The sequence below is a fragment of the Bradyrhizobium sp. LTSP849 genome (assembly GCF_000938255.1).
Classification (GTDB): Bacteria; Pseudomonadota; Alphaproteobacteria; order Rhizobiales; family Xanthobacteraceae; genus Bradyrhizobium.
Map to the genome: position 1 here is coordinate 216,115 of NZ_JYMR01000055.1, position 47,486 is coordinate 263,600.

Here is a 47,486-nt window from a genome sequence, read left to right on the forward strand (position 1 = left end):
CCAGATGCAGCGCTGTGGACAGACCGGTGTAACCACCGCCGATGATGGCAACGGAAACATTCTTGTTCGTATCGAGTGGCGGCGTTGCGACCGGCGCAACCGCAGTGTCGGCGTAGAGCGAGGGCGGCAAAGGCAGACGCGTGTTCATGACAGACCGATCAGAGCGGATGCAGCACGCGCCGCAAAAAGTCCTGCGTGCGCGGGTGCTGGGGTTGATTGAGCAGCGCCTTGGCCGGCCCCTGCTCGACAATGACGCCGCCGTCGATGAACAGCACGCGGTCGGCGACATCGCGGGCAAAGCCCATCTCGTGGGTGACGACGACCATGGTCATGCCGTCGTCGGCGAGCTTGCGCATCACGCCGAGGACGTCGCCGACGAGTTCAGGATCGAGCGCCGAGGTCGGTTCGTCGAACAGGATTGCCTTGGGCTGCATCGCGAGCGCACGCGCAATCGCAACGCGCTGCTGCTGGCCGCCGGAAAGCTGCGGCGGATGCGCGTCGGCCTTCTCGGCGAGGCCGACCTGGGCAAGCAGTGCACGGCCGCGTTCGAGCGCCCGCACACGCGCTTCCTTCTTCACATACAGCGGCCCTTCGACGACGTTTTCCAGCACTGTGCGATGCGGGAACAGATTGAAGCGCTGAAACACCATCGAGACCTGGGTGCGGACGTTCACGATAGAGGACGCATCGCGGTCGACCTTTAGGCCTTCAACGCTGATCTCGCCGCGGTCGTAGCTTTCGAGGCCATTGATACAGCGCAGGATCGTGGACTTGCCCGAACCGGACGGGCCGATGACGCAGACCACCTCGCCCTTCTCGACGTTCGCGGTGATGCCCTTGAGGACCTCGTTCTGGCCAAAGCTCTTGTGGACGTCCTTGAGCTCGATCATTTCTTGCCCGCCCGCTTCTCGACGTGGCGGACCAGCAGGATCAGCGGAATGCTCATGGTCAGATACATCAGCGCCACCATCGTGAACACGTTGGTGTTCTTGAAGGTTGAGGACGCGATCAACTTGCCCTGCAACGCGAGCTCGGCGACCGTGATGGTCGAGGCTTGCGAGGAATCCTTCAGCATCATGATCATGACGTTGCCGTACGGCGGCAGCACGATGCGCACCGCCTGCGGCAGCACCACACGGCGCATGGTGAGCCACCAGCCCATGCCGATCGACTGCGCCGCCTCGATCTGGCCCTTGTCGATCGCCTCGATGCCGGCGCGGAAGTTTTCGGCCTGGTAGGCCGAGTAGGCGATGCCGAGCCCGAGGATCGCGGCCTGCAAGGCCGACAGCGTGACGCCGAGATCGGGCATCACGAAGTAGAGGTAGAACAGCAGCACGATGATCGGGATGCCGCGAATCACGTTGATCAGGCTGGCGCTGAGCATCGACAGCGCCTTGATGCCGGAGACCCGCATCATCGCCCAGACCAGGCCGAGCACCGTCGAGAGCAGCAGCGAGCCGATGGTGACGACGATCGTCAGCACGACGCCGCTCATCAGGATCGGGAAGAACTCGACGGCGTCGTGCCAGAAGCCTTTCATCGGCCAGCCTTCATCGATCGCCCCTATCGATTAGCCCTGCGCCTTCTGGCCCCATTTTTCGAGGATCTTGTCGATGGTACCGTTGGCCTTCAGCTTGGCCAGCGAAGCATTGATCTTGCCGAGCAGCGCGGTCTCTCCCTTCCGCACGCCGATGCCGACCGAGCCGACGGTGACCGGCTTATAGCTGTCGACGAGGCGCACCTCGGGGAAACCGCCCTGCTTCAGATTGTAGGCGAGGATCGGATAGTCGGCGAAGCCGGCCTTGAGGCGGCCGGTGTTCACATCGCGCAGGATGTCGGGGATGGTGTCGTAGGCCTTGACGTCGGCAAACAGGCCGGACTTCTTCAGCGCGTCGACGAAGGCGGTGCCGACCTGGGCACCGACCGTCTCGCCATTCAGATCTTCCTGCGTGGCGTAGGCCTTGGTGTCGGTCTTCGGCACCACGAGGCCTTCGCCATAGGTGTAGATGGGGTCGGAGAAGTCGATCACCTCTTTGCGCGGCGCCGTGATGAACATTGCAGCCGCGATGATGTCGATCTTGCTCGAGGTCAGCGACGGGATCAGCGCCGAGAACGCCATCGGCTCGATCTGCACGTTGAGGCCGGCGTCCTTGCCGATCTCGGTGACGAGATCGACCATGATGCCCTGGATCGTGTTGGTCTTGGTGTCGAGGAAGGTGAAGGGAATGCCTGTCGGCGTCGAGCCGACCTTCAGCACCTGCTGCGCCGAAGCCGGCACCACTGCGATAATCGCAAGCGCCGCGACTGCGGCCTGAACAAAACGCTTCAACGCCATCGCATTCCCCTTTGGGTCCGGCCGATGGCGGCGCTCGCAGATGTCGTGATCGCAGACATTGCGGGCCGAGCCGTTTCGGCTTATTTTCACCAATATGAAATTTTGGTCACACTTTCACGGACGATGCAAGCGGTTTTCATGCACATGAAGGAAGCGGTTTGACGTGAGCGGTGGCAAAAGAATGCGCAAACCGGCCGCCGCAAAGGCGGTGAAGAAGGCCAAGGCTATCGCCAGGAAGGCTGCAAAGCCGGCGGAGCCTGCAATGGACCTCGCGGTCGGTCGTCGCATCCGCGATCTCCGGCGTGTCAGGCAATTCTCGCTGGAGACGGTCGCCGCGCGCACGGACCTGTCGATCGGCTTCCTCAGCCAGATCGAGCGCGGCCTGTCGTCGCCGTCGCTGCGCGTGCTGGCGACGCTCTCCGACGTGCTCGGCGTCGGCATCGCCGCGCTGTTCGGTGCGAGCCCGAGCGCCGACGGCACGTCCGATCAGGTCGTGACGCGCGGGTTGCAACGTCCCGAACTGAAACTCTGGCGCACCGGCGTCTCAAAACAATTACTCAGCCCGGCAAGCGCCGACAACAAGCTCAATCTGTTCCTGGTGCATCTGGAGCCCGGCGGCTCCCCCGGCGACGAGCTCTACACCCATGACGGCGAGGAAGCCGGCCTCGTGCTCGAAGGCGAGATGATGCTGACGGTGGACAATGAGACGTGGTCGCTGAAGACGGGCGACAGCTTTCGGTTTGCAAGCCGCCGGCCGCACCGGTTTTCAAATCCGGCCGAGGATGCAAAGGCGGTGGTGCTGTGGGTGAATTGCGTGACGGGGGCGGGGTAGCACTCTCAGTCCCGTCATCCTGAGGTGCGAGCCTTGCGGCGCAATTGCGCCGCTGGGCGAGCCTCGAAGGATGCACGGCCGCGATACAGCCGGGCCGTCGCCCTTCGAGGGCCGCTGAAGAAGCGGCCACCTCAGGGTGACGGTGATGGAGTGGCCGGCGCGGAGAGATCTTCACCCGAACCGGTGTTCGTACCGATCCACCGTCAGCGCACTCACATCTACATCCGGCTTCTTGCCTGACAGCATGTCCGCAAGCACCCGTCCGGAGCCGCAGGACATGGTCCAGCCGAGCGTGCCGTGACCGGTGTTGAGGTGTAGATTGGCGTATTTGGTCGGGCCGATCACGGGCGGGCCGTCCGGCGTCATCGGGCGCAGGCCGCTCCAGAACGTCGCCTTGGCGAGATCGCCGCCGCGCGGGAACAGATCGGTCAGGGAGTGATCGAGCGTGGCGCGACGGGCGTCATAGAGCTTGGTCGAGAAGCCGGAGATTTCGGCGGTGCCGCCGACGCGGATGCGATTGCCGAGACGGGTGATCGCGACCTTGTAGCTCTCGTCCATCACCGTCGATTCCGGCGCGCCGGAGGCGTCCTTGATCGGCACCGTGATCGAATAGCCCTTCACCGGATAGACCGGCAGCGAAATGCCGAGCGGCGCGACGAGCCGCGACGACCAGCTTCCGAGCGCGAGGACGTAAGCGTCTGCCTGCAACATGCCGGCGCTGGTTGCGACACCGCTGACGCGCGCGCCGTCGGCGACGATACGATCGATGCCGGTGTTGAACACGAAGCGCACGCCGAGCGCCTCGGCATGCTTGGCCAGCGCCTGCGTGAACATGTGGCAGTCGCCGGTTTCGTCCTGCGGCAAACGCAGTCCGCCGGCGAATTTCTCCTTCACGCCCGCAAGCGCCGGCTCGACTGCGATGCAGCCCTCACGGCTCAGCACCTCGTAAGGCACGCCATATTGCTTGAGCACGGCGATGTCTTCGCCGGTGCCGTCGAGCTGGGCCTGGTAGCGGAACAGCTGGAGCGTGCCTTGCGAGCGCTCGTCATATTGAATGCCGATGTCGCGGCGCAGATCGCGCAGGCAATCACGGCTATACTCCGCGATCGGGATCATCCGGCTCTTATTGATCGCGTAGCGCGCGCTGGTGCAGTTGCGCAGCATCTTGGTGAGCCAGACCCACATCACGGGATCGAGCTTCGGCCGGATCACCAGCGGGCCGTGCTTCATCAGAAGCCATTTGATCGCCTTCACCGGCACGCCGGGGCCGGCCCAGGGCGAGGAATAGCCGGGCGACACCTCGCCGGCATTGGCGAAAGAGGTCTCCAGCGCCGGCTCCGGCTGACGGTCGACGACTGTCACCTCATGGCCGGCACGCGCGAGGTAGTAGGCAGAGGTGACACCGATGACACCGCTGCCGAGGATCAGAACTTTCACGCTTCGTCAAACTCCCGCGGCATCACGCTCGCCGCTGCAAGAACAAACTCCGCAACGGCGAGAGCAATTATCAGGCCACCCGCTTGATGGCGTCCCCGAGAATCGACACGATGTCGTCGATGTGGCTCTTCTCGACGATGAGGGGCGGCGACAGCGCGAAGGAATCGCCGCTCATGCGGAAGTACAGCCCGCGGTTGAAGCAGTCGACCATGACGTCGTAGCCACGCGCACCGACCGTGCCGTCACGCGACGACAGTTCGACCGCGCCCATCAGGCCGCAATTGCGGATATCGACGACGTTGGGCAAGCCCTTGAGCGAATGCAACGCATCGCCCCAGTACTCGGCGATCGACGCACCGCGTGTGAGCAGACCCTCGTCCTTGTAGATGTCGAGCGTCGCGATGCCCGCGGCACAGGCGATCGGATGCGCCGAATAGGTGTAGCCGTGGAACAGCTCCATCTGGTTCTCCGGGCCGACCATCAGGCCGTCGTGCACCTTACGGCTCGCAAACACTGCGCCGCAGGGCACTGTGCCGTTGGTGATGCCCTTGGCCGTCGTCATCAGGTCCGGCGTGACGCCGAAGAAGTTGGCGGCGAACGGCGTGCCGAGGCGGCCGAAGCCGGTGATGACCTCGTCGAAGATCAGGAGGATGCCGTGTTTGTCGCAGATCTCGCGCAGACGCTTGAGATAACCCTTCGGCGGCGGCAGCACCGCGGTCGAACCCGGCACTGGTTCGACGATGACGGCAGCGATCGTCTCGGCACCATGCAAGGCCACCAGACGCTCGAGATCGTCGGCGAGCTCAGCGCCATGCTCGGGCTGATCCTTGGCGAAGGCGTTGCGGGTGAGATCATGGGTGTGGCGGATATGGTCGACGCCCGGAAGGAGGGTCGCGAAGGCGCGGCGGTTGGCGACCATGCCGCCGACCGAGGTGCCGCCGAAGCCGACGCCGTGATAGCCGCGCTCGCGGCCGATCAGGCGGGTACGGGACGCCTGGCCGTTGGCGCGATGATAGGCGAGCGCGATCTTCAGCGCGGTGTCGACCGACTCGGAGCCGGAGTTGGTGAAGAAGATGCGATCGAGTCCCTTCGGCGCGATCTCGGCGAGGCGCTCGGCGAAATCGAACGCCAGCGGATGGCCCATCTGGAACGACGGCGCGAAATCCAGCGTCATCAGCTGCCGCTCAACTGCGGCGGCGATCTGCTTGCGACCGTGGCCGGCATTGACGCACCAGAGGCCGGCGGAGCCGTCGATCACCTTGCGGCCGTCGACGGTGGTGTAATGCATGCCCTCGGCCGAGGAGAACAGGCGCGGCGCCTTCTTGAACTGCCGGTTGGCCGTGAACGGCATCCAGAACGAATCGGTCTTGATGGTGTTCGGAATCTGATGAAGGGTCACGGGCCACGCTCCTTTGCTGACGGAATACCAGAGCCACGGCTTCGATAGCGCAACAAGTCCTTTTCTGGTGAGCTGCAAGCCATTGATTTAACTAGGGCTGCCGGTCCATATTTGCGCGATCCGCAACACCTGCAACAGGGACCAGGGGTATGAGCGTCGATATCGGTGGACGGCTGCGATTCATCCGGGCGCGCCAGAAGCTGTCGCAGCGGGCGCTCGCCAAGCGCGCGGGCGTCACCAATTCGACGATTTCGCTGATCGAATCCAACCAGATGAACCCGTCGGTCGGCGCGCTCAAGCGCATCCTCGACGGCATCCCGATGGGGCTCGCCGAGTTCTTTGCGCTGGAGCCTGAGACACGGCGCAAGATCTTCTACCGGTCGGAGGAGCTGACCGAGGTCGGCAAGAAGCCGATCTCCTATCGCCAGATCGGCGACAATTTGTTCGGCCGCAACTTGCAGATTTTGAAGGAGCGTTACGAACCCGGCAGCGACACCGGGCGCGTGCACCTCGTCCATGACGGCGAGGAAGGCGGCATCGTGATCTCCGGTAAGCTCGAGGTCACCGTCGAGGACGAGCGCCGCATCCTCAATCCGGGCGATGCCTATTATTTCGAAAGCCGCCGACCGCATCGCTTCCGCTGCGTTGGCGGCAAGCCCTGCGAAGTGATCTCGGCCTGCACGCCGCCGACGTTCTGAAACGCGTCAAAATTATCCGGAATCCTACGGAGTGCCCCGGTGTCTTACGGAGCTAGAGGCATCTCAATTTTCGCAGCCCGATCCTCTATATCTTGCGAGCCGTAGCCGAGCAGCCTGGCGCTAAGGTTCCGCGGCCGCTTCGAAACAGAGCTCGCGATGAAGACCACTCTTGCCAATGCAGAGGCCGCGCTCGACGAAGTTCAGCGCGATGCCCACAAGCTCCGCTCGCAAGAGCTGCGCGAGGCTATCGAAAAATGTATCGAAGAACAGAGGCAGCAGATCAAGGCGCTCCGCCGGATGATGAATTAACGCGGCTGCCGGACTGACACCGGACGCGTTCCCGGCCACCTGAACCGAAGCGACGCCGTAGGCGACCAAGATCCAGAACGTCCCGCCCCGCGGAGTGCATCACCATGGCGAGCCGTACCGGCATCATTGCGCGCCTGATCGGCGCGCTGCTCCTGCTATGCGTCGCCACCACAGCGCAGGCCGAGAAGCGCGTCGCGCTGGTGATCGGCAATTCCGCCTACCAGACGGTGGCCAAGCTGCCCAATGCAGCGGCCGACGCCCGTCTGATGTCGGATACACTGCTCTCGCTCGGCTTCTTCGTGGTCGGCGGCGGTGCCCAGGTTGATATCGACAAGGCGGGCTTCGACCGTGCGCTGCAAACCTTCCGCCAGGAACTGATCGGTGCGGACGTGGCGCTGTTCTACTTTGCCGGCCACGGGGTCGAAACGCACGGCCTCAATTACATCGTGCCCGTCGATGCCCATCCGGCGGACGAAGGCGATGTCTTCGTGCAGGGGGTCGGCCTTGCCGGCGTGCTCGATCAGATGGAGAAATCCGGCGCCAAGATCAATTTGATGCTGCTCGATGCCTGCCGCAACAATCCATTCGTCGGACATGGCCTTCGCAACGCTGCCGGCGGACTGGCCCAGATGCAGGCCCCGCCGGGCACGCTCATTTCATTCGCCACACAGCCCCGCAGCGTGGCGCTCGACGGCGACAACGGTCACAGTCCCTATACACGTGCCCTGGCTGACGCCATGCAGCACCAGGGCTACGGGCTGTTCAGGACTTTCAACGAGATGGGATTGGCGGTGGAGAAGGCTACCCACGGTCAACAATTGCCGTGGGTCGCTTCGTCGCCGATCGCAACCAGCTTCTACTTCGCCGGCAAACCTGTGCCGCCTGCGCCGATACAGGCTGCGCTAACGACGCCGACCGCCGTGTCGCCGGCGCCACTGCCAGACACGATGTCGCGTCGTGATCTGGTTACCGACTGCGATCGTCTCGCAGGCATGCCTGATGACGCACTTGGTGCTGCGGGCGTTCCGGGCGTCGCGTTCGAGAAGATCAAGGCGACTGAAGCCACCGCCGCCTGCAATGACGCCATGCAGCGCTATCCGGAGGTGGCGCGATTCGCCTACGAGGCCGGCCGAGCCGCCACCGCCCGCAAGGACTATTCGGAAGCGCTTCGTTTGTACGGGAAGGCTGCGGACGCAGGCTATCCGACAGCGATGCACAATATCGGCGTGCTTTACGCGACCGGCGAAGGCGTCAAGAAGGACGACGCCGAGGCCGCGCGCTGGTACAAGAAAGCATCGGACGCCGGCGATCCCTTCGGCATGCTGGAACTCGGCTGGCTCTACGCTTTCGGAGAAGGCAGCGCCAGGAATTGCCCCGAAGCCATCCGGCTCAACGAGGCCGCGGTCAAGGCCGGCGTCGCGGCGGCGATGAACAATCTCGGCTTGCTCTATGTCCGGGGTCGCTGTGTCGAGCGGGACTACGCGGCGGCGCGCCGGCTTTTCGAGCAGGGGGTTGCATTGAACGACGACGCCTCCTTGAACAGCCTTGGCTCGATGTACAACGAGGCCCAAGGCGTGCCGCGCAACGCACGGCTCGCCCGGGAATTGTTCGAGAGGTCAGCCGCGCAGGGCTATGCACTCGCCCGGCAGAACCTACGCAACATGCGCCGCTAGCGGCGCAGCCTCGTCAGAGCTGGGTCAGCAGCTCCTCGATCCGAATCGGGAAACGACGCATCCGCACGCCTGTCGCGTGCCAGACGGCATTGGCGACCGCGCCTGCGCTGCCGGTGATGCCGATCTCGCCGACGCCCTTGATGCCGAGCGCATTCACATGCGGATCGTGCTCCTCGACCGTGATGACGTCGAGCGGCGGCACGTCGGCATTCACGGGGATGTGGTACTCGCCGAGATTGGCATTCATGATCCGCCCGCTGCGGCGATCGGTGATGGCCTCCTCATGCAGCGCGAACGAGATGCCCCAGATCATGCCGCCGAACAGCTGGCTCTTCACCAGATGCGGGTTGACGATGCGCCCCGCGGCGAAGGCACCGACCATGCGCGTGACGCGGATCTGGCCGAGATCAGGATCGACCTTCACTTCCGCGAACACCGCGCCATGCGCGTGCATCGCGTATTCTTCCATCGCCGCAGGGTTCGGCGCACCAGTGCCGCGCGCCTCGACTTCGGCGACCCCGGCGCGCGCGAGAATTTCGGAATAGCTCTCACCGCGGCTTTCATCGTCACGCCGGAACAGCTTTCCGTCGCGCGCAATGACGCCGGCATTGCCGGCGCCGAACAGCGGCGAGCGCTCGTCGGTGGTGGCGAGGTCGGCGAGTTTTGCAATCACGGCCGCCCCAGCGCTGTGGATCGCAGCACCCGCTGTCGCCGTGTGCGCCGAGCCGCCGGCGATGCCGGCATCAGGCAAATCCGATGTTCCCGCCTTGAACGCGACGCGATCGATGTCGAGCCCGAGGCCATCGGCAGCGATCTGGGCCAGCGCCGTCCACGCGCCCTGCCCCATGTCATGCGCGCCGATCTCCATGGCGCCGGAGCCGTCACGCCGGATCACCGCGCGCGCCGCGGCCTGGAACATCAGCGCCGGGAAGGTCGCGGTGCCCATGCCCCAGCCGACCAGCAAGCCGGCATCATCGCGCATCTGTCGCGGCTGGAGCGGACGCTTCGCCCAGCCGAAGCGCGCCGCGCCCTGCTCATAGCATGCACGTAGCGCCTTCGAGGAGAACGGCTTTCCGGTGATCGGCTCGACCTCGGCGTAGTTCTTGAGGCGGAAGGCGAGCGGATCGATGCCGCAGGCCCAGGCCATTTCATCGATGGCGCTTTCCAGTGCGATCGAACCGGTCGCCTCGCCAGGTGCCCGCATGAACAGCGGCGTGCCGGTATTGACGCGCACGGCATCATGCGACGTGCGGATCGCAGGTGCCGCATAGAGCGTGTGCGAGGCATCGGCCGCAGGCTCATAGAAATCATCGAACGTGCTCGACACGGTTCTCGCATGGTGATCGAGCGCAGTCAGGCGTCCCTCGCCATCGGCACCGATGCGCAGCCGCTGACGCGTCGGCGCGCGATGGCCGACTGGGCCATACATCTGCTCACGGCGCAGCACGAGCTTCACGGGTCGACCGACGAGCTTGGCGGCCATGATGCCGAGGGTCGGCGGGCCGGACATCAGCCCCTTGGAGCCGAAACCGCCGCCAAGGAAGGGACTACGGATGTGGATCTTGTCCGGCGCAATGCCGAACAATTCGGCGATGCGCCCAAGCGACAGCATCAGGCCCTGGGTCGGCATGTCGACCGACAGATTGTCGCCGTCCCACGACGCGACGATCGCATGCGGCTCCATGGCGTTGTGATATTGCGGCGGCGTTTCGTAAACCGCGTCGATCTGTTTCTCGGCCGAGGCAAGGCCCGCCTCGACATCGCCGCGGTGATTTTCCGTCGGGTTGCCGACACCGACGACCGGCGGCACGAAACTTTTGCCGGCATCGAGGCCGACAAGCGGGGGCAGCGTCTCATAGCGCGGCGCCAGCAGCACAGCACCTTCGGTCGCCGCCTCCAGCGTTTCAGCGATGACGACGGCGATCGGCTGGTTGGCGTAGCGGACTTCGTCGCTCTGCAACACCTCCATCCGGAACACGAATGGATTGGTCTTGATCTCGGGGTCGATTGCGAGCGGCGGCTTGTGGCTCGATGTCATGACATCGACCACGCCGGGATGGCGCTTGGCGGCTGCGACATCGAGCGAGGTCACACGGCCGCGCGCGATGCTGGAGACGGCCATCACCGCAAACAGCATGCCGGGCGGGTGATTGTCGGCAGCGTAGGTCGCCTGCCCCTTGACCTTGAGCACGCCGTCGCGGCGGGTCAGGGGCTGGCCGATGCTCGAGCCGTGCCGCAGATGAGCGGGAGCGCTGGTGAGATTGAGCTCAGACATGGATAGCTCCGGAGATGGAGGCAAAGGGTGAAGCCGGCAGCGCCGGCAGGCGCACGGGCGTGCCAGCGGCGGCCAGTGTCAGCGCGCGCACGACGATGCGGCGCGCGAGCTCGATCTTGAAGGCGTTGTCGCCGGACGGCTTTGCGTCCGAGAGCGCGCGCCAGGCGGCTTCCTGGAAGGCGTCCGCCGTCGGTGCGACGCCCTTGAGCACGTCTTCCGCGGCGCGGGCACGCCAGGGCTTTGCGGCGACGCCGCCAAGCGCAAGCCGCGCCTCCGTGATCTTGCCGTTCTCGATCTGCAAAGCGGCCGCAGCCGAGACGACGGCAAAGGCATAGGAGGTCCGCTCGCGAACCTTGAGGTAGCGCGCATGTGCCGCGAAGCCACGTGCCGCGGCCGGCAGACGCACAGCGACGATGAGGTCGCCGGGTTCGAGCGCCGAGTCACGCTCGGGCGTATCGCCGGGCAAACGATGAAGCGCATCGAGCGCGATCTCGCGCCGGCCGTTCCTGCCCTCGATCTCGACGATGGCGTCAAGCGCAACCAGCGGCACACAGAAGTCGGAGGGATTCGTGGCGATGCAGCTTTCGCTCCAGCCGAGCACCGCGTGGGTCCGGTTCTCGCCGTCGCGGGCGTCGCAGCCACTGCCGGCCTCGCGTTTGTTGCAGCTGCTGGCGGTGTCATAGAAATAAGCGCAGCGCGTCCGCTGCAGGAGATTGCCACCGACTGTCGCGGCATTGCGCAGTTGCGCTGATGCGCCGGAGAGAAGCGCTTCAGCGACAGCGGGATAAGACTTTGCGAATTTGGCATCATGCGCAAGATCAGCGTTGCTCACCAGCGCACCAATACGCAACGACCCATCGGCGAGATGCTCGATCTGGTCGAGCCCTTCGAGATGCGTGACATCGACCAGGCGATCCGGACGGCTGACGCCGCCCTTCATCAGATCGAGCAGATTGGTGCCGGCGGCGAGATAGACCGCGCCCGGCTGGGCGGCAGCAGCAACGGCCTCTGCGACCGTGGCCGGCCTGACATAATCGAACTGTTTCATGCGGAGCGCCTCTGATTGGTTTCGTCGGCACCGGCCTGAGCCTCGAGCACGGCATCGACGATGCCGGCATAGGCGCCGCAACGGCAGAGATTGCCGCTCATGCATTCCCGGATGCGCTCGGGATCGTTGCCGGCCTGGGCTTCCTGCATCATGCCGATCGCACTCATGATCTGGCCGGGCGTGCAGAAGCCGCACTGAAATCCGTCATGGGCGATGAAGGCCGCCTGGACCGGGTGAAGCTGGTCGCCGCGCGCGACGCCTTCGATGGTGAGGATGTCGGCGCCATCATGACTGATGGCGAGCGCGAGGCAGGAATTGATACGCTTGCCGTCGACGAGAACGGTGCAAGCGCCGCATTGGCCGCGGTCGCATCCCTTCTTGGTTCCGGTCAGATGAAAGCGCTCACGCAGGAGATCGAGCAGCGTCACGCGCGGATCGTCGAGGACGAAGTCGCGCCGCGCACCGTTCACGGTGAGGCTGATGGAGTGGTTCATATAAGGCTCCGATCAGATATGGACATGAGTGATCGCGCGGTGCGCCACCGCCGTGGCCGCCGTCGATCTTGCGCCGCCCGGACATAATCCGAACCAGCACCACTGAGAAGATACGGAGGCACCCTCCGCTTAACAAGGGCCGCCGAAAAATATTTGGAATTCGTCAAAAGCCCGTGCGCAGACAACGCGGTGCAGCCCTGCAAGGGTTCAATCTAACCTATTCGTGATCTACATTGTCGGCATGGACGACCACGCCGACCAGATCCGCAAACCTCGCGCCGACGCCGTGCGCAATCGCGAACGCGTGCTCGAAGCGGCCAAGGCCGTCTTCAACGCGGGCGGCCCGGAGGCAAGCCTGGAGGCCGTGGCGAAACGCGCCGGCGTCGGCATCGGCACGCTCTATCGGCATTTTCCGACCCGCGAGGATTTGTTCGAGGCGGTGTACCGGCGCGAGGTCGAGCAGCTCAGCGAGCTTGCCGAGCAATTGAAGAACGCCAAGGATCCGGTCGACGCCTTGCGGCGCTGGCTGCGTTCCAATGTCGAATTCGTTGCCACGAAAAAGGGCATGTCGGCAGCGCTGGCGCTGACATTCCAGAGTTCGTCGGAACTCGCGGCGTTCTCGATGGACCGGCTGACCAAGGCGATCGGGTCGCTGCTCGATCGTGCGGTCGCGGCAGGCCAGATGCGCGGCGATGTCAGCCCGGAGGACCTGCTGCGGGCGCTCGTTGGCATGTGCTACATGCACGACCAGCCCGGCTGGCAATCGTCAGTGCTGCGGATGCTCGATGTATTCGTCGACGGCTTGCGCGTGCAGGCGGGTGTCAAGGTTAAGGCGCGCGCCGCCAAGCCGGCGAAGACGGCGACCAAGCGGAAGCGATAGCGCGTCCCACATATTCCCGAAGTCGTGCTAGGATCATCTCCGCCGGGACACCAACGCGGAGCCTGTCATGCGCATCGCAGTCTTGCTCGTCGCTCTCAATGTTGTCTTCAGTTCGCTTTCCGCACGCGCCGACGATGTCGCGACGGCACAGAGCGTGATCCGCGCCCAGGAGCAGGCGCTCATCCGCGATGATGCGGCGACTGCCTATTCCTACGCCGCGCCGGCGGTCAAGCAGATCTTCCCCGCGCCGGACATCTTCATGTCGATGGTGCAGAATGGCTACGCGCCGGTCTACCGGCACAAGAGCTTTGAGTTCGGCGACAGCAAGACCGAGGGCAGCGCGATCGCCCAGCGCGTTCATATCATCGACGCCAATGGCGAAGCCTGGGAAGCGCTCTACACACTCGAACAGCAGTCGGACGGAAGCTACAAGATCACCGGCTGCTCGCTGTTGAAGGCGGGACAGGCGGTCTGAGTGGACATTGCCCGTTCGTCAGGCAACCATCGCTGTCACGGCGCGCAGCACTGTCCCGCCGGCTTCCGCGATCCTGTCGAGCACCGTGAAGTGATTGCTTCCGGGGATCTCGCAATAGCCGGCTTCGCCGCCCTGCTTGTGCCACTCGGAGACTAAATCAGAGGTCCAGTGCTTGAATCCGCCAGTCTCGTCGCCACCGACGGCGCCGAGCAGCGGTACGAGGTTCGCGCCCTTCGGCAGGCGGTGAACCCGCAACAACGGACTCAGATCCGCGGCCTCATCGGGCGACAGTGTCAGGTCGCGGTTGATCGAGGTCTTGAGCAGCGGACGCAAATCGAAGGCACCGCTGACGCCGACCAGGCCGACAATGCGTCCCTGCCCGCTGACCGCCTGATCCAGCGCGAGCATCGCCGCCAACTGACCGCCGGCGGAGTGACCGGAGACGACCACGCGGGTGGGCTTCAGATGGGTCAGCGTCCAGGCAAGGGCCGCGCGGATCTGCTCAACGATGCCGCTGACGCTCACGGCCGGCACCAGATCGTAGGTCGGCATCACCACGGTCATCCCGGAGTTTCGGTAATGTTCGGCGACGAAGGAGACGTAGGACTTGTCCAGCGCGCGCCAATAGCCTCCATGGATGAAGAAGAGCACCGGCGCGCCCTCGCCCGCCGGGAACACGTCCAGCAGGCATCGCGGTCCGGCGCCATAGCGAATGTCCAGGCGGCAATTGCCCGCCGCGCGCAGTGCGGCGCTCCGCCGCTGGTGATCGCGATAGATCTCGTCGCGCTCGGGATGGCGCTTGCGGAGCGCATATTGCGCTTCCAGCCCGTCATCGATGGCTTGCAGGATTTCACTTCCAGAATGCATGATCAAAGTCCGAGATAGGCAGTGCGTACGATCGGGTCGTGCGCAAGCGAGGTGCTTTCCGCCTCGCGCACGATCTCGCCTTCCGCGATCACGTAGCCCCAGGCGGCGCTTTGCAGCGCCATGTTGGCGTTCTGCTCGGCGAGCAGGATCGAGATGCCCTGCTGATTGAGCCGCCGGATGATGGCGAAGATATCCTGCACGACGCGTGGCGCGAGACCCATGGACGGCTCGTCGAGCAACAGCAGGCGCGGCCGCGACATCAGCGCGCGTCCGATCGCGAGCATCTGCTGCTCGCCGCCGGACAGCAGCCCCGCCGGCTGGTTCAGCCGTTCGCGCAGCCGCGGAAACATGTCGAACACCGCGTCCATGTCGGCTTCGACCCTGCGGTCGCGACGGGGCCACAGGCGGCGGAACGCACCCATCTCGAGATTCTCGCGCACGCTCATCGGCGCAAAGACGCGTCGGCCCTCCGGCACCAGCGTCACGCCGAAATCAAGCCGCGCCGAGGCCGACCGCCCGGCAATGTCGTTGCCTTCGACCAGGATACGTCCGCTGCTTGGCCGCAACAGCCCGGCCAGGCAGCGCAGCAACGTGGTCTTGCCGGCGCCGTTCGCACCGATCAGGCAGACCGACTGGCCCGCCGCCACCCGCAGCGAAATCCTGTGCAGCACGGAGACATGGCCGTAGCCCGCCGAAAGCGCGTCGACCTCAAGCATGCTCGGCCTCCCCGAGATAGGCCGCGAGCACGTCGGGATGGCGGCGCACGCTGTCGGCATCGCCCTCGGCGATCCGCATGCCGTTGTTAAGCACCAGGATGTCGTGCGAGAGCGACATCACCATGCGCATGTTGTGCTCGACCAGCAGCACCGTCATGCCGTCCCGGTTCAGGGCGGAGATGATCTTGCCGATATGCTCGGCTTCCGCTTGCGGCAAGCCGGCGGCGGGTTCATCGAGCAGCAGCAGCCGCGGCTCGCTTGCGAGCGCACGCGCCAACTCCAGCACCTTCATCTGGCCAAAGCCGAGATCGCCGGCAACAACATCCGCCTTGCCGTCGAGCTCGAAACGCGCCAGCAGCTCAAGCGCCGCATCCGCCATCGCCCGATTCTCTGCGCGTAGCGACGGACCGTGCAGCAGCGCGCCGATCACCCCCGCGCGGCCGTGCATATGCCGCCCGGTCATGACATTCTCGAGCACAGTCATTTCGCGGAAGATCTGGAGATTCTGGAAGGTACGGGCGATGCCGAGCCTGGCGCGACGAAATGTCGGCATGGCGTCGATACGAACGCCATCGAAGAAGATTTGGCCCGAGGTCGGGCGGGTCACGCCGGCGATCATGTTGAACAGCGTGCTCTTGCCGGCCCCGTTCGGCCCGATCACCGCCTTGATCTCGCCGGGGCGAACCTCGAAGCTCAGATCGGCGACGGCACGCAGCCCGTCGAAATAACAGTTCAGCGCTTCGGTGCGGAGCAGGGGCGCGGTCATGAACGCCTGCTTGCGAGCCAACGGCGCAGGATCGCCGGCAAGCCCGCGATCCCGGTGGGCGACGCGATCAGCACGACCAGCATCGCGAAACCGAACAGCATCAGCTCGGCGTCTTCATATTCGAGCAGAAGCGGCGGCACGGCGGTGAAGATCAATGCGCCGAACAGCGGTCCCCAATAGAGTCCGCTGCCGCCGATCGCAACCATCACCACCAGCAGGATGGAGTTGGAGACGCTGAATGTCTCCGGTGATGCGAATTGGTTGACATGGACATAGAGGCTGCCGGCGATCCCGGCCATGCCGGCGGAGAGCACGAAGACCAGAAGCTTGGTTCTGAAGCTGTCGATGCCAACGGCATCCGCACCCAGCTCGTTGGTCGCGACCGCTCGCAGCGCGCGGCCGGTGCCCGAGCGCAGCAGGTTGAGGATGGCAAGCATGACCAGCAGCGACACCAGCCAGAGCAGCGGAAACTGGCGCGCGTCGGTGTCGAGCGCGAAGCGGCCGAACGCAAAGGGGCGGACGCCCAACAGGCCGTTGGGACCGCCGGTCAGGTCGATCAGCCGGTTGAACATCACCACCAGAATGGCGTTCCAGCCGAGCGTTGCCATCGACAGATAGAGCCCGCGCAGGCGCAGTGCCGGAATGCCGATGAGCAGCGCCGCGAGCCCCGTCAGCAGTGCCGCCGCCGGCAGGCCAATCCAGGCGCCCAGTCCGAACTTCACGCCGAGCACACCGCTCACATAGGCGCCGAGCCCGTAGAAGCCGGCATGCCCGAGCGAGATCTGTCCGCCATAGCCCATCAGGAGATTCAGGCTCGCGATCAGGATGAGATTGATCAGCATCATGTTGGCGAGCGAGACGAAGTAGGCATTCGGTGCCGCGAACGGCACCACCAGCATCGTGAGCCACACGATCAGCAAAAGCCGGTGATCCGACAGGATCGCAGCCGTCCGGCCCGGCGACCGGAGCTGCGGTCGGGACACCGCCTCCACCGGAGGCGATGATAACGAATCGGATTTCGCGCGAGCCAGGACCATCCGGTCAGACCTTGATCACGTCGGCACGGCCGAGCAGGCCCGACGGACGCGCGAACAGGATGAGAAGCAGCACCGTAAAGGCGATCGCGTCCTTGAAATCGGAGGAGATATAGAAGCTGCCGAACGCCTCGAGGAGGCCGAGCGCGAGCCCGCCGACAACGGCGCCCGGCAGGCTACCGACACCACCGAGCATCGCTGCGCTAAAACCCTTGAAGCCGAACATGGCGCCTTGGTCGTAGGAGGACAGCGTCAGCGGCGTGATGATGGCGCCGGCGAGCGCGCCGGCAAAGGCGGCGATCGCGAACGAGAGCATCACCGTGGTCTCGACGCGCACCCCGACGATGGCCGCCGCGTCGCGATCGGCGGCCGCCGCACGCAGCGCCTTGCCGAGCATACTGCGCTCGAAGAACAGATGCATCGCGAGCAGGAAGGCGAGCGTCAGACCGATGATCCACAGCGTCTGGGTCTGCACCGCGACGCCGCCCAGGACCAGCGTCGACACCTGCGAAAAGCCGGGATAGCCGACCGGCTTCTTGCCGAGCACCAGCATGACCAGGCTGCGCGTGCAGATCGCGAGCCCGATGCTGACGAGCGTGATCAAGAGCGTATTCGGCCGCCGCAGCGGCCAGATCACCAATCGTTCCGATGCGATACCGGCCATGATGACGATCACCACCGCGAGGGCGCAGGCCAGCCCGATATTGCTCGTCGCCGCAAACAGCAACGCCGAGATCATCCCGCCCATCACCACCCATTCACCCTGAGCGAAGTTCATCGCACCCGTGCTCTTGAACACGACGTTGAAGCCGAGGGCGATGAGCGCATAGATACTGCCTGTACCAACGCCTGCGACCAGCAACTGAAGGATGGTCGTCGTCATGGCGCTCAGAACGTCCGCATGCGGTTGGATTCGAACAGGGGCAGGACGACCCCGAGTTCGGCAAGCTTGGCCCGCGCATTCGCGGTGTAGGTTACCAGCGTATCCTCCTCCGCCGCACGCGGCGCACCGCCAAGGCCCGCGGACGCCGTCAATGCATCGGCCTCGGCCTCGACGGCGGCATGCTCGGGCGCGAGCCACGGGCAATGATAGCCCTTCAGTTCGGTCTCGCGCACATGCGCGGCCAGTTCGTCGGCGATGAGCGCACGGTCCTTGGAGCTCCAATGCGGCGCGCGTGAATCGAGATAGAGCCAGCCGAACGCAGCATGGCGCTCCTTGTCGGCGATGACCCGATCGAGCACGGACTTGATGGTGGGGTTGCTCGCGCAGGCGCGCCAGGTGCGGCAAAGCTCGAGTTCGAGGCCGTCCTCGAATGCCGCGAATGCGGCCACGTAACTGTCGAGGTTCTGGTTCGCGTCCATCGCGCGCCGGTGCAGATTGCGGTTGAATGTTGCTTCGTAAGCGCGGTCGGCCGGCGCGGCGATCCGGCCGCCGAACGCCTCGGCGAGCCGGTCGAAACACTCGACATGCCAGGCTTCCTCTGTGTTGCGGACCGTAAGATAGAACTTTGGATCGACCTCGCGGCCGACCTCCATGCAAAAGCGCATGAGGAGCGCGGGCGTCTCGGTAAGACCGGTCGCCTCGGCCCAGAGCCTGCGGCTCCAGGTACGCCGCGCGGCCTGCTGCACCGGCTCGTCATATTGCGCGGGATCGAGCGCTTTCCAGTCGACGTCGCGATGCGGATTCCAGCGGCCGGCTTTGCCGGTGTCGTAGAGTTCCCGGATCTCCGGGAGCGTCACGTTCAGCTCGAGCGGGAAACGCCGCTCGATCAACAGGCGCGACGGCGGCAAGGTCGGCTTGACCTGATGCATGGCCCTCTGCACGTCAGATCGCCCCGAGCTTGTCGTGATGGAACGGGGGCAGATTGATGCCGAGCGGCTTCATCTGGTCGCGGATGCGCTGCACGGTCGCGACGAACACCGGCTTCTCGGCCTCTTCCACCGTTGAGCCGAGCCCGGCCTCATAGGTGATGCGATCGGCCTCGACCTCGGCCAGCGAGGCCGGGTTTTCCGGCGCGAGCCAACTCGAATGGTAGCCGTTGAGCTCGACTTTCTCCATCATGGTGATGACCGAGTTCTCGATCATCGTCTTCTGCTCCGGCGTGAGCGTCTCGCAGATCGCCTCGAGGAAATACCAGCCGAAGGCGCAGTGGCGCGATTCATCCCGCATGATGAAGCGCACGATCTGCTTGGCGACGGGATCACGCGTCACGTCGTCGAGATGCTTGAACACGTCGAAGGCGATCTCTTCCGCGGTGCAGACCAGCGCCGCGATGATGCCCTCGAGCGGCACGTCCGCATTCAGCGTCGCGCGGCGAACGCCGTGGGTCGACACCGAACCTTCGAACAATTGCTGCACCGGCTTTTCGATATAGCCGCCGAGCTTCTCCGCCATGGTGTGGCAGACCTCGGCGTGGCGTGCCTCCTCCTGCGAACGGATGGTAAAGAAAAGCTGCATGTCCGAGGGGCGGTTCTCCAATCCAAAGCGAAGCTGGAGCGAGGGGCTCTCCGAAATCGCGCCGTACTCGCTCCAGGCGCGACGGCTCCAGTATAGCCGCGCGGCGTAGCGCTGTTCTTCGGTGTAGCTCTCCGGCTTGAGCAGGTCCCAGTCCACGTCGGTCTTCGGATCCCACTGGTTGCGCGTCGCTGCGTGAAACAGCTCGCGAATCCGCGGCAGGTCCGAATTGAAGGTCAGCGGGAAGCGGCTTTCGGGCGCATCGAGCAGGGTCTGCACCATTTCGAAAGCCTGGTCTTGCGACATATCACGCGAGAGTGCCATGGCATCCTCCTTCCTGTTTTGGCTTATTCGTAGTCGGCGAGGTTGAAACGGCCGTCTCGCCAGTTGATCAGCACGATGTCCTTTTTCGACAGGCCGGAGTGACGCTCCGGCGAGAAGCTGAACACGCCGCTCATGCCCGCGAAATTCTTGACCTGCTCCATGCCCTGCGGAAGCTTGGAGACGTCGCCGCCGACCTTGCTCAGCGCTTCCTTCGCCAGCATGGCCGCGTCGTAGGATTCCGCAGCGTAGAGACTGGCCGCGCGGTTGAAGCGCTCCTGATAGGAGCGGAATAGCCGGAGAATGCCCGCCTTGAGCGGATCCTTGTCCGGAAGCTGGTCGCCGACCGGGAATTTCAGGCTTGCGAGCAGCACGGATTTCGCGGCATCGCCGGCGAGCGTCATGTAGTGCGACGAGACGAAGCCGTAGCTGTGAACCAGCGTACGGCTGTCGAGACCGAGCTGCTGCGCCTGCTTCAGGAATACGACGCCGGCGGGCGTGACGGTCCAGCAGATGATCGCTTCCGCCCCGCTGTCGCGAATGCGGGTGAGCTGCGGCATCATGTCGGTGTCGGCGGGGTCGAACGACTCGTAGGCAACGTCGAGGTTGCGACGCGGGCCGACCTTCTTCATCTGCGTGACGGCGCCCTGGCCGAATCCGCTGGTATCGGCGATCAGCGCCACCTTCTTGATGTTCTTCTTGGCGAAATAGTCGGCGATGCGCTCGAGCACGTCCTCGTCGTCGACCGTGCTCTTGAACACCCATTTCCGCTCGGCGACCGGCGTGACGATTGCAAGCGCTCCCTCGCTCGAAATGAAGGGAATGCTGGCGGATTCCGCCATCGGCGCCATCGCGAGCGCAATGCCGCTCATATTGCCGCCGCTCAGGATGAGCTCAACCTTGTCCTGGCTGATCAGGCGTCTGGTGGCGGAGATCGCCTTCTGCGTCTGGCTTTCGGCATCATAGAAGGTCCATGCGATCTTGCGGCCGCCAATGCCGCCCGCGGCATTGATCTCGTCGACGGCGAGCTGCAGGCCGGCCTTCATGTCTTCGCCGAGGAACGCGGCTGGCCCGGTGACAGAGAGGATCGACCCGACACGCAGCGGCTCGTCCGCAGCCCAGCCGGGCTGAATGCCTGTTGCGGCGAGCGCGGTGCCGCCCATGAATTGCAGGAAATTGCGTCGTCCCAGATTCACGATACCCCTCCACTCAAATGGACGCCGGGCGGCGTCCTGATGCCCGTCGTTCAATCGTCATGCACGCCGCTCTTGTCGATCTCACCCGCGGGCGCCTTGCCGTCGCGCGACAGCGGCATGCTCAACGAGTAGCGCACGAGGTCGCCGCGATGGACGGTATGGCCCGCCATCACCAGGCGGCCGGTCGCATCGCGATAGCGAAGCGTGCGCGTCAGCACCGGTGCGCCGGCGGCAAGATGCAGGTATTCAACCTCCTCGGGACCGGCGATGCCGGCCTCGATGCCGAAGTCGCCGCTGCGGAGCTCGACGCGTTGCCACAACAGATGCAGTGGCGAGGCGAGGGCCGCGCTCTCATCCCAGTCGGCGACGAGATCGGCTGGCAGATAGCGGTAGTCGATGGCGACCGGCACGCGCGCGGCAGCACGCGTCCGCTTGATAAAGAGAACGCGGGCGCCGACCTCGACTTCGAGCGCGGCAGCAATCTGATCGTCGGCGCCGCAGCGCTCGAAAACGAGAAGCGTGGGTTGAATTGGCGTGCCGGCAGCTTCCCACTGCCGCATGAAGTCCATGCCGGGTCCGAACCGCTCTTCCAGCTTGCGGACGGCAACGAAGGTGCCGAGCCCGCGGCTGCGGGTGAGCATGCCCTCGCGGACCAGTTCGGACAGCGCCTGGCGCACGGTGTCCCGGCTGACGCAGAACATCTCGCACAGCTCTTCGTCCGAGAAGAAGCGCCGGTCCGGCTGCTCCCAACGCAGGATCGTCCCGATAAGCCGTTGTTTTATCTGGGCATAGAGTGGGAGCGGCGACGTCCGGTCAAGCGGGGGATTGACCCAATCCGCTTCCAGCACCGGCAAGCTATCGCTCACGTCCTGCATCGCACTAACCATATCGTCGGCCTCTAATTGAATGATTGTCTGCCTAACCATACAATTGCACAAGCGGAAATTTGCGCCAGCCTCTGTTTGATGATGCGTCATCTTGTGGCGGCCATGCGGCCAGCAGCCTTTGCGCAGCATTCTCTGTGCATTGCGGCATGGCCGCTAGGCGCACGCGCGCTTTGCCATTATCCTGCAATTGGCGTCTGCAACACTGCGACGCAGCGAACAGTTCGGGCGATGTCCTTGCAATTGAAAAGGTCGGTACGGATCAGGGTGGGGCGGCTCGTCGCCCTCGCCTATCTGTTCTGCGTGCTCGCGCCGGCTGCAGCGCTCGCTTGGGGCAGCGGTCCCGCGCCGTGCCTTGATGATGTGCTGTTGGCCAATCTCGTGCCGGTGCATCATCAAGTGGCGGCGAGCCACAGCCATGACGGCGACGTGACGCACGACCACGCCGGCATGCATGCACATCACAAGGCCGCCGCGCAGGACACACCCGCTCCGCATCATCATGACGGCAAGGGCAAGGCGGGCCCGTGTTGCGCCATGATGCGCGTGAGCGCGCTGCCGGCCGATCTCCCCAGCGTCGCCAAGCCCGTCCTGCCGATCTCCGCCTGCACGCCCGAGATCGTTACCAGCCTGCGCAGCGAGGCGCCGCCCCTGCTCTACCGCCCTCCCATCGCCTGACCTGACACGACGATTTGAGGCCGCGCGCATCAAGCGCGCGTGCGCCTTTGGTCATCTGACAGATCAGGGATGAATCATGCTTACGCTTTCCGGGGCGAAGTTCGCCGCCGAATCTTCGGCGCGTGGACGACATTCTCTATTTAATTGGCCGTTTCTGGCTGCGGTTGCGCTGGCGCTGTCCGGCTGCATGCCGGCAACCACACCGATAGTCGGCGCCGATCCTGCCGATCCCGCGGCCAAGGCCGCGCGTGCCGGCTATCGCTCGACGATCGCGCCTTACGCGAGCCTGCGGCCTGCAACGCCGGCGCCCTGGCGCGAGCGCAACGACGCCACCGCGCCGCAGCCCAAGCAAGACCAGTAGGAGCGCGCCATGGCACACCATTTTGCGCGCAGCTTGCTCGTCTTTGCTGCGTTCGGTCTCTCTGGTTGCGCCGCGTTCTCGCCGGACGGCGGCATGAATGCGGTCTCGGAGCTGACAAGCCAGACCATCAACAAGGACGTCGCCTTCGTGCGAACGGCCGAGGGGGCCGGCGCAGCCGACGATCGCGTTCGCAACTTGCTCTCGCGAACGCTGAGCCTCGATGCTGCCGTGCAGATCGCGCTGCTCAACAACAGGGGGCTGCAAGCGGCCTATAACGAACTGGCGCTCGCCGAGACCGATCTCGTCGAGCAGAGCCTGCCGCCCAATCCGGTGTTCTCGGTCTCCCGCATCAGCGGCAACGGTGCCAGCGAGATCGAGCGCCAGGTAGTTGGCGATATCCTCGCGCTGGCCACGCTGCCGTTCCGCTCCGAGATCGCCCGCGACCGGTTTCGCCAGGCACAATTGCGCGCGGCGCTGGCAACGCTTCGGCTCGCCGCCGATGTGCGGCGCGCCTACGTCCGGGTCGTCGCAGCCAACGAGATGGTTGCGCTACTGACGGACGCGAAGTCGACGGCGGAATCCACAGCACAGCTTGCGGTGAAGCTCGGCGAGACCGGCTCGATCAACAAGCTCGACCAGGCCCGCGAGCAGATGTTCTATGCCGAGACCACCGCCGATCTCGCCACCGCGCGGCAGTCCGCGACAAGTGCGCGCGAAAAGCTGGCGCGGTTGATGGGACTGTGGGACGACGGCCTCGATTTCCGTCTGCCCAGCGTGTTGCCGTCGTTGCCGCGTCGGCCACAGGCGCTGCCCTCGATCGAGGCCGACGCGGTCGCCCATCGCATCGATCTCCAGATCGCGCGGCTGGAGCTGACGGCGCTGGCAAAGTCGCTGAACCTCACCGAGGCGACGCGCTTCGTCACCCTGCTCGATCTCGCCGGTATTTCCCGCCGCACCAAGGACCCGGAAGGCGCGCCGTTCCGCGAACGCGGTTTCGACGTGCAGTTCCAGATCCCGATCTTCGATGGCGGTGAGGTGCGGGTACGGCAGGCGGGGGAGACCTACAACCTCGCCTTCAATCGCCTGACCGAGCGTGCCGTGAACGTTCGCTCGGAGGCGCGCGATGCTTACCGCACCTACCGATCCACCTACGACATCGCGAGCCACTACCAGCGCGAAATCCTCCCCTTGCGAAAAATCATCACAGAGGAAATGCAGCTGCGCTTCTCCAGCATGCAGGTCGACATCTTTGCGCTACTGACCGAAGCCCGGCAGCGCCTGGCGTCGCTCCGCGGCGCGATCGATGCGAAGCAAAATTTCTTCCTCGCCCAGTCCGACTTGCAGACCGCCGTCAACGGCGGCGGCACGCCTGCGACCGGCGGGGACAATTCAACCACCATCGCCGCGGCAGCGCCTGCCGATGGCGGTCACTGACATGGAGGCCGACATGTTTTCCCGCCGAGGATTTTTGGGCACCGCCGCGCTTGTCAGCGCATCGGCCGTCAGCGGCCGCGTCCAGGCCGCATCGATTCCGGAAGCAGCGCACATGGATAAGGCGGTGATGCAGCCGCCGCTGCACCCCATCAGCGGTCCGGACTATCACCCCGTCGTCACGCTCAACGGCTGGACGCTGCCGTTCCGCATGAACGGCGACTGGAAGGAATTCCATCTCGTCGCCGAGCCGGTGGTGCGCGAATTCGCCGAGGGCATGAAGGTCAATCTCTGGGGCTATAACGGCCAGTCGCCAGGGCCGACCATCGAGGCGGTCGAGGGCGACAAGGTCCGCATCTTCGTCACCAACAAATTGCCCGAATACACCAGCGTGCACTGGCACGGCATGATCGTGCCGAGCGGCATGGACGGCGTCGGCGGATTGACCCAGCCGCACATCCAGCCTGGAAAGACCTTCGTCTACGAGTTCGAGATGAGGAAGAGCGGGACTTTCATGTACCACCCGCATTCCGACGAGATGGTGCAGATGGCGATGGGCATGATGGGCATGGTCGTCGTGCACCCCCGCGACCCGAATTTCCGCCCCGTCGACCGCGACTTCGTCTTTGTGATGAGCACCTACCGCGTCGATCCCGGCACTTACTTGCCGAAGGTCACCGAGATGACCGACTTCAACATGTGGACCTGGAATGCGCGGGTGTTTCCCGGCATCGATCCGCTCCCTGTGCGGCTCGGCGACAGAGTGCGCCTGCGCATCGGCAATCTCAGCATGGACAATCATCCGATCCATCTGCACGGCCACAGCTTTGCGGTGACCTGCACCGACGGCGGGTGGATTCCGGAGAGCGCGCAATATCCGGAGACGACCACAGACGTCCCGGTCGGTGCGGTGCGGGTGTTCGACGTCCTCGCCGACAATCCCGGCGACTGGGCGTTCCACTGTCACAAGTCGCATCACACCATGAATGCGATGGGCCATGACATGCGCAACATGATCGGCGTGTCACGCAAGGATCTCGCCAAAGCCGTCGGCAAGCTCGCGCCGGATGGCATGGCGATGGGTTCGACCGGCATGGCGATGGGCAATATGGAGATGCCCGCGCCCGACAACACGCTGCCGATGATGACCGGCACCGGCCAGTTCGGGCCGATCGAGATGGGCGGCATGTTCACGGTGATGAAGATCCGCGAGAACCTCGCGCGCGACGATTATCGCGACCCCGGCCCCTACCAATTCCCGCAAGGCACCGTCGCCTACGAGGTCGCCTCGCCGGCAGCGGAGCCGGCACGGCAGCCCGCCACGCCGATGCAGAAGAAGATGAAGATGTGAGCGTTTCGATGCACCACCAACTGGAGACCACAATGAAAAAGACGATCAAACTCCCCATTGCGCTGGTCGCGCTCTCGATCGCGCCCGCCCTCGCGCACGAGCATCACGGCCATGAATCCTTCTCGGCCGGCGAGCCCGGCGATCCCAAAAAGCCGGCGCGCACCATCGAGATCGCGTTGAGCGAGATGGCCTATGAGCCATCGAACATCACAGTGAAGCGGGGCGAGCAGATCCGTTTCGTGCTGCGCAATGTCGGCAAGGAGGACCACGAATTCCTGCTCGCCACCACAAGAGAGAACCTCGCGCATGCCGAGATGATGAAGAAGCACCCGCATATGGAGCACGACGACCCGAACGGGGTGCGGCTCGCACCGAACAAGACAGCCGAGATCGTCTGGAAATTCACCAGAGCCGGCACCTTCGAGTTTTCCTGCCTGATCCCCGACCATCGCGACTACGGCATGGTCGGCCACGTCACCGTGAAATGATGGACAGAACCATGAAACCGATCAACCGCATGACCGCAGCACTGGCCCTGACGCTGGGCCTGACCGTGAGCGCACTCGCGCAAGCCGCTTCCATCAGCGGCGAGGTGAAGAAGATCGACGAGGGCGCGGGCAAGATCACGCTCAAGCACGGCCCGGCCAAGAACCTCGGCATGGATGAGCCCATGACCATGGTCTACCGCGTCAAGGACCCCGCGATGCTCAAGCAGGTGAAGGTCGGCGACAAAGTGACCTTCGAGGCCGAGGAGGCGTCGTCGGGGTACATGGTGACGAAGATGCAGAAGGCGAAGTAGGGACGCCGGCATTTTACCATGGTCATTCCCGGGCACGCCTCTTGGCGCGAGCCCGGAATGACGACCTGGGAGGCCCGAAACACCCCGGTCTGACCTCTTGCCGCGCCTCTTGTTAACCCTTTGCTAACCATACACCGGGCAAAAATTGCCCAGTGGAGTCGAGTGTCGTCAGCCGCGTAGAACGGGAGCTCCCGTGGACGCCAGTGCGGTACCTCACTTTCGAAACGGCGGCCCTTCGGCCGCCGCGCAGACAATTGGGGCGCGTGGACGGCAGTCGCGCGGGAAGGCAGCTACCATGGTCGACGTCACCGCGGGACAGGGCGTAGGCAGTACGAACGCCGGCTTCCCCACCCTTGCCGAGATCGGCAACATCCTCAAGCGCGGCGACATCGCGCTGGCGCTCGGCGTCCTCACCATCCTGGTGGTGCTGATCCTGCCGCTGCCCGCGATCGTGCTGGACCTGTTCCTGGCGATTTCGATCACGCTCTCCATCCTGATCCTGATGACGTCGCTGTTCATCCAGGCGCCGCTGGAATTCTCCGCCTTCCCGACCGTCCTGCTGATCTCGACCATGCTGCGCCTGTCGCTCAACATGGCCTCGACCCGCCTGATCCTGTCGCACGGGCACGAGGGCACGGATGCCGCCGGTCACGTCATCGAGGCCTTCGGCAGCTTCGTGATGGGCGGCAATTTCGTCATCGGTATCATCGTCTTCGCCATCCTGATCATCGTCAACTTCGTCGTCATCACCAAGGGTTCGGGCCGTATTGCCGAAGTCGCCGCCCGCTTCCACCTCGACGCCATGCCCGGCAAGCAGATGGCAATCGACGCCGACCTCTCCGCCGGCCTGATCGACGAGAAGGTCGCCAAGCAGCGGCGCAAGGACCTGGAGGACGAGAGCGGCTTCTTCGGCGCCATGGACGGCGCCTCCAAATTCGTCCGCGGCGACGCCATCGCCGGCCTGCTGATCGTCTTCATCAACGTCGTCGGCGGCATGATTATCGGCGTGGCGCAGCAGGGCCTGTCCTTCGCCGACGCCGGTCGCAGCTACACGCTGCTGACGGTCGGTGACGGTCTCGTCACCCAGGTGCCAGCGCTGATCGTCTCGACCGCCGCCGGCCTGCTCGTCTCCAAGGCCGGCGTTTCCGGCGCTGCCGACAAGGCGCTGATGAAGCAGTTCTCCGGCTATCCGCAGGCGCTCGCGATGTCCGCGGCGGTCATGCTGGTGCTGGCGGCGCTGCCGGGCATCCCGACCCTTCCCTTCCTCGCACTCGGCACCGGCGCCGGCGCGCTCGCCTGGCACGCCCGCAACCGCAACCGGGCGACTGCCAAGGCTGACGAAATTGCAAAGAACGCGCCTGCGCCGGGAACGCCGGGTGCACCCGGCTCCGCTGCGGCGGAGGAGCCGATCTCCGCAGCGCTGAAGATCGACGACCTCAAGATCGAGCTCGGCTATGCGCTGCTGCCGCTGGTCAACGGTCCCGACGGCACCGACCGCCTCACCGAGCAGATCAAGGCGCTGCGCCGCTCGCTCGCGATCGAGATGGGCTTTGTCATGCCGGCGGTACGCATCCTCGACAACGTCCAGCTCGAAGCCAACACCTACATCATCAAGATCAAGGAGGTCGACGCCGGCACCGGCAAGATCTGGCCGAACCAGTTCATGGTCATGGACCCCGGCGGCAGCCAGGTGCAGGTGCCCGGCATCCACACCACCGAGCCGACCTTCGGCCTGCCCGCGACCTGGGTCGATGCCAGCCTCAAGGAGGAGGCTTCGCTCAAGGGCTACACCGTCGTCGACGCCGCGACCGTGCTCTCGACCCACCTCACCGAGCTGCTCAAGGCCAACATGTCGGACCTGTTGTCCTATGGCGAGGTCCAGAAGCTGCTCAAGGAGCTGCCGAAGGAGCAGGCCGAGCTGGTCAAGGACATCGTGCCCGGACAGGTCACGGTCTCCGGCATCCAGCGCGTGCTGCAACTGCTGCTCGCCGAGCGCATCTCGATCCGCGACCTCTCGACCATTCTCGAAGGCATCGCCGACTCGCTCGCCTTCTCGCGCAATCCCGCAACCATGGTCGAGCATGTCCGCGCCCGGCTGGCTCGGCAGATCTGCGCGCAAAACACCTCCTACAACGGCTATCTGCCGCTGATCGCGCTGTCGGCGCGGTGGGAGCAGGCCTTTGCCGAATCCATCGTCGGCCAGGGCGAAGAGCGCAGCCTCGCCATGCAGCCCTCAAAGCTGTCGGAGTTCATGACCGCCGTACGCGAGGCCTTCGAGCGCGCCGCCCGCGAAGGCGAAGCGCCGGTGCTGGTCACCTCTGCGGCAATTCGTCCCTTCGTGCGCTCTCTCGTCGAGCGGTTCCGCGCCCAGACCACGGTCTTGTCGCAGGCCGAAATCCACCCCAGGGCGAGGCTGAAAACGGTCGGAAGCATCTGATTTGCCTTAAGAAGCCGTGTGTTTTTTGGCCACAGGCAAATGGTTTTTGAGTTCCTGGTGCCTGGTCGACCAAATGCTGAGAGGGCGCCTCACAAGGACATTATACCTTTGAAATAATTACGAAATCGCACGATCAAGGGCTGCTTTTGATCGCGACCGATCACGTCGTGTCACGCTCTTGTGATCGCCTCTTGGGAACGAATCCCCCCAATACTAGGTTGTTGGGCATCGGAAGCATGAACCTGCCTGAACAAGGTGGCGACTACTTCCGGTAGATGGCGGCAGGAGCCTTCCATGAACCACTCGATTTACAGCGCAGATCGCTCGACCCACCTGAAGATCGTGGTCGTGGCCCTCGTCGCAGGGATCGCGGTGGCAGGCTTCGGCATCACGGCACGCTCGGGTTCGGACGACGGCCTGACCCAGACCGCCCGCGTCATCAAGGCCGGCAAGCCGGTTGTGATCACCAGCTCGAACGCATCGCTCGTTCGCTAAGGAGTTTTGACGAGTTTTTCGAATTCACGCGGCTCTTTACCAGCCCCCCAAAGTCGCCACGTGGATATGTAGACGACCCCAACCCCAAGTCGACTACAGAAAGCGCCCGCCCCCCACGGGCGCTTTCTCATGTCTGGGGTCTCGTCATCGCAATGACGGAATAGAGCCTACCGCGCCCCATAAGTTGGCGGCGGCGCCTGCACGGTCGGCGCGGCAGCGGCGAAGAGATCGTCCTTGCTGCCGGTGAGCGGCGGATAGATCCGCTTGCGGTTGATGGTCTGCTTGGTCGCTTTCGCGGCCTGACCGGTCGTCCGCACCTCGCGGTCCCACCCTTCCGTATAGAGCGCACCCCAATTGCCGAGATCGAGCACGGTCACGTACCAGTCGATCCGCAGCGGCAACATCGGTTGGCCCATGAGATCGGCCACCACATTGTGGCCGGCGAAGCGGCCCATGGGGCGGGCGAACTGGCAGGACATCACGGTCGGATGTAGCCCGTCGACCACGCTGGAGGCGACGTCGCCGGCCGCGAAGACGCCGGGCTGATCCGCAACCTGCATGAAGGGATCGACCAGGAGGCGCCCGAGGCGATCGCGCGCGCCTGGAAAACTCGCGGCAAGCGGACTCGCCCGCATGCCGGCGCACCAGATCACCGTCTTTGTCGGGATGAACTCGCCCGAACTGAGGTGCATGCCGGCGGCCTCGACGGACACGACACGCACACCGAGCCGCGTCTCGATCTCGAGCGACGACAATGCCGTCTCGATGACGGGTCGCGCGTGCGCGCCGATGGTGGCGCCGACAGTCGGATTGGGATCGACCAGGATGATGCGGTGGCTGCCCGTGACGCCGGCGCGCGCCAGCCTGTCCGGCATCTCGGCCGCGACCTCGATGCCGGTAAAGCCGGCCCCGACCACGACGACCGTCGACCGCCCCGGCGACGGCGCGCTGCGTCCGAGCAAAGTGAGATGGTCTTCGAGGCGGAGCGCCGCGGCGTAAGTGTCAACGTCGAAGGCGTGGTCAGCAAGGCCGGGAATGTCGGGCCGCATCACTTCGCTGCCGAGCGCGAGCACGAGCCGGTCATATGAAAGCATCTCCTCGCCGCTGCGCGTGACCAGCGAGATTACGCGCCGCGCCGGATCGATCGCCTCGACCTCGCTGATCCCATGGCTGACGCCGATCGGATCCAGCAATTGCGCAAGTGGAAGCGCGACCTCGCTGAGATCGACCTCGTAATTGCGCACGCGAATGTTGTGATAGGGATTGCGGTCGACGACGCGGATCTCGATGTCGTTGTTTGCGCCGATCTCGTCGCGCTGGCGGGCGGCGCCGATGGCCGCCCACAGGCCTGCAAACCCGGCGCCGAGCACGACGATACGCGCCATTTCGTCCCACCACGCTTTGTTACGGATCAAGCGTTCTTGCCACGCGCAAGCTCATATAGCTCATCCGGTTCGGTGGACCAAACCAGATTCGCGCCGCCGAACGGCCGGTCTGCAGGGAACGGCTGGCCGCGCCGCCTCGCAGGACGCGGCCCTTGCAGTCTCCCGTGACCCACGCAGAGCCATCCGTCGGAGCGCCGACGTAATTGTCGTGCCAGCAGTCCTCGACCCAGTCGTAGACGCTGCCATGGACCTCGTAGAGCCCGAGAGGATTGGCGGTCCGGGGCGTCGCCGATATCACCGACGTCATCGCGATGCCGATGTCGGCGATCAGATCGGCGGCCGTCGCCTCGGTCAGGTGTGGATCTACTCCATCGCCCCACCAGAACGCAGTGGTGGTGCCGGCGCGCGCGACGTATTCGCGCTCGGCTTCGCTCAAGAGCCGATAGGTGCGGCCGCTCGTGCGCGAGAGCCATTGCACGTAGTCCTTCGCCTCGTCCCACAGGATGCCGGTGACAGAATCGTACTCGTGATCCGCCGTCACCTCGGCGTGGCGGCTGCAACCCTTCGCCCTCACGCAGGCGTTCCATTCGTCGCAGGTCACGGGCGAACGTCCGACGCCGAAGCGCTGCACTGTCACCTGATGCTGCGGCCGTTCGTCCTCCGTGCTGCCGCGCTCGTCCGCGCTCGCGCCCATGGTGAAGGTGCCATCTGGAACGACCACCATCTCCGGACAGTGCTCGCACTCCCTGAACCGATCCTTCGGCCGAAGCGCTGTTTCCTCGTGCCGCGACAGCGGTTTTGAAAGCCGCATATCCAGCAACGACGAGTCGCTGCTCGCCAGGGCGAGCCCGGGCTGGGAACTCTGCTGCATCGTTTGCGCCGACGCGAGCGGCGTTGAAAAACCGGCAATGAGCAGTGCAAACAGGGCAAGCGGCCGGTCAACAAAGCTGACCATGTGGCCCTCCTGGTCACAGCGTGACCGTCAATGGCTTTTTCAAAAACGGGCTTCAAAAAGCGGCGCGTTCGCCGGCAATCGCAATATCAGTGGCGCAAAATTCGGCGAAGTTGCGCTCATCAATCTCACGATGATGCAGAGCGATTGTTTCAGACCGGTGTCGCCGCGCTTTAAAACGACTTCGTGGCGAAGCATTTTGCGCCTTTTGGCGGCGACAAAACGCCTCGGCTTCAAATCGGCCGTGCGCCCACCTCGATCCGCAAGCGAGGATTGCAGCGCCGACTGCTCAGGCCTCGCGCAGCTCCGATGGCGTCGTGCCAAAGCGCTTGCGGAAGGCGCGGTTGAAATAGGACAGATCGGAGAAGCCTGACGAATGCGCGATGTCGCTGATCTTGCGCGCCCTCGCGCGGGGATCGCCAAGCAGTTTTCGCGCCATCAGCAGGCGCTGCTCGAGCACGAATTCGGTGAAGGTCGTGCCGGCCTGCTCGAACAGCCGCTGTGCCTGGCGCGGGCTGAGCCCTGAGCGCGTCGCGACTTCGGACAGGCAGAGATCGTTACGGCCGAGTGCTGCCATCACGTCGGCGCGCATGAGATCGAGACGAGCCGCCGCATGGCCTCGGCCGCGCGCGAGCGCCGTGTGCTCGGCATCCGTGCCAACCAGCAGACCGACGAGATCCACCATATGCTGCGCGGTGAGGCGCTGGCCGACGGCGTCGAGATGCGGGGCATGATGGGCTGCGAGCGCGTGGTAGCGGAAGATGGTTTCGGCGACCGCACCGTCGCAGAGCACTTGCGACAGCTTCTCTTCGGCGCGCGGATTGATGTCGAGCAGCGCGCGACGCGGCATGCGGATGGTGGTGAAGCGGTTCTCATCGGTGTGGCCGACGGTGCCGATGATGCCCATATCGACCAGCACCATCTGCGCCGGCGCGAGCTCGACGCTATGACCGTTCTGCCCGACGCGGACGAGACCCGCATGCGCGGCGATCAGCACGAGATCGTCGCTGCCGTCGGCAAGCAAGCTCTGGGTGCGTGAATATTGCGCGGAGGCGCCTTCGGGAATGGCCAGCGCGATATTGTCGACCACACTGATCTGGAGCCGGCAATCGATGCTCTCGCCACGGCTCGGCCCGATATCCAGGCCACAGGGCCCGCAGGCCCGGTCGCGCCAATGCTCGAAGGCGGGGCCGTGCGGCAGGCCCGCATATTGGTGAATGAAGATGCCCGGCGGCTTGACTGCATCCATCTGATTTCTACCCCCTCTCCAGCACCACGATCGGTGGCGCTGACTATAAATTCCGGGGATTTGACGCCGCGGATGGCGGGGAGGTTCAAATCGGGGGCGGATTTGGTCGGGCTTGTCTGATTACGACGATGGAGCGGACAGCGGCGACAAGGACGAGCGCGGTGGCAGTCCTTTGGAACCGGCAACCTACTTCTTCGCGGGCACCTGCGGCTGCGTGGGCGGCACCGTCTCGATCAGCTTACCGGAAAACACCGGCGCCGAGGTCGGCTGGCCGTTGGGCGAGCCACCCGACTGCTCGACGGTGACGGCATAGGTCGCACCGTTGACGACGTCGGCATCGAAGCCGGCGAGCACCGGACGTGCAGTGAAGTCGCCGCTGCCGATCACGCCGAGCGAACGCGGGCGCGGCAGCTTGTCGGAGATCAGCCAGAGCTCGAAGCTCTTGCCCGGCTCCGGCGTCGCACCGACCTTGCGCACCGTGAAATTCTTGGTCGCACCATCGATGGTGAGGATGAACGCGGGTCCGCCGCTCTGGCCCTGCAACAGCGCAACATATTGCGCCGGCGCCGACAACGGCACGGTCGGGGTCTTCACCTCGACCGTCCGGACACGCGGTGCAGGACGCAGCGCGCCGGGCAGCGCATCGGGCGAGAAGATCTGAAGCGACAGCGTCACCAGCAGTGCGGCCGCGAGCGCGCCCACGGCGGAGGCGACATTGCGCCAACGCTTCACGCGACTCTCGAGATAGATCACATTGGTATCGTCGACGATTGGCACCTGCGTGACGGGCAGGACGCGCGGGTCGGGCGCGTGGGTCTGCGGGATAAACTGCGGCGCGATGTCCGGGATGACATCGGAGTCAGATTGCGGCGGTTCGGGCGGCTGCACGTCCAACGATGGAGCCTCGCCCAACGATGGAGCCTCGGGCAACCCAGACTCCGGCGATGACGGCTCCGGCGCATAAACCTCCGGCAGCGGCGGCGGCGCGTCCGCCAGCATCGGAGGCTCCGGAGATGCATCTTGCGATGATGCCGTCCGCGCGATCTCGCGCCTGATATTCTCCCACACGATCGGCCGCGGCTCGATCGTGCCGACCATCTGGTTGAGGACGCCGAGCCGGAATTCCCAGGCCTGCACGATCGCGGCGAACTCCGGGTCCACCGCCATGATGGTCGCGACCTGCGCACGCTCCTCGGCATCGAGTGTGCCGAGCGCGTATTCCGCGGCGAGCGCGATATGGTCCTCGCTGTAGGCCATCAATTGCAGTCCAAACCCATCCTCGTTCGTCCGGCCCTCATAGTCCAAGCCTTCATAGTCCAAGGCACTCCCGGATATCCAACATGCTGCGCCGGAGCCACGTCTTGATCGTGTTGACGGGCGCGGCAAATTTCTCCGCCAACTGGTCGCGGCTCCAGCCGTTGTAATAGGCGAGAAGCACGAGCCTCTGACGATCCGGCTCGAGCCGGCCGATACATTCCAGCAGCCGCTTCAACTCTTCGGACATCTCCCGGCGCGCCAGGGGATCGGGACTGTCGGCGGCGACTTCCATCGCCTGAGGCTCCTCCTCGATGGAGACTTCCGTCTTCTTGCGCACGATGTCGATGGCGCGGTTGCGCGCGATCGACGCCATCCACGTGATCGGTGACGACAGCGCCGGATTGAACTGGCCGGCGCTGTTCCAGATCTTGACGTAGGTCTCCTGAATGACCTCCTCTGCGAGATCCTGTCGGCGCAAGATACGGAGCACGACGCCAAAGAGTTTCGCGCGCGTGGCCCCGTAGAGGCGCTCGAACGCAGCCTGATCGCGCTTCGCCACCGCCTCAATCAGCCCAACCAGCTCTGCTGGCGTCAGCATTCAGCCCCCCAACGCGCAGGCCTCATCGCATCCCGCGCGGACCCTGGCACCCCTGCTACCATAGCGCGCGGCCAAGCCCCTCACCAAGGGGGCGGCGCGCCACACTGTGGACAGCAAATGCAAAAACCCGGACCTTGCGGGTCCGGGCTCGCAAATTCTCAGGCGATTTTGACTGCGGGCTGCGCCTTCAGGCGACGGCACCGATGCGGGAGCGCATCAGGCCGATGCTGTCGAGATCGGCCTGCTCGCGGGCGTTTTCCTCGGCGCGCTCGCGGGCCTGGTCGCGCTCGTCCAGGAGCTCGACCTTCTTCAACTCCTCGAAGGCCTCCCCGAGCGCGGCCTTGGCCTCGTCGAGCTGACCCTTCAGCTCGTCGGCCGAGCGCGTCAGGTTCTCGCGGCGCTGGATGGCGGCCTTGGCATAGGTCGGATAGGCGAAATGCGCGGGATCGTTGATTCCGGCGCGGTCCTGTTCGGTCTGGATCTCGCGATCAAGATCGGTCGACATCCGCTGGAAGTCGGCGATCATGGACTCGATCTGTGCGACCCGGCGGCGCTTCTCGTCGACCTGAAATTTCTTCAGGCGAATGAGGGTATCACGTGACTTCATCGACTCGTACTCCCCAGAAGTCCCTTAGCTGCACGTGGGACGACACCGGTCTCCCCACAGGCCCAATTTGGGCCAAGACCGGCTTTGCTACTCTGTGGGATGGGATGATGACGGGACAAAGTTAGCGTTCCGTTTCCAAATTGCCGAGGATTTGCGCCAACTGGCGGTAGCCGTCGGCAAGCGACGCATTTTCGTCCTTGCGCTGACGCAGGAAGGCCTCCAGGGGCTCATGCAGGCGGATCGCCTCGTCGACCTCGGGGCTGGAACCTGCCCGGTAGGCACCCAGCCGGATCAATTCCTCCATATCGGCATAGGTCGCCATCACCTGGCGCGCCCGCTGGATGGTCGGCCAGAACTGCTGGTCGGCCGATTTCGGCATGGTGCGGGAGACGGATTTGAGGATGTTGATGGCAGGGTAGCGGCCGCGCTCGGCGATCGAGCGCTGCATCACGATGTGGCCGTCGAGGATGCCGCGGACGGCGTCGGCAATCGGCTCATTATGATCGTCACCGTCGACCAGCACCGTGAAGATCGCGGTGATGGCGCCCTCACCGAGACCGGGGCCGGCGCGCTCCAGCAATTTCGGCAGCTCGGTGAAGACGGTCGGCGTGTAGCCCTTGGCAGTCGGCGGCTCGCCGGCGGACAGCCCGATCTCGCGCTGAGCCATGGCAAAGCGCGTCACCGAGTCCATTAGGCAGAGCACGTCCTGATCCTCGTCGCGAAAATATTCCGCGACCGCGAGCGTCAGATACGCGGCCTGCCGCCGCATCAGGGCCGGCTCGTCGGAGGTTGCCACCACCACAACGGAACGTGCCAGCCCCTCCTCGCCGAGGTCGTCCTGCAAGAATTCCTGCACCTCGCGGCCGCGTTCGCCGATCAGCCCGATGACGCTGATATCGGCATCGACGTTGCGCGCGAGCATCGAGAGCAGCACCGACTTGCCGACGCCGGAGCCCGCGAAGATGCCCATGCGCTGGCCGCGACAGCAGGTGAGAAAGGTGTTCATCGCGCGCACGCCAAGATCGAGCGGGGCACCGACGCGCTTGCGCGAATGCGCCGGCGGCGGCGAATTGCGGAACGGCATTGGCGAGGCGCCTTGCGGCAACGGCCCCTTGCCGTCGATCGGCTCGCCCAGCGCGTTGACGACACGGCCAAGCCAGGCCGACGACGGACGCACCTGATTGGCGGCATTGGCGATGACCGCCTTGCAGCCGCGGCGCACGCCGTCGAGGCCAGCGAACGGCATCACGACGGCATTGTTCCCGGAGAAGCCGATCACCTCGCAGGGGATCGAACGGTTCGCACCGGTCTCGATCACGAGCCGTGCACCGACCGACATCGCGTGGATAGGGCCGGCCACTTCGACCATCAGGCCGCGAACGCCGACCACACGGCCATAAATATTGACGCCGTCGATGTCGCCGATCTGTTCGGCAAGAGCCTTCATAATGGGGCCTTCATAGGGTGGCCTTCATAAGGGGCGCGCCTTCAGGATTGGGGCCTTCATGGCGAAAACCTTAAGTTTCGCCATATTTCTGAACGGCGCTTAACTTCGTGTTTACCCGCATCGTTAATCATTGCGTCACTGTCTTTGTGACTGAACGTGATTCCCCTTCAGAAGAAGGCTGAGTCGCGGGAGTCGGTTAGGCCCGTCTCTTAAAGTGGAACTTGAACGGCGTTGCGTGACGAAAGCTGCTTCCTACACAAGACCTTAGGGCGATTCGACAAAAATTGCACCCAAGGGCTTGCGTTCCAGAATCAGATTTTGTTAACCATCTATCGTCAGGATCCGAATCAGTTGTTCAAAGGCGTTTTGTTGAGTGCCGCGAATGCGGCCGACCTGACGCCCAGGAGCGGCGACTATGGGGAACTGGCATGCGCGTTTTGCTGATTGAAGATGACAGCGCCGTCGCGCAGTCGATCGAGCTGATGCTGAAGTCTGAGAGCTTCAACGTCTACACGACCGATTTGGGGGAAGAAGGCGTCGATCTCGGTAAATTATACGATTACGACATTATTCTTCTCGACCTCAACCTGCCCGACATGTCCGGCTACGACGTGCTCAAGCAGCTTCGGGTCTCCAAGATCAAGACACCGATCCTGATCCTCTCCGGCCTTGCCGGCATCGAGGACAAGGTCAAGGGTCTCGGCGTCGGCGCCGACGACTACATGACAAAGCCCTTCCACAAGGACGAGCTGGTTGCCCGCATCCACGCGATCGTGCGCCGCTCCAAGGGCCATGCCCAGTCGGTCATCCAGACCGGCGACCTCGTTGTCAACCTCGACACCAAGACGGTGGAAGTTGGCGGCCAGCGCGTGCATCTGACGGGTAAAGAATACCAGATGCTGGAGCTGCTCTCCTTGCGCAAGGGCACCACCCTCACCAAGGAAATGTTCCTCAACCACCTCTATGGCGGCATGGACGAGCCGGAGCTGAAGATCATCGACGTCTTCATCTGCAAGCTCCGCAAGAAGCTCGCGAATGCCTCGGAAGGCCGCAACTTCATCGAGACCGTGTGGGGCCGCGGCTACGTGCTGCGCGAGCCGCACGAGGTCGAAGAGCGCATTCCGGCCTGATCAGTTTACGTCGCAAGCCCTTCGGGGCTTGCTCCTCCCAGCCTGGACCCCGCCGCAAATGGCGGGGTTTTGTTTTTTGGGGGCTCGTCAGGCGCTGGCGAGCACGGAACGTGCGAGATCAGGGCTCCTGACCGGGCAGCGCGCGGCTGCCTCGCGCAGCCAGGCGATCAACCCAAAACCGATGACGAACCCGAACGCGAAGGTCGGAACCACGAAGGACCACAAGAACGGCCACGCGGGGACGTTGTCGACGACTGCCATGACCGGCATGGGGCTGACCTGGTGGATGGCCATCAGCACCCACAGCATGGTGGTCATGCCACCGCCGAACACGAGGCCATCACGCATCCGCCGAGTTATCCGGGACCGCCTGCTCCACGTCGAATCCTGCACCAGAAGCGCTGCCATCGCCGCGATCCCCCAGGGGAAGATCAGGAGCGGCAGTTCGTGCAGGAATACGTCGAGATAGGACTTCTGCGGAAACTGGTAGAAGTCGAACAGCGCCTGAAGCGGAAGGAAGAAGAGCAGCGCACTCCAGAGACCGATCGTCAGGATGAACCGGACCGGCAGCTGGCCGAAGATAGTGTCGTTCGCGAACGCGTAGTGCCGCTTGAAATAATAGACCAGCCAGAAGTTCACGATGAGGTAGAGCGGCGTTACCACCAGCGTCCGCAGCATGCCGACATACTCCTCTCCCGGCGTGTGGACGACCTTGCCGGATCCAATCAGCCACGCCAGGCACCAGACAAAGGCGAAGCCTGCCACGACCGCCACGAACTTCGCGATGCCGGGCGGGGACGGCTCCAGCGTGAAGCCGATAGCGCCCAGCCTTCGCCTGCTGCCGGCGAGCGACCATTCGCCGGCGAACGCAGCGCGCGCAGCGAACAGCAGGAGATTGTTGAGCAGCGCATCCATATCCTTGCGAAGATCCTCCAGCATGCATCCCGCCGCCGTCTGGGCGGCCAGCTGAAGCTGGCTGACCGCACTATGGCGGGTCGAGAGCTGGTCGAGCGCCTGCCAGTCGTCCGGCTCGACCTGGCTGTCTTCCATGATCGCGCCGTAGATCTCGGCGCAGCTCTTGAGCACGCGGACGGTGCGGAAGCACAGGGAATCGTAGACCGCGAGCAGCTCGGCATAGAGATCGGAATTGCGCTCAACAAAGGCCTCGTGGTCGGCGGCCCAGCGTTCGATATGAAGCATGAGCGCCGAAATCTTGAGGAAGCGCGACTGTATCGCGGTGGATTGCACGGCGCGGAAATCGTCGATCTGGTAGCCGACCCTGGACAGCTTGCGCTGGAGGCTCGGCATGTCGTCAGGGTTGACCTGGAACGGCGATGCGGCCAGCGCGTCACGCAGCGCGAGCGCGCTGACGGGAATGCCGGCCAACTCCTGGCAGAATTTTCGCCACGCCTTCGGCGCGACGGGAATGAGCCAGACGAACGTCAGGAGCCAGATCGCGGCGAGCGGCGACAGCTTGTCGGGAAGAAGGGCATAGATAACCAGAAACGGCGTGATGAAGACGGCGACACCAAACACGAACAAGGGCTTTGTCGTGAACGAGCGCGTGCCCTTGAGCGTATGGAACCTGAACCAGTAGAACAGCACGACCAGAAGCGGTCCGCCGAAGGACTCGAAGATCGCATTCAGGGGGTCTACGACATTATCGAGCGTCACGGTGAACTCCTATCGCTAGGGTTCGCTGATGAAGACGCACCGGATGCCGCAGCATCCGGCGGTCGTGCGAGAATTATGCAGCCTGGGCAACCATCTTGGCCTTCTGGACCAGGAGATCGATGTTGTCAGGTGCAAGCGCAATCGCGCTGTCCATATCGTTCTGGGCCTTCGCGGCGTCCTTGATCTGGGCATAGGCGTTGGCCCGGGACACCAGATATTTCGGTTCGTTCTCATTGGTCGCGATCGCCGTGCCGAAGGCTTTGATCGCCTCCTCGAGATAGCCGCGCTTGTCGTCGATGCCGGCGGCCGTCATGCTGACGATGCCCTTGATCCAGTAGAACTCCGGATTCTTCGGCTTCAGCTTGATGGCTTCGGTGATGTCGCTGAGCGCATTCTCGTAGAGACCGACCGTCACGTTGAAATTGGCTCTGCGCACGAAATATTCGGGCTTCGCCGGGTCAAGCTTCAGCATGTAGGCGAAACTCGCCGCCGCCTTCGGAATCAGCTTCTGCTTGTGCTGGAGCGTGCCAAGGTCGAAATAGACCTTTGCGAGCCGGACCGAGAGTTCGGCATCGTCGGCAAGCAGGCCGTGGAGCTCCTGCCCGCGCCGGGTCAGATCCTCCAGAGCCTCGATCGTGGCCGCACCGGCCGCGAGCGCCTCCATGAATTCGTCGCGCCGCTGCCGCAGCATTTCCTTCGAGGGGCGCGCCGCCTCGGACGGGCTCTCCGGCGGCTTCGCAGTTTCGACATCGAATATCCGTCCGTCGGACGAGCGCATGTAGAGAACCGGAATTCCCCATTCGACCCGCGATTTTTCCTGGATGAACTTGCGGGCCAGCATCAACGCATCGTCGATCGGACGGTTTCCGGCCAAGGCAGCGTAAAACCCTTCCGACATTGAGATCGCGGCATTGTCGGTGATGGGAAACTGCATCGCCACCACGGCGGGCAGCCATCCGGTCTTCATCAGACCGATCGCCGGATTGCCGAAACGATCGCCGACATTGATCCGCGCGCTCTCGCAGCAATTGAGCACGATCAGGCGCAGGCTGCGCTTTGCCCCCGTCAGCATCATGGCAAGGTCGGACGCAAACTTCTTCACCGGCTTGCCGTCCTCGTCGACCATGACGACGAAGCCGCTTGCGCCGGCCCCGGGCAACGCTTCCTCGATGCCGCCATGCCCAATGAAATGAAAGATGTGCCAGTCGCCTTCCAGCAGCTTCTTCATCAGGTCTCTTCCGCTCCCTCCCGGGACCCACTGGAAATCGACCTTGCCTTCGTGCTGGAGCGCATCGATGCCCTTGTTGATGCGATCGCGCTCCTTGACGACGTTGAGCTTCGGCCATTCGCTGGTCGAGGGATCGGCGATCATGCCGAGGATGCGCAGCGGTCCCTTGACGCCCATCCGGCCGACGCCGCCCGCCGTTTCGAGATACCGCACGATGGGACGCGTCAGGCTGACGAAGCCGGGCATGTCGTCTTCGTCGTAGAGATATTCCCAGGGCAGTCCGGCAAGGTCGGCCGCCTCGATGCGTAGCTTGATTCTCAGATCCTGCGCCGCGCCCTTGCTGCGTTCATAGATCCGCTGGATCGACGGCACGTCGGTGAAGACGCTGCGGAATACCCCGCGCCCGAAATCCCGCAAGACCTGTTCGCCGCGCGTCGCCGGCCCCTGGTGGTTTTTATCGTCGATTTCCAGAACGGCGTTTTCCAGCTCGCCCCTGAGCTTGGCCAGTTCGCCAGGCGCAGAGAACCAGAATTTGACCTGGCTCTTCGGCGCCTCGCCCGCCGGTGACTTGAGGACCCGGCCGTAATATTGCTGAGGGCCGCCACCCATGGGCAGATCGGAGCCGATCTCGAGCTCGAAATCTTCGTATTCGGCAACGGGCATTTTGAGCCTCACTCAACAAGATTTCTATTTGAACGAAGAATCCCTCGAATTAGCGTGGCTTGCGGCATCAATGGGCCACACTATCACACGCAACCTCGAGACGCATTTGTGAAGCATGTCTCACACGGCCCGAATATTTGTGCAGTGCCCAGCGTTCGCCGGCGAGCCGTTTCGTTTCTGGAGATCGAACCTATCCGCCCGGTGCGGTGACTAAGCGATCGTGCCAGACTTCGCGCCGTCAACGTCGGACCTCCCCCATGATCCTGCAATCGCTCGCCGGCCTGCCTGCTTTCCTGGTCTATTTCTGCACCGGGCTGATCGCGATAGTAGCGTATCTCTTCGTCTACACGCGGATCACGCCGCATAACGAGTTCCAGCTCATCCGCGAGAACGACACGGCTGCGGCAATTGCGCTCGGTCTCAGCCTGCTCGGCTTCGTGGCGCCGTTGTTCAGCGCGATCGCACATTCGGCCAACGTGCTGGACTGCCTGATATGGGCCTTCATCGCGCTGATCGTGCAGGTCGTCGTGTTCTTTCTCGTGAAGGTCCCGGTGCCGAACCTGTCGGCGCGGATCGCCGCTGGCGAGCTTGCACCGGCGATCTGGCTCGGGCTGTCCTCGCTCGCCGCGGGCATCTTGAACGCCGCCTGCATGATCTACTGACATGACAGAGAAGCCGTCCACCAAGGAGTTCGGCAAGCGCAGGCCGGCGCCGGTGTCACCGACACTGGGCGAGCCGGTGAAGCGTTCCCGCCATGTCGCACTGCTGGTGATGGGTACGATCGCGGTCGGCACCACCGCCTTCACGCTGATGCCGCGGCCGAATTGCTATCCCCCTCCTCCCGGGGCGCCAGTCCCCGGGACGTCAGCCCCCGGCGCGGTGGCGCCGGTACAGACGAGCACCAATTGCAGCAGCGGCTCGTCAGGCAGCGGCAGCTCGCACTGGTCGTCGCGGTCGAGCTTCTTCAGCAGCGACTCCTCGAGCCATTACTCGTCGGGGACCTCATCCGATTCAGGCTCCGGCGGCGTCACGCGCGGCGGCTTCGGCTCGTTTGCGCATGGCTTCTCGGGCGGCGGGTGAGGCGCGGGTTTGTGAGTTCAACGCCGCGCGCAGGTCTGCTTAGCTGGCTCCGGAGGATCACCGCATGAAACGTTCGCGAAGGGTCGTGCTCACCCTGATGGGTACTGCCGCAGTCAGCGCGGTCTCGATGGGATTTGTGAAGCGCGAGCGCCCTTGCGGCTCCGGGCTCGAAGCCGTTCCCGGCATCGACGGCAGGCCCTATTGCCGACCAGCCTATGGCGGCTTCGGCGGCACGCTGCATCACATGAGCGCGCACGGCCATGGTGGTCACGGTCACGGCGGCCACGGCGGCGGCTGACCCATGCAACGCATCGTCTGTCCCGAACGCGACGACTGGCAACAGACCGCCGAACAATGCGGCTTCGCCTTCCACACCATCGACGGCGAGCGCTATTGGGACGAGCGCGCCTATTACGCCTTCACGCTCGACGAAATCGAGCGCGGTATCGAGACCCCGACCGGCGAGATCGACGCGATGTGCGTGGAGCTCGCCGGCCGCGTGATCGGCGACGAGCGACACTTGCGGCGTTTGAAGATTCCGGAAGCGTTCTGGGACTTGATCGCGGCGAGCTGGGAGCGCGACGACCGCAGCCTCTATGGCCGGCTCGACCTGACATTCGACGGCGAGGGCCCGGCAAAACTGCTCGAATACAATGCGGATACGCCGACCTCGATCTTCGAGGCCGCGGTGTTTCAATGGACCTGGCTGGAGCAGGCGATCGAGCGGCGCATCATCCCCGCGCGTGCCGACCAATTCAACTCCATCCATGAGCGGCTGATCGAGGCGTGGAAGACGATTGCCGCGGGCCGTCATCTGCATCTGACCGGCACCACCGGCAATGAAGAGGACGCCGGTACGCTCGCCTATCTCGAGGACACCGCGCGTCAGGCGGGACTATCGACCACGCTCATTGACATCGAGGAGATCGGCTGGCGCGATGCAAGCGGCTTCGTCGATCTTGACGATCGCGACATCGCGCTCGCCTTCAAGCTCTACCCCTGGGAATGGATGTTCCACGACGCCTTCGGCGCAAAGCTCGCGGACGTATCGACGCGCTGGATCGAGCCGCCGTGGAAAGCCGTGCTCTCCAACAAGGGAATCCTGCCGCTGCTCTGGGAGATGTTTCCGAACCATCCCAATTTGCTGCCGGCTTTTTTCGAGGATGATCCGCGCGCAGCCGGGCTCGGCAGCTCCTATGTGCGCAAGCCGCTGCTGTCGCGCGAAGGCGCCAATGTCACGCTGGTCTCGGCCGGTGTTTCGCTTGACGCGCACGCAGGCCCTTATGGCGCCGAAGGCTTCGTGCGCCAGGCATTGTCGCCGTTGCCGAACTTTTCAGGCTTCTATCCGGTGGTGGGAAGCTGGCTGGTCAACCACGAACCGTGCGGTCTGTCGATCCGCGAGGACGAGAGCCCTATCACCGGCAACAGTTCGCGGTTTCTCCCGCATGCAATTTTGTGAGGTCTTCTTTCCTTCTCCCGCAACAAGGGGAGAAGGAAGAAAGCTCACCGCGCCGCGGCGATCTTCAGCGGCTGCGGCATCAACCCACCCATCGGGCGGCCGGAGCGCGCTGGATTGAGCTGGTAGAGGCCGCGGCGATCGGCGACGGGACGGAACGCGTCGGTGATGCCGACGACGGATTCGGCGGCGCCAAGCAGCAGCGTGCCGTCCGCCTCCAGGCCCTTCGACATGCGCTCGAAGATCACGGCCTTGGTACCCTGATCGAAATAGATCAGCACGTTGCGGCAGAAGATGATGTCGAACGTGCCGAGATGGGAGAAGTCCTGCAACAGGTTGAGCTGGCGGAACTGCACCATCGCGCGGATATCGGCATTGAGCTGCCAGATGTCGCCGACTTGCGCGAAGTATTTCATCAGGAACTGGATCGGCAGGCCGCGCTGCACCTCGAACTGGCTGTAGATGCCGGCCTTGGATTTCTCCAGCACCTCCTGCGACAGATCGGTGGCGACGATCTCGATGCGCCAGCCGGCGAGAGCAGCGCCCATCTCCTTGAGGCACATCGCGATCGAATAGGGCTCCTGCCCCGTCGACGAAGCTGCCGACCAGATGCGCAGCGATTTGCGCGCGGCGCGGGCCTGGATCAGGCCGGGCATGATGGTGTCGCGCAGATGATCGAACGGAATCTTGTCGCGGAAGAAGAAGGTCTCGTTGGTGGTCATCGCTTCGACCACGTCGGTCGCGAGCCGGCCGTCGCCGTTCCTGATCTTGAGAACGAGATCGGGGATGCCGGGCAGGCTCGCCTTGCGGGCGAGCGGCAGCAGCCGGCTTTCGACCAGATACTGCTTGTCGGGGGAGAGATCGAGACCTGAACGTTCTTTCAGGAACTTACGCAGATACTCATAGTCCGTGGGCGTCACGAGCGGTCTCCCGCAAACAGGCGATTGACCTTGGCGCCGATCTGGTTGAGCGGCAGGATTGCCGCGCAGATGCCGGCATTGGCGGCGGCGCCCGGCATGCCCCACACCACGCTGGAGGCTTCGTCCTGCGCGATCACGCTGCCGCCGGCAGCGACGATGTCCTTGCCGCCGCGCATGCCGTCCGAGCCCATGCCGGTCAGGATCACGGACAGGATGCTGCCGTGCCAGATGTCGATGGCGGAGGTGAACAGCGGATCGACCGCGGGCTTGCAGAAGTTGACGGCGGGGCCGTCATCGAGCGCGATTGCAACATCGGCACCATTGCGCACGACGCGCATGTGCTTGCCGCCGGGCGCGAGGTAAATGCGACCCGCCTTCACAGGCTCGCCGTCGACCGCCTCGGCTGCCGGCTTGCGGCTCGAACGCGCCAGATGCTCGGCAAGAATGGTGGTGAAGGTCGGCGGCATGTGCTGGGTGATCAGCACCGGGACGCGATCGATCACCGGACCGAGCTCGGTGACGAGCGCCATCAGCGCCTGCGGACCACCGGTCGAGGAGCCGATCAGCAGCACCTTTGGTGCCTGGGTCGAGAACGGGCGCGTGGTCAGCGGCCCCGACGACAGGGCATGCAGGGCCGGAGTCGCTGCGGGCGCGGCAGGGCGTGCGACAGCCGGTCCACGTGCGGCCGGAGCCGGGCTCGCGGGCGCCAGCGGCGGGCTCGCGACCGCGGGCTTCCTGCGCAGCCGCGCGCCGAGATGGCGGATCTTCTGAATGAGGTCATGGTGGAAGATGTCCGCGGCCGACGCCTCGCGCGTCGACTCCGGCTTCGGAATGTAGTCGGCGGCACCGAGCGACAGCGCCTTGAAGCTGATCTCCGCGTTGCGGCGGGTCAGGGTCGAGGCCATGATGATGACGAGGTCGCGCTTCTTCGCCAGCAGTTGCGGCAGCGCCGAGATGCCGTCGAGCTCGGGCATTTCAATATCGAGCACGGCGACGTCGGGATTGATGCGTTCGATCTGGTTGACCGCCTCGAGCCCGGTGCGCAGCGAGGCAGCGACCTCCATGTCGTGCTCGGCGCCGATCCAGCGCGAGATCAGACCGCGTATGACGACGGAGTCGTCAACGACCATCACCCGCAGCGGCCCGGCTTCGCGCGACGGGCTCGTGGTCGAACTACCTGCGAACGCAACACTCATTACTCACCAACTCAGACTGAAACGGTTCAGTTGAAGACAATCGCCGAAGGATCCGTACGGCCTCCGGGAATTCGCTCAGATAAGTCCGACTTCCTGGAATTTCGCCGTCACGATGTCCTTGTCGAACGGCTTCATGATGTACTCGTTGGCGCCGGCGTGCAGCGCGCGCGCAATATGCGCGACGTCGTTCTCGGTGGTGCAGAACACCACCTTGGGCTGGTCACCGCCGGGCATACGGCGCAAATGGCCGAGGAACTCGTAGCCGTCCATGACGGGCATGTTCCAGTCGAGCAGCACTGCGTCCGGGAGTCCGCGCTTGCAGGCTTCCAGCGCCTTCTCACCGTCCTCAGCTTCGAGAATCTGGAAGTCGAGGCCCTCCAGGATCCGGCGCGCAACCTTGCGGATGACGCTGGAATCATCAACGACGAGACAAGTTCGCATGTGAGCCTCTGCTTCCTGTCCCCTTTGCGGGGGCACTTCCAATTGCACGTCCGTCGGCGGCGGCGCCGCCGTATCAGGCCGCCATCATTTCGGGCGCGAGTTCGAGCACGCGATCGACGTCGAGGACGACCATGAGCTGGCCGTCGAGGCGGTGGACACCGCCGGCGAGCTTGGCCATGCGGGGGTCGAGGTTGACGGGGTTTTCTTCCTTGCCGTCCTCGGACAGGCGCAGGACCTCGCCGATCTGGTCGATCAGCAGGCCATAGGATTCACCGCGGAGATCAACGCCGACCGCCATCGGCACCTTGCCGTCCTCGGGCTTGGGCAGGCCGAGCCGGGCGCGCATGTCGACCACGGTGACGATGCGGCCGCGCAGGTTCAACACGCCCGCGATCTCGCGCGAGGACAAGGGAACGCGGGTGACGCGTTCGGGCATGAACACGTCCTGGACCCGGGAGATCGGCAGGCCGAACAGCTGGCCACCGATCATCGCGGTGACGTATTCGACCATGGCGCCTTCGCCCGTCTGCATCTTCTTGCTCATCTTTGCGTCTCCT

50 protein-coding genes (1 of these 50 running past the window's edge) are annotated in these 47,486 nt (G+C 64.3%); 18 read left to right on the forward strand and 32 right to left on the reverse strand.

Annotated elements, in window-relative coordinates; all coding sequences use genetic code 11:
- The 4 genes in view from UB31_RS36965 to UB31_RS36980 are tightly spaced (at most 30 nt apart) and all read right to left on the reverse strand, a layout consistent with a single transcriptional unit that may run on beyond the window.
- A protein-coding gene (locus tag UB31_RS36965; RefSeq protein WP_045014406.1) for an NAD(P)/FAD-dependent oxidoreductase crosses the window boundary here: on the reverse strand, positions 1-148 show its 5' end (the start). The gene continues 1,139 nt to the left of window position 1, outside the view; the window shows 148 of its 1,287 coding nt (coding positions 1-148); it begins with the start codon at positions 146-148; its stop codon lies beyond the left edge, outside the window.
- A gap of 10 nt (positions 149-158) precedes the next feature.
- Positions 159-890: an amino acid ABC transporter ATP-binding protein gene (locus tag UB31_RS36970; RefSeq protein WP_044999776.1), complete on the reverse strand. Its 732-nt coding sequence runs from the start codon at positions 888-890 to the stop codon at positions 159-161.
- A complete protein-coding gene (locus UB31_RS36975; protein ID WP_044999777.1) occupies positions 887-1,540 on the reverse strand; it encodes an amino acid ABC transporter permease in 654 nt (217 codons plus the stop codon). Before UB31_RS36975 ends, UB31_RS36970 begins: the two co-directional genes overlap by 4 nt.
- A gap of 30 nt (positions 1,541-1,570) precedes the next feature.
- Positions 1,571-2,335: an ABC transporter substrate-binding protein gene (locus UB31_RS36980; protein WP_082078761.1), complete on the reverse strand. Its 765-nt coding sequence runs from the start codon at positions 2,333-2,335 to the stop codon at positions 1,571-1,573.
- Positions 2,336-2,516: 181 nt separating this feature from the next.
- Here UB31_RS36980 and UB31_RS36985 point away from each other — a divergent pair, with 181 nt between their 5' ends.
- The gene (locus tag UB31_RS36985; RefSeq protein ID WP_044999778.1) at positions 2,517-3,167 is read left to right on the forward strand and encodes a helix-turn-helix domain-containing protein; all 651 of its coding nucleotides are present in this window, start codon (positions 2,517-2,519) and stop codon (positions 3,165-3,167) included.
- A 171-nt stretch (positions 3,168-3,338) separates the two neighbouring features.
- Here UB31_RS36985 and UB31_RS36990 read toward each other — a convergent pair whose 3' ends face one another.
- A complete protein-coding gene (locus tag UB31_RS36990) occupies positions 3,339-4,604 on the reverse strand; it encodes a D-amino acid dehydrogenase (RefSeq protein WP_045002819.1) in 1,266 nt (421 codons plus the stop codon).
- 70 nt (positions 4,605-4,674) lie between these two features.
- Positions 4,675-6,003: an omega-aminotransferase AptA gene (gene aptA, locus UB31_RS36995; protein WP_045014407.1), complete on the reverse strand. Its 1,329-nt coding sequence runs from the start codon at positions 6,001-6,003 to the stop codon at positions 4,675-4,677.
- Between the two features lie 149 nt (positions 6,004-6,152).
- On the opposite strand from aptA, the gene UB31_RS37000 reads away from it, so the two are divergent.
- Positions 6,153-6,701 carry a cupin domain-containing protein gene (locus UB31_RS37000; protein ID WP_045014408.1) on the forward strand — a complete coding sequence of 183 codons (549 nt, stop codon included), beginning with the start codon at positions 6,153-6,155 and terminating at the stop codon, positions 6,699-6,701.
- A gap of 120 nt (positions 6,702-6,821) precedes the next feature.
- On the opposite strand, the gene UB31_RS41920 is transcribed toward UB31_RS37000, so the two are convergent.
- Complete coding sequence (locus UB31_RS41920; protein ID WP_156175733.1) at positions 6,822-7,079, reverse strand: hypothetical protein; 258 nt, start codon at positions 7,077-7,079, stop codon at positions 6,822-6,824.
- 35 nt (positions 7,080-7,114) lie between these two features.
- On the opposite strand from UB31_RS41920, the gene UB31_RS40015 reads away from it, so the two are divergent.
- Positions 7,115-8,683: a caspase family protein gene (locus tag UB31_RS40015; RefSeq protein WP_050044931.1), complete on the forward strand. Its 1,569-nt coding sequence runs from the start codon at positions 7,115-7,117 to the stop codon at positions 8,681-8,683.
- A gap of 13 nt (positions 8,684-8,696) precedes the next feature.
- On the opposite strand, the gene UB31_RS37010 is transcribed toward UB31_RS40015, so the two are convergent.
- Genes UB31_RS37010 through UB31_RS37020 form a run of 3 tightly spaced genes read right to left on the reverse strand, consistent with a single transcriptional unit; the run spans position 8,697 to position 12,500 of the window.
- Positions 8,697-10,958: a xanthine dehydrogenase family protein molybdopterin-binding subunit gene (locus tag UB31_RS37010; RefSeq protein ID WP_045014409.1), complete on the reverse strand. Its 2,262-nt coding sequence runs from the start codon at positions 10,956-10,958 to the stop codon at positions 8,697-8,699.
- Positions 10,951-12,006 (reverse strand): FAD binding domain-containing protein, encoded by a 1,056-nt coding sequence (locus UB31_RS37015; protein WP_045014410.1) that lies wholly within the window; start codon positions 12,004-12,006, stop codon positions 10,951-10,953. The genes UB31_RS37010 and UB31_RS37015 overlap by 8 nt, the downstream gene beginning before the upstream one ends.
- Positions 12,003-12,500, reverse strand: a complete 498-nt coding sequence (locus tag UB31_RS37020; RefSeq protein ID WP_045002825.1) for a (2Fe-2S)-binding protein — start codon at positions 12,498-12,500, stop codon at positions 12,003-12,005. The genes UB31_RS37015 and UB31_RS37020 overlap by 4 nt, the downstream gene beginning before the upstream one ends.
- A gap of 241 nt (positions 12,501-12,741) precedes the next feature.
- On the opposite strand from UB31_RS37020, the gene UB31_RS37025 reads away from it, so the two are divergent.
- Both UB31_RS37025 and UB31_RS37030 read left to right on the forward strand, forming a co-directional pair.
- Entirely contained in the window at positions 12,742-13,380 is a 639-nt protein-coding gene (locus UB31_RS37025) for a TetR/AcrR family transcriptional regulator (protein WP_197090910.1), read from the forward strand.
- A gap of 67 nt (positions 13,381-13,447) precedes the next feature.
- Complete coding sequence (locus tag UB31_RS37030; protein ID WP_045014412.1) at positions 13,448-13,855, forward strand: DUF4864 domain-containing protein; 408 nt, start codon at positions 13,448-13,450, stop codon at positions 13,853-13,855.
- Between the two features lie 18 nt (positions 13,856-13,873).
- Here UB31_RS37030 and UB31_RS37035 read toward each other — a convergent pair whose 3' ends face one another.
- Genes UB31_RS37035 through UB31_RS37075 form a run of 9 tightly spaced genes read right to left on the reverse strand, consistent with a single transcriptional unit; the run spans position 13,874 to position 22,076 of the window.
- Entirely contained in the window at positions 13,874-14,722 is an 849-nt protein-coding gene (locus tag UB31_RS37035) for an alpha/beta hydrolase (protein WP_045002828.1), read from the reverse strand.
- Between the two features lie 2 nt (positions 14,723-14,724).
- Positions 14,725-15,438, reverse strand: a complete 714-nt coding sequence (locus tag UB31_RS37040) for an ABC transporter ATP-binding protein (RefSeq protein ID WP_045002829.1) — start codon at positions 15,436-15,438, stop codon at positions 14,725-14,727.
- Positions 15,431-16,204, reverse strand: coding sequence for an ABC transporter ATP-binding protein (locus UB31_RS37045; RefSeq protein ID WP_045002830.1), 774 nt, complete (start codon positions 16,202-16,204; stop codon positions 15,431-15,433). Before UB31_RS37045 ends, UB31_RS37040 begins: the two co-directional genes overlap by 8 nt.
- Positions 16,201-17,187, reverse strand: a complete 987-nt coding sequence (locus UB31_RS37050) for a branched-chain amino acid ABC transporter permease (protein ID WP_197090908.1) — start codon at positions 17,185-17,187, stop codon at positions 16,201-16,203. Before UB31_RS37050 ends, UB31_RS37045 begins: the two co-directional genes overlap by 4 nt.
- A 58-nt stretch (positions 17,188-17,245) precedes the next feature.
- Entirely contained in the window at positions 17,246-18,121 is an 876-nt protein-coding gene (locus UB31_RS37055) for a branched-chain amino acid ABC transporter permease (protein WP_045014413.1), read from the reverse strand.
- A 5-nt stretch (positions 18,122-18,126) separates the two neighbouring features.
- The gene (locus UB31_RS37060; RefSeq protein WP_045002832.1) at positions 18,127-19,050 is read right to left on the reverse strand and encodes a hypothetical protein; all 924 of its coding nucleotides are present in this window, start codon (positions 19,048-19,050) and stop codon (positions 18,127-18,129) included.
- Positions 19,051-19,063: 13 nt separating this feature from the next.
- Positions 19,064-20,017 carry a ferritin-like domain-containing protein gene (locus UB31_RS37065; protein ID WP_045002833.1) on the reverse strand — a complete coding sequence of 318 codons (954 nt, stop codon included), beginning with the start codon at positions 20,015-20,017 and terminating at the stop codon, positions 19,064-19,066.
- Positions 20,018-20,040: 23 nt separating this feature from the next.
- Positions 20,041-21,210, reverse strand: coding sequence for an ABC transporter substrate-binding protein (locus UB31_RS37070; protein ID WP_156162923.1), 1,170 nt, complete (start codon positions 21,208-21,210; stop codon positions 20,041-20,043).
- Positions 21,211-21,260: 50 nt separating this feature from the next.
- The gene (locus tag UB31_RS37075; protein ID WP_197090909.1) at positions 21,261-22,076 is read right to left on the reverse strand and encodes a GntR family transcriptional regulator; all 816 of its coding nucleotides are present in this window, start codon (positions 22,074-22,076) and stop codon (positions 21,261-21,263) included.
- A 249-nt stretch (positions 22,077-22,325) separates the two neighbouring features.
- On the opposite strand from UB31_RS37075, the gene UB31_RS37080 reads away from it, so the two are divergent.
- The 8 genes from UB31_RS37080 (at position 22,326) to UB31_RS37115 (ending at position 29,646) form a co-directional block, all read left to right on the forward strand.
- Positions 22,326-22,772: a hypothetical protein gene (locus UB31_RS37080; RefSeq protein WP_045014415.1), complete on the forward strand. Its 447-nt coding sequence runs from the start codon at positions 22,326-22,328 to the stop codon at positions 22,770-22,772.
- 76 nt (positions 22,773-22,848) lie between these two features.
- A complete protein-coding gene (locus UB31_RS37085; RefSeq protein ID WP_045014416.1) occupies positions 22,849-23,133 on the forward strand; it encodes a hypothetical protein in 285 nt (94 codons plus the stop codon).
- 9 nt (positions 23,134-23,142) lie between these two features.
- Complete coding sequence (locus UB31_RS37090; protein WP_045014417.1) at positions 23,143-24,567, forward strand: TolC family protein; 1,425 nt, start codon at positions 23,143-23,145, stop codon at positions 24,565-24,567.
- A gap of 13 nt (positions 24,568-24,580) precedes the next feature.
- Positions 24,581-25,915 carry a copper oxidase gene (locus tag UB31_RS37095; protein WP_045014446.1) on the forward strand — a complete coding sequence of 445 codons (1,335 nt, stop codon included), beginning with the start codon at positions 24,581-24,583 and terminating at the stop codon, positions 25,913-25,915.
- 32 nt (positions 25,916-25,947) lie between these two features.
- Complete coding sequence (locus UB31_RS37100; protein WP_045014418.1) at positions 25,948-26,403, forward strand: cupredoxin domain-containing protein; 456 nt, start codon at positions 25,948-25,950, stop codon at positions 26,401-26,403.
- 11 nt (positions 26,404-26,414) lie between these two features.
- Positions 26,415-26,714 carry a copper-binding protein gene (locus tag UB31_RS37105; RefSeq protein ID WP_045014447.1) on the forward strand — a complete coding sequence of 100 codons (300 nt, stop codon included), beginning with the start codon at positions 26,415-26,417 and terminating at the stop codon, positions 26,712-26,714.
- 295 nt (positions 26,715-27,009) lie between these two features.
- Positions 27,010-29,151 carry a flagellar biosynthesis protein FlhA gene (flhA, locus tag UB31_RS37110; RefSeq protein WP_045014419.1) on the forward strand — a complete coding sequence of 714 codons (2,142 nt, stop codon included), beginning with the start codon at positions 27,010-27,012 and terminating at the stop codon, positions 29,149-29,151.
- Between the two features lie 294 nt (positions 29,152-29,445).
- The gene (locus UB31_RS37115) at positions 29,446-29,646 is read left to right on the forward strand and encodes a hypothetical protein (RefSeq protein ID WP_045002842.1); all 201 of its coding nucleotides are present in this window, start codon (positions 29,446-29,448) and stop codon (positions 29,644-29,646) included.
- 167 nt (positions 29,647-29,813) lie between these two features.
- On the opposite strand, the gene UB31_RS37120 is transcribed toward UB31_RS37115, so the two are convergent.
- The 7 genes from UB31_RS37120 to fliI all read right to left on the reverse strand — a co-directional run bounded on the left by UB31_RS37120 (position 29,814) and on the right by fliI (position 37,141).
- Positions 29,814-31,031 (reverse strand): NAD(P)/FAD-dependent oxidoreductase, encoded by a 1,218-nt coding sequence (locus UB31_RS37120; protein ID WP_045014420.1) that lies wholly within the window; start codon positions 31,029-31,031, stop codon positions 29,814-29,816.
- 19 nt (positions 31,032-31,050) lie between these two features.
- Positions 31,051-31,986: a formylglycine-generating enzyme family protein gene (locus UB31_RS37125; protein ID WP_050044933.1), complete on the reverse strand. Its 936-nt coding sequence runs from the start codon at positions 31,984-31,986 to the stop codon at positions 31,051-31,053.
- 286 nt (positions 31,987-32,272) lie between these two features.
- Positions 32,273-33,232, reverse strand: a complete 960-nt coding sequence (locus UB31_RS37130; protein ID WP_045014421.1) for a helix-turn-helix transcriptional regulator — start codon at positions 33,230-33,232, stop codon at positions 32,273-32,275.
- A 186-nt stretch (positions 33,233-33,418) separates the two neighbouring features.
- The gene (locus tag UB31_RS37135) at positions 33,419-34,489 is read right to left on the reverse strand and encodes an anti-sigma factor (RefSeq protein ID WP_045014449.1); all 1,071 of its coding nucleotides are present in this window, start codon (positions 34,487-34,489) and stop codon (positions 33,419-33,421) included.
- A 52-nt stretch (positions 34,490-34,541) separates the two neighbouring features.
- Positions 34,542-35,087, reverse strand: coding sequence for a sigma-70 family RNA polymerase sigma factor (locus tag UB31_RS37140; RefSeq protein ID WP_045014422.1), 546 nt, complete (start codon positions 35,085-35,087; stop codon positions 34,542-34,544).
- 187 nt (positions 35,088-35,274) lie between these two features.
- Positions 35,275-35,694, reverse strand: a complete 420-nt coding sequence (gene fliJ / locus UB31_RS37145; protein ID WP_045002847.1) for a flagellar export protein FliJ — start codon at positions 35,692-35,694, stop codon at positions 35,275-35,277.
- A 121-nt stretch (positions 35,695-35,815) separates the two neighbouring features.
- Positions 35,816-37,141, reverse strand: a complete 1,326-nt coding sequence (gene fliI, locus UB31_RS37150) for a flagellar protein export ATPase FliI (protein WP_045002848.1) — start codon at positions 37,139-37,141, stop codon at positions 35,816-35,818.
- Positions 37,142-37,569: 428 nt separating this feature from the next.
- Between fliI and ctrA the strand changes: the two genes are divergently transcribed.
- Positions 37,570-38,271: a response regulator transcription factor CtrA gene (ctrA, locus tag UB31_RS37155; protein ID WP_007600544.1), complete on the forward strand. Its 702-nt coding sequence runs from the start codon at positions 37,570-37,572 to the stop codon at positions 38,269-38,271.
- Between the two features lie 87 nt (positions 38,272-38,358).
- On the opposite strand, the gene UB31_RS37160 is transcribed toward ctrA, so the two are convergent.
- Both UB31_RS37160 and UB31_RS37165 read right to left on the reverse strand, forming a co-directional pair.
- Positions 38,359-39,945 carry a hypothetical protein gene (locus UB31_RS37160; RefSeq protein ID WP_045014423.1) on the reverse strand — a complete coding sequence of 529 codons (1,587 nt, stop codon included), beginning with the start codon at positions 39,943-39,945 and terminating at the stop codon, positions 38,359-38,361.
- Between the two features lie 73 nt (positions 39,946-40,018).
- A complete protein-coding gene (locus UB31_RS37165) occupies positions 40,019-41,836 on the reverse strand; it encodes a CHAT domain-containing tetratricopeptide repeat protein (RefSeq protein ID WP_045002850.1) in 1,818 nt (605 codons plus the stop codon).
- Between the two features lie 257 nt (positions 41,837-42,093).
- Between UB31_RS37165 and UB31_RS37170 the strand changes: the two genes are divergently transcribed.
- The 4 genes from UB31_RS37170 to UB31_RS37185 all read left to right on the forward strand — a co-directional run bounded on the left by UB31_RS37170 (position 42,094) and on the right by UB31_RS37185 (position 44,375).
- The gene (locus UB31_RS37170) at positions 42,094-42,498 is read left to right on the forward strand and encodes a DUF350 domain-containing protein (protein ID WP_045002851.1); all 405 of its coding nucleotides are present in this window, start codon (positions 42,094-42,096) and stop codon (positions 42,496-42,498) included.
- A gap of 1 nt (position 42,499) precedes the next feature.
- The gene (locus UB31_RS37175; protein ID WP_045002852.1) at positions 42,500-42,916 is read left to right on the forward strand and encodes a hypothetical protein; all 417 of its coding nucleotides are present in this window, start codon (positions 42,500-42,502) and stop codon (positions 42,914-42,916) included.
- Positions 42,917-42,980: 64 nt separating this feature from the next.
- Positions 42,981-43,214 (forward strand): hypothetical protein, encoded by a 234-nt coding sequence (locus UB31_RS37180; RefSeq protein WP_045002853.1) that lies wholly within the window; start codon positions 42,981-42,983, stop codon positions 43,212-43,214.
- 3 nt (positions 43,215-43,217) lie between these two features.
- Positions 43,218-44,375: a glutathionylspermidine synthase family protein gene (locus tag UB31_RS37185; RefSeq protein ID WP_045002854.1), complete on the forward strand. Its 1,158-nt coding sequence runs from the start codon at positions 43,218-43,220 to the stop codon at positions 44,373-44,375.
- Between the two features lie 44 nt (positions 44,376-44,419).
- Here the strand turns inward: UB31_RS37185 and UB31_RS37190 are convergent, their stop codons facing one another.
- The 4 genes from UB31_RS37190 to UB31_RS37205 all read right to left on the reverse strand — a co-directional run bounded on the left by UB31_RS37190 (position 44,420) and on the right by UB31_RS37205 (position 47,473).
- Positions 44,420-45,292: a CheR family methyltransferase gene (locus UB31_RS37190; protein WP_045002855.1), complete on the reverse strand. Its 873-nt coding sequence runs from the start codon at positions 45,290-45,292 to the stop codon at positions 44,420-44,422.
- Entirely contained in the window at positions 45,289-46,488 is a 1,200-nt protein-coding gene (locus tag UB31_RS37195) for a protein-glutamate methylesterase/protein-glutamine glutaminase (protein WP_045002856.1), read from the reverse strand. The genes UB31_RS37190 and UB31_RS37195 overlap by 4 nt, the downstream gene beginning before the upstream one ends.
- A 75-nt stretch (positions 46,489-46,563) precedes the next feature.
- The gene (locus UB31_RS37200) at positions 46,564-46,929 is read right to left on the reverse strand and encodes a response regulator (RefSeq protein ID WP_007600538.1); all 366 of its coding nucleotides are present in this window, start codon (positions 46,927-46,929) and stop codon (positions 46,564-46,566) included.
- 73 nt (positions 46,930-47,002) lie between these two features.
- Entirely contained in the window at positions 47,003-47,473 is a 471-nt protein-coding gene (locus UB31_RS37205; RefSeq protein ID WP_045002857.1) for a chemotaxis protein CheW, read from the reverse strand.
- Positions 47,474-47,486 lie beyond the last annotated feature (13 nt).

Coding starts and splice junctions, on each gene's coding strand:
- flhA (WP_045014419.1), top strand. CDS start 27,010: ATGGTCGACGTCACCGCGGGACAGGGCGTAGGCAGTACGAACGCCGGC.
- UB31_RS36985 (WP_044999778.1), top strand. CDS start 2,517: ATGCGCAAACCGGCCGCCGCAAAGGCGGTGAAGAAGGCCAAGGCTATC.
- UB31_RS37085 (WP_045014416.1), top strand. CDS start 22,849: ATGCTTACGCTTTCCGGGGCGAAGTTCGCCGCCGAATCTTCGGCGCGT.
- UB31_RS37120 (WP_045014420.1), bottom strand. CDS start 31,031: ATGGCGCGTATCGTCGTGCTCGGCGCCGGGTTTGCAGGCCTGTGGGCG.
- UB31_RS37165 (WP_045002850.1), bottom strand. CDS start 41,836: ATGCCCGTTGCCGAATACGAAGATTTCGAGCTCGAGATCGGCTCCGAT.
- fliJ (WP_045002847.1), bottom strand. CDS start 35,694: ATGAAGTCACGTGATACCCTCATTCGCCTGAAGAAATTTCAGGTCGAC.
- UB31_RS37095 (WP_045014446.1), top strand. CDS start 24,581: ATGTTTTCCCGCCGAGGATTTTTGGGCACCGCCGCGCTTGTCAGCGCA.
- UB31_RS37180 (WP_045002853.1), top strand. CDS start 42,981: ATGAAACGTTCGCGAAGGGTCGTGCTCACCCTGATGGGTACTGCCGCA.
- UB31_RS37080 (WP_045014415.1), top strand. CDS start 22,326: ATGTCCTTGCAATTGAAAAGGTCGGTACGGATCAGGGTGGGGCGGCTC.
- UB31_RS37130 (WP_045014421.1), bottom strand. CDS start 33,232: ATGGATGCAGTCAAGCCGCCGGGCATCTTCATTCACCAATATGCGGGC.
- UB31_RS37200 (WP_007600538.1), bottom strand. CDS start 46,929: ATGCGAACTTGTCTCGTCGTTGATGATTCCAGCGTCATCCGCAAGGTT.
- UB31_RS36975 (WP_044999777.1), bottom strand. CDS start 1,540: ATGAAAGGCTTCTGGCACGACGCCGTCGAGTTCTTCCCGATCCTGATG.
- UB31_RS36970 (WP_044999776.1), bottom strand. CDS start 890: ATGATCGAGCTCAAGGACGTCCACAAGAGCTTTGGCCAGAACGAGGTC.
- UB31_RS37105 (WP_045014447.1), top strand. CDS start 26,415: ATGAAACCGATCAACCGCATGACCGCAGCACTGGCCCTGACGCTGGGC.
- UB31_RS37010 (WP_045014409.1), bottom strand. CDS start 10,958: ATGTCTGAGCTCAATCTCACCAGCGCTCCCGCTCATCTGCGGCACGGC.
- UB31_RS37055 (WP_045014413.1), bottom strand. CDS start 18,121: ATGACGACGACCATCCTTCAGTTGCTGGTCGCAGGCGTTGGTACAGGC.
- ctrA (WP_007600544.1), top strand. CDS start 37,570: ATGCGCGTTTTGCTGATTGAAGATGACAGCGCCGTCGCGCAGTCGATC.
- UB31_RS40015 (WP_050044931.1), top strand. CDS start 7,115: ATGGCGAGCCGTACCGGCATCATTGCGCGCCTGATCGGCGCGCTGCTC.
- UB31_RS37035 (WP_045002828.1), bottom strand. CDS start 14,722: ATGCATTCTGGAAGTGAAATCCTGCAAGCCATCGATGACGGGCTGGAA.
- UB31_RS37040 (WP_045002829.1), bottom strand. CDS start 15,438: ATGCTTGAGGTCGACGCGCTTTCGGCGGGCTACGGCCATGTCTCCGTG.
- UB31_RS37185 (WP_045002854.1), top strand. CDS start 43,218: ATGCAACGCATCGTCTGTCCCGAACGCGACGACTGGCAACAGACCGCC.
- UB31_RS37025 (WP_197090910.1), top strand. CDS start 12,742: ATGGACGACCACGCCGACCAGATCCGCAAACCTCGCGCCGACGCCGTG.
- UB31_RS37060 (WP_045002832.1), bottom strand. CDS start 19,050: ATGCATCAGGTCAAGCCGACCTTGCCGCCGTCGCGCCTGTTGATCGAG.
- UB31_RS37140 (WP_045014422.1), bottom strand. CDS start 35,087: ATGCTGACGCCAGCAGAGCTGGTTGGGCTGATTGAGGCGGTGGCGAAG.
- UB31_RS37030 (WP_045014412.1), top strand. CDS start 13,448: ATGCGCATCGCAGTCTTGCTCGTCGCTCTCAATGTTGTCTTCAGTTCG.
- UB31_RS37205 (WP_045002857.1), bottom strand. CDS start 47,473: ATGAGCAAGAAGATGCAGACGGGCGAAGGCGCCATGGTCGAATACGTC.
- fliI (WP_045002848.1), bottom strand. CDS start 37,141: ATGAAGGCTCTTGCCGAACAGATCGGCGACATCGACGGCGTCAATATT.
- UB31_RS37115 (WP_045002842.1), top strand. CDS start 29,446: ATGAACCACTCGATTTACAGCGCAGATCGCTCGACCCACCTGAAGATC.
- UB31_RS37100 (WP_045014418.1), top strand. CDS start 25,948: ATGAAAAAGACGATCAAACTCCCCATTGCGCTGGTCGCGCTCTCGATC.
- UB31_RS37125 (WP_050044933.1), bottom strand. CDS start 31,986: ATGGTCAGCTTTGTTGACCGGCCGCTTGCCCTGTTTGCACTGCTCATT.
- UB31_RS37195 (WP_045002856.1), bottom strand. CDS start 46,488: ATGAGTGTTGCGTTCGCAGGTAGTTCGACCACGAGCCCGTCGCGCGAA.
- UB31_RS37170 (WP_045002851.1), top strand. CDS start 42,094: ATGATCCTGCAATCGCTCGCCGGCCTGCCTGCTTTCCTGGTCTATTTC.
- UB31_RS37090 (WP_045014417.1), top strand. CDS start 23,143: ATGGCACACCATTTTGCGCGCAGCTTGCTCGTCTTTGCTGCGTTCGGT.
- UB31_RS37175 (WP_045002852.1), top strand. CDS start 42,500: ATGACAGAGAAGCCGTCCACCAAGGAGTTCGGCAAGCGCAGGCCGGCG.
- UB31_RS36980 (WP_082078761.1), bottom strand. CDS start 2,335: ATGGCGTTGAAGCGTTTTGTTCAGGCCGCAGTCGCGGCGCTTGCGATT.
- UB31_RS37045 (WP_045002830.1), bottom strand. CDS start 16,204: ATGACCGCGCCCCTGCTCCGCACCGAAGCGCTGAACTGTTATTTCGAC.
- UB31_RS37000 (WP_045014408.1), top strand. CDS start 6,153: ATGAGCGTCGATATCGGTGGACGGCTGCGATTCATCCGGGCGCGCCAG.
- UB31_RS37135 (WP_045014449.1), bottom strand. CDS start 34,489: ATGGCCTACAGCGAGGACCATATCGCGCTCGCCGCGGAATACGCGCTC.
- UB31_RS37015 (WP_045014410.1), bottom strand. CDS start 12,006: ATGAAACAGTTCGATTATGTCAGGCCGGCCACGGTCGCAGAGGCCGTT.
- UB31_RS37020 (WP_045002825.1), bottom strand. CDS start 12,500: ATGAACCACTCCATCAGCCTCACCGTGAACGGTGCGCGGCGCGACTTC.
- UB31_RS37065 (WP_045002833.1), bottom strand. CDS start 20,017: ATGGCACTCTCGCGTGATATGTCGCAAGACCAGGCTTTCGAAATGGTG.